Annotated in this window: 53 protein-coding genes, 1 pseudogene and 2 other annotated features (2 of these 56 only partly in view); of the genes and pseudogenes, 38 read left to right on the forward strand and 16 right to left on the reverse strand. The window is 29.9% G+C overall.

Annotation, left to right across the window (positions count from 1 at the left end):
• Together A7L45_RS03060 and A7L45_RS03065 are read left to right on the forward strand one after the other, a co-directional pair.
• Window positions 1–488, forward strand: the 3' portion of a protein-coding gene (locus A7L45_RS03060; protein ID WP_071611408.1) for an aspartate/glutamate racemase family protein. The gene continues 208 nt to the left of window position 1, outside the view; only the last 488 of its 696 coding nucleotides appear in the window; the start codon falls outside the window, past its left edge; its stop codon occupies window positions 486–488.
• Between the two features lie 92 nt (window positions 489–580).
• A complete protein-coding gene (locus A7L45_RS03065) occupies window positions 581–1,147 on the forward strand; it encodes a flavodoxin family protein (protein ID WP_071611409.1) in 567 nt (188 codons plus the stop codon).
• Window positions 1,148–1,215: 68 nt separating this feature from the next.
• On the opposite strand, the gene A7L45_RS03070 is transcribed toward A7L45_RS03065, so the two are convergent.
• A complete protein-coding gene (locus tag A7L45_RS03070) occupies window positions 1,216–1,617 on the reverse strand; it encodes a pyridoxamine 5'-phosphate oxidase family protein (RefSeq protein WP_071611410.1) in 402 nt (133 codons plus the stop codon).
• Window positions 1,618–1,745: 128 nt separating this feature from the next.
• Here A7L45_RS03070 and A7L45_RS03075 point away from each other — a divergent pair, with 128 nt between their 5' ends.
• The 4 genes from A7L45_RS03075 to A7L45_RS22505 all read left to right on the forward strand — a co-directional run bounded on the left by A7L45_RS03075 (window position 1,746) and on the right by A7L45_RS22505 (window position 5,441).
• Window positions 1,746–2,081, forward strand: a complete 336-nt coding sequence (locus A7L45_RS03075) for a winged helix-turn-helix transcriptional regulator (RefSeq protein ID WP_071611411.1) — start codon at window positions 1,746–1,748, stop codon at window positions 2,079–2,081.
• Between the two features lie 131 nt (window positions 2,082–2,212).
• Entirely contained in the window at window positions 2,213–3,802 is a 1,590-nt protein-coding gene (locus A7L45_RS03080) for an ABC transporter permease (RefSeq protein ID WP_071611412.1), read from the forward strand.
• Between the two features lie 20 nt (window positions 3,803–3,822).
• Complete coding sequence (locus A7L45_RS03085) at window positions 3,823–4,710, forward strand: ABC transporter ATP-binding protein (protein ID WP_071611413.1); 888 nt, start codon at window positions 3,823–3,825, stop codon at window positions 4,708–4,710.
• Window positions 4,707–5,441, forward strand: coding sequence for a hypothetical protein (locus A7L45_RS22505; RefSeq protein ID WP_084647330.1), 735 nt, complete (start codon window positions 4,707–4,709; stop codon window positions 5,439–5,441). Before A7L45_RS03085 ends, A7L45_RS22505 begins: the two co-directional genes overlap by 4 nt.
• A 114-nt stretch (window positions 5,442–5,555) precedes the next feature.
• Here the strand turns inward: A7L45_RS22505 and brnQ (A7L45_RS03095) are convergent, their stop codons facing one another.
• Both brnQ (A7L45_RS03095) and A7L45_RS03100 read right to left on the reverse strand, forming a co-directional pair.
• Window positions 5,556–6,893, reverse strand: coding sequence for a branched-chain amino acid transport system II carrier protein (gene brnQ / locus A7L45_RS03095; RefSeq protein ID WP_071614838.1), 1,338 nt, complete (start codon window positions 6,891–6,893; stop codon window positions 5,556–5,558).
• Window positions 6,894–6,997: 104 nt separating this feature from the next.
• Window positions 6,998–7,252: a binding site (T-box leader), on the reverse strand.
• A gap of 59 nt (window positions 7,253–7,311) precedes the next feature.
• Window positions 7,312–8,370, reverse strand: coding sequence for an NADH:flavin oxidoreductase (locus A7L45_RS03100; protein WP_071611414.1), 1,059 nt, complete (start codon window positions 8,368–8,370; stop codon window positions 7,312–7,314).
• Window positions 8,371–8,501: 131 nt separating this feature from the next.
• On the opposite strand from A7L45_RS03100, the gene A7L45_RS03105 reads away from it, so the two are divergent.
• The 6 genes from A7L45_RS03105 to A7L45_RS03130 all read left to right on the forward strand — a co-directional run bounded on the left by A7L45_RS03105 (window position 8,502) and on the right by A7L45_RS03130 (window position 14,933).
• Entirely contained in the window at window positions 8,502–8,846 is a 345-nt protein-coding gene (locus A7L45_RS03105; protein WP_071611415.1) for a winged helix-turn-helix transcriptional regulator, read from the forward strand.
• 61 nt (window positions 8,847–8,907) lie between these two features.
• A complete protein-coding gene (locus tag A7L45_RS03110; protein WP_071611416.1) occupies window positions 8,908–9,657 on the forward strand; it encodes an MBL fold metallo-hydrolase in 750 nt (249 codons plus the stop codon).
• 260 nt (window positions 9,658–9,917) lie between these two features.
• Window positions 9,918–10,475, forward strand: a complete 558-nt coding sequence (locus A7L45_RS03115; RefSeq protein ID WP_071611417.1) for a hypothetical protein — start codon at window positions 9,918–9,920, stop codon at window positions 10,473–10,475.
• 57 nt (window positions 10,476–10,532) lie between these two features.
• Window positions 10,533–11,225: a response regulator transcription factor gene (locus tag A7L45_RS03120; RefSeq protein WP_071611418.1), complete on the forward strand. Its 693-nt coding sequence runs from the start codon at window positions 10,533–10,535 to the stop codon at window positions 11,223–11,225.
• Window positions 11,203–13,347, forward strand: coding sequence for a sensor histidine kinase (locus A7L45_RS03125; protein ID WP_224616790.1), 2,145 nt, complete (start codon window positions 11,203–11,205; stop codon window positions 13,345–13,347). The genes A7L45_RS03120 and A7L45_RS03125 overlap by 23 nt, the downstream gene beginning before the upstream one ends.
• Before the next feature lie 119 nt (window positions 13,348–13,466).
• Complete coding sequence (locus tag A7L45_RS03130; protein ID WP_071611419.1) at window positions 13,467–14,933, forward strand: S8 family serine peptidase; 1,467 nt, start codon at window positions 13,467–13,469, stop codon at window positions 14,931–14,933.
• 34 nt (window positions 14,934–14,967) lie between these two features.
• Here A7L45_RS03130 and A7L45_RS03135 read toward each other — a convergent pair whose 3' ends face one another.
• Window positions 14,968–16,245, reverse strand: coding sequence for an L-cysteine desulfidase family protein (locus A7L45_RS03135; protein WP_071611420.1), 1,278 nt, complete (start codon window positions 16,243–16,245; stop codon window positions 14,968–14,970).
• A gap of 278 nt (window positions 16,246–16,523) precedes the next feature.
• Between A7L45_RS03135 and A7L45_RS03140 the strand changes: the two genes are divergently transcribed.
• From A7L45_RS03140 to A7L45_RS03165, 6 genes are all read left to right on the forward strand, one after another.
• On the forward strand, window positions 16,524–17,225 hold the full coding sequence (locus A7L45_RS03140) for a response regulator transcription factor (protein ID WP_071611421.1): 702 nt from the start codon (window positions 16,524–16,526) through the stop codon (window positions 17,223–17,225).
• Complete coding sequence (locus A7L45_RS03145; protein ID WP_071611422.1) at window positions 17,222–18,133, forward strand: sensor histidine kinase; 912 nt, start codon at window positions 17,222–17,224, stop codon at window positions 18,131–18,133. The genes A7L45_RS03140 and A7L45_RS03145 overlap by 4 nt, the downstream gene beginning before the upstream one ends.
• 109 nt (window positions 18,134–18,242) lie before the next feature.
• Entirely contained in the window at window positions 18,243–19,163 is a 921-nt protein-coding gene (locus tag A7L45_RS03150; RefSeq protein ID WP_071611423.1) for an ABC transporter ATP-binding protein, read from the forward strand.
• Complete coding sequence (locus A7L45_RS03155; protein WP_071611424.1) at window positions 19,156–19,917, forward strand: ABC transporter permease; 762 nt, start codon at window positions 19,156–19,158, stop codon at window positions 19,915–19,917. Before A7L45_RS03150 ends, A7L45_RS03155 begins: the two co-directional genes overlap by 8 nt.
• 42 nt (window positions 19,918–19,959) lie before the next feature.
• Window positions 19,960–20,847, forward strand: coding sequence for an ABC transporter ATP-binding protein (locus A7L45_RS03160; protein ID WP_071611425.1), 888 nt, complete (start codon window positions 19,960–19,962; stop codon window positions 20,845–20,847).
• Window positions 20,844–22,745, forward strand: coding sequence for an ABC transporter permease (locus A7L45_RS03165; protein ID WP_071611426.1), 1,902 nt, complete (start codon window positions 20,844–20,846; stop codon window positions 22,743–22,745). The genes A7L45_RS03160 and A7L45_RS03165 overlap by 4 nt, the downstream gene beginning before the upstream one ends.
• A gap of 43 nt (window positions 22,746–22,788) precedes the next feature.
• Here the strand turns inward: A7L45_RS03165 and A7L45_RS03170 are convergent, their stop codons facing one another.
• Window positions 22,789–22,953, reverse strand: a complete 165-nt coding sequence (locus A7L45_RS03170) for a sugar diacid recognition domain-containing protein (RefSeq protein ID WP_151554015.1) — start codon at window positions 22,951–22,953, stop codon at window positions 22,789–22,791.
• 347 nt (window positions 22,954–23,300) lie between these two features.
• Between A7L45_RS03170 and A7L45_RS03175 the strand changes: the two genes are divergently transcribed.
• Complete coding sequence (locus A7L45_RS03175; RefSeq protein WP_071611427.1) at window positions 23,301–24,476, forward strand: SAM-dependent methyltransferase; 1,176 nt, start codon at window positions 23,301–23,303, stop codon at window positions 24,474–24,476.
• A gap of 42 nt (window positions 24,477–24,518) precedes the next feature.
• On the opposite strand, the gene A7L45_RS03180 is transcribed toward A7L45_RS03175, so the two are convergent.
• The gene (locus tag A7L45_RS03180) at window positions 24,519–25,730 is read right to left on the reverse strand and encodes an Nramp family divalent metal transporter (RefSeq protein ID WP_071614840.1); all 1,212 of its coding nucleotides are present in this window, start codon (window positions 25,728–25,730) and stop codon (window positions 24,519–24,521) included.
• Window positions 25,731–25,976: 246 nt separating this feature from the next.
• Between A7L45_RS03180 and brnQ (A7L45_RS03185) the strand changes: the two genes are divergently transcribed.
• The 8 genes from brnQ (A7L45_RS03185) (at window position 25,977) to A7L45_RS23065 (ending at window position 36,213) form a co-directional block, all read left to right on the forward strand.
• Entirely contained in the window at window positions 25,977–27,236 is a 1,260-nt protein-coding gene (gene brnQ / locus A7L45_RS03185; protein WP_071611428.1) for a branched-chain amino acid transport system II carrier protein, read from the forward strand.
• A gap of 345 nt (window positions 27,237–27,581) precedes the next feature.
• Window positions 27,582–30,056 (forward strand): glycosyl hydrolase, encoded by a 2,475-nt coding sequence (locus A7L45_RS03190; RefSeq protein ID WP_071611429.1) that lies wholly within the window; start codon window positions 27,582–27,584, stop codon window positions 30,054–30,056.
• Window positions 30,057–30,144: 88 nt separating this feature from the next.
• On the forward strand, window positions 30,145–31,839 hold the full coding sequence (locus A7L45_RS03195) for a polysaccharide lyase family protein (RefSeq protein WP_071611430.1): 1,695 nt from the start codon (window positions 30,145–30,147) through the stop codon (window positions 31,837–31,839).
• A 69-nt stretch (window positions 31,840–31,908) separates the two neighbouring features.
• On the forward strand, window positions 31,909–33,447 hold the full coding sequence (locus A7L45_RS03200) for an MFS transporter (RefSeq protein WP_084647333.1): 1,539 nt from the start codon (window positions 31,909–31,911) through the stop codon (window positions 33,445–33,447).
• 61 nt (window positions 33,448–33,508) lie between these two features.
• The gene (locus tag A7L45_RS03205; RefSeq protein ID WP_071611431.1) at window positions 33,509–34,309 is read left to right on the forward strand and encodes a polysaccharide deacetylase family protein; all 801 of its coding nucleotides are present in this window, start codon (window positions 33,509–33,511) and stop codon (window positions 34,307–34,309) included.
• A gap of 154 nt (window positions 34,310–34,463) precedes the next feature.
• A complete protein-coding gene (locus A7L45_RS03210) occupies window positions 34,464–35,063 on the forward strand; it encodes an AlbA family DNA-binding domain-containing protein (protein WP_071611432.1) in 600 nt (199 codons plus the stop codon).
• 164 nt (window positions 35,064–35,227) lie between these two features.
• Entirely contained in the window at window positions 35,228–35,884 is a 657-nt protein-coding gene (locus A7L45_RS03215; protein WP_224616789.1) for a tetratricopeptide repeat protein, read from the forward strand.
• 158 nt (window positions 35,885–36,042) lie between these two features.
• On the forward strand, window positions 36,043–36,213 hold the full coding sequence (locus A7L45_RS23065) for a hypothetical protein (protein WP_162855516.1): 171 nt from the start codon (window positions 36,043–36,045) through the stop codon (window positions 36,211–36,213).
• A 33-nt stretch (window positions 36,214–36,246) separates the two neighbouring features.
• Here A7L45_RS23065 and A7L45_RS03220 read toward each other — a convergent pair whose 3' ends face one another.
• Entirely contained in the window at window positions 36,247–37,098 is an 852-nt protein-coding gene (locus A7L45_RS03220) for a methyl-accepting chemotaxis protein (RefSeq protein WP_084647335.1), read from the reverse strand.
• A 328-nt stretch (window positions 37,099–37,426) separates the two neighbouring features.
• Here A7L45_RS03220 and A7L45_RS03225 point away from each other — a divergent pair, with 328 nt between their 5' ends.
• From A7L45_RS03225 to A7L45_RS03235, 3 genes are read left to right on the forward strand one after another with little or no spacing between them, the layout of a single operon-like run.
• Window positions 37,427–38,116 carry a response regulator transcription factor gene (locus A7L45_RS03225; protein ID WP_071611434.1) on the forward strand — a complete coding sequence of 230 codons (690 nt, stop codon included), beginning with the start codon at window positions 37,427–37,429 and terminating at the stop codon, window positions 38,114–38,116.
• Window positions 38,091–39,506 carry a sensor histidine kinase gene (locus A7L45_RS03230; RefSeq protein WP_224616787.1) on the forward strand — a complete coding sequence of 472 codons (1,416 nt, stop codon included), beginning with the start codon at window positions 38,091–38,093 and terminating at the stop codon, window positions 39,504–39,506. The genes A7L45_RS03225 and A7L45_RS03230 overlap by 26 nt, the downstream gene beginning before the upstream one ends.
• A 38-nt stretch (window positions 39,507–39,544) precedes the next feature.
• Complete coding sequence (locus A7L45_RS03235) at window positions 39,545–41,008, forward strand: hypothetical protein (RefSeq protein ID WP_071611435.1); 1,464 nt, start codon at window positions 39,545–39,547, stop codon at window positions 41,006–41,008.
• 28 nt (window positions 41,009–41,036) lie between these two features.
• On the opposite strand, the gene A7L45_RS03240 is transcribed toward A7L45_RS03235, so the two are convergent.
• The 4 genes from A7L45_RS03240 to A7L45_RS24000 all read right to left on the reverse strand — a co-directional run bounded on the left by A7L45_RS03240 (window position 41,037) and on the right by A7L45_RS24000 (window position 44,132).
• Window positions 41,037–41,948, reverse strand: coding sequence for a polysaccharide deacetylase family protein (locus tag A7L45_RS03240; RefSeq protein ID WP_071611436.1), 912 nt, complete (start codon window positions 41,946–41,948; stop codon window positions 41,037–41,039).
• A 560-nt stretch (window positions 41,949–42,508) separates the two neighbouring features.
• Window positions 42,509–43,408, reverse strand: coding sequence for a polysaccharide deacetylase family protein (locus A7L45_RS03245; protein WP_071611437.1), 900 nt, complete (start codon window positions 43,406–43,408; stop codon window positions 42,509–42,511).
• Window positions 43,409–43,902: 494 nt separating this feature from the next.
• Window positions 43,903–44,034, reverse strand: coding sequence for a hypothetical protein (locus A7L45_RS23995; RefSeq protein WP_338132999.1), 132 nt, complete (start codon window positions 44,032–44,034; stop codon window positions 43,903–43,905).
• A 5-nt stretch (window positions 44,035–44,039) separates the two neighbouring features.
• The gene (locus A7L45_RS24000) at window positions 44,040–44,132 is read right to left on the reverse strand and encodes a multidrug resistance efflux transporter family protein (protein WP_071611438.1); all 93 of its coding nucleotides are present in this window, start codon (window positions 44,130–44,132) and stop codon (window positions 44,040–44,042) included.
• A gap of 337 nt (window positions 44,133–44,469) precedes the next feature.
• On the opposite strand from A7L45_RS24000, the gene A7L45_RS03260 reads away from it, so the two are divergent.
• Both A7L45_RS03260 and A7L45_RS03265 read left to right on the forward strand, forming a co-directional pair.
• Window positions 44,470–45,186, forward strand: coding sequence for a CoA transferase subunit A (locus tag A7L45_RS03260; RefSeq protein ID WP_071611439.1), 717 nt, complete (start codon window positions 44,470–44,472; stop codon window positions 45,184–45,186).
• Between the two features lie 34 nt (window positions 45,187–45,220).
• On the forward strand, window positions 45,221–45,880 hold the full coding sequence (locus A7L45_RS03265) for a 3-oxoacid CoA-transferase subunit B (RefSeq protein ID WP_071611440.1): 660 nt from the start codon (window positions 45,221–45,223) through the stop codon (window positions 45,878–45,880).
• Between the two features lie 147 nt (window positions 45,881–46,027).
• Here A7L45_RS03265 and A7L45_RS03270 read toward each other — a convergent pair whose 3' ends face one another.
• Window positions 46,028–46,975 (reverse strand): L-lactate dehydrogenase, encoded by a 948-nt coding sequence (locus A7L45_RS03270; protein WP_071611441.1) that lies wholly within the window; start codon window positions 46,973–46,975, stop codon window positions 46,028–46,030.
• A gap of 234 nt (window positions 46,976–47,209) precedes the next feature.
• Here A7L45_RS03270 and A7L45_RS03275 point away from each other — a divergent pair, with 234 nt between their 5' ends.
• From A7L45_RS03275 to A7L45_RS03295, 5 genes and pseudogenes are all read left to right on the forward strand, one after another.
• Window positions 47,210–48,805 (forward strand): DUF1430 domain-containing protein, encoded by a 1,596-nt coding sequence (locus A7L45_RS03275; protein WP_071611442.1) that lies wholly within the window; start codon window positions 47,210–47,212, stop codon window positions 48,803–48,805.
• 3 nt (window positions 48,806–48,808) lie between these two features.
• The gene (locus tag A7L45_RS03280) at window positions 48,809–49,444 is read left to right on the forward strand and encodes a putative bacteriocin export ABC transporter (RefSeq protein WP_187350228.1); all 636 of its coding nucleotides are present in this window, start codon (window positions 48,809–48,811) and stop codon (window positions 49,442–49,444) included.
• Window positions 49,445–49,588: 144 nt separating this feature from the next.
• Complete coding sequence (locus A7L45_RS03285; protein ID WP_071611443.1) at window positions 49,589–51,223, forward strand: ABC transporter ATP-binding protein; 1,635 nt, start codon at window positions 49,589–49,591, stop codon at window positions 51,221–51,223.
• Between the two features lie 101 nt (window positions 51,224–51,324).
• Window positions 51,325–51,549, forward strand: a binding site (T-box leader).
• Window positions 51,550–51,611: 62 nt separating this feature from the next.
• A complete protein-coding gene (thrS, locus tag A7L45_RS03290) occupies window positions 51,612–53,381 on the forward strand; it encodes a threonine--tRNA ligase (RefSeq protein WP_071611444.1) in 1,770 nt (589 codons plus the stop codon).
• 46 nt (window positions 53,382–53,427) lie between these two features.
• Window positions 53,428–53,580: pseudogene (locus tag A7L45_RS03295) on the forward strand (amino acid--tRNA ligase-related protein); the annotation flags it as partial.
• Window positions 53,581–53,675: 95 nt separating this feature from the next.
• Here the strand turns inward: A7L45_RS03295 and A7L45_RS03300 are convergent.
• The gene (locus A7L45_RS03300) at window positions 53,676–54,404 is read right to left on the reverse strand and encodes a flagellar motor protein MotB (protein WP_071611445.1); all 729 of its coding nucleotides are present in this window, start codon (window positions 54,402–54,404) and stop codon (window positions 53,676–53,678) included.
• Complete coding sequence (motA, locus tag A7L45_RS03305; RefSeq protein WP_071611446.1) at window positions 54,379–55,194, reverse strand: flagellar motor stator protein MotA; 816 nt, start codon at window positions 55,192–55,194, stop codon at window positions 54,379–54,381. Before motA ends, A7L45_RS03300 begins: the two co-directional genes overlap by 26 nt.
• Window positions 55,195–55,602: 408 nt before the next feature.
• On the opposite strand from motA, the gene A7L45_RS03310 reads away from it, so the two are divergent.
• Entirely contained in the window at window positions 55,603–56,151 is a 549-nt protein-coding gene (locus tag A7L45_RS03310; RefSeq protein ID WP_071611447.1) for an undecaprenyl-diphosphatase, read from the forward strand.
• Window positions 56,152–56,261: 110 nt separating this feature from the next.
• On the opposite strand, the gene A7L45_RS03315 is transcribed toward A7L45_RS03310, so the two are convergent.
• Both A7L45_RS03315 and A7L45_RS03320 read right to left on the reverse strand, forming a co-directional pair.
• Window positions 56,262–56,990, reverse strand: coding sequence for an ABC transporter permease (locus A7L45_RS03315; RefSeq protein WP_071611448.1), 729 nt, complete (start codon window positions 56,988–56,990; stop codon window positions 56,262–56,264).
• Window positions 56,983–57,671, reverse strand: partial view of an ABC transporter ATP-binding protein gene (locus tag A7L45_RS03320; RefSeq protein ID WP_071611449.1) — the 3' portion only. Its footprint extends 235 nt past the window's final position; only the last 689 of its 924 coding nucleotides appear in the window; its start codon lies beyond the right edge, outside the window; its stop codon occupies window positions 56,983–56,985. The genes A7L45_RS03315 and A7L45_RS03320 overlap by 8 nt, the downstream gene beginning before the upstream one ends.

Genomic DNA, 57,671 nt, shown 5'->3' on the forward strand with positions numbered 1-57,671 from the left:
AGCTTAAAAATGGCGGTGCTGATTTTATTATAATATGTACTAATACAATGCATAAAATGGCAAGTGATATAGAGAATAAGGTAGGAATAAAAGTTGTACACATAGCTGAAGTAACTGGTCAAAAAATAATTGAAAAAGGAATGAAAAAGGTTGGATTACTTGGAACTAAATTTACTATGGAACAAGATTTTTATAAACAAGTACTAAAGGAGAAATGTAATATTGATGTAATTATTCCAGATGAAAATGAGAGAGAAATCATTCATGAAATTATTTATAATGAATTATGTAAGGGTATAATAAATGAAGCTTCAAAGGAAAATTATATAAGTATTATAAAGATCCTAGCATTAAAGGGTGCTGAAGGAATAGTGCTAGGGTGTACAGAAATACCTTTATTGATAAAGCAAGAAGATGTTAATATACCAGTGTTTGATACAACAACAATACATGCTATCTCTGCGGTTGAATTTGCTTTAGATAAATAGGCTACAAATTATTGTGATGTTAGTATCCATTACTAAAATTTAACGACATAACAATAGTGATATTATATTCAATGATAGAAAGGAGGATATTTATGAAGGTGATTGGAATAAATGGTAGTGCCCGTAAAAATGGGAATACTGCAATATTAATTCAAACAGTGTTTAATGAATTGGAAAAGCAAGATATAGAAACAGAATTGATACAACTATTTGATAAAGAAATTAAAAGTTGTAAGGGTTGTTTTGCTTGTAAAGGGATTAGCGAATGTATTATTAGTGATGATGCTTTTAATGAATGCTTTCATAAAATGCTTGAGGCTGACGGAATTATACTCGGTTCACCAGTTTACTCAGCAGATATAACATCTAAGATGAAGGCTTTTGTTGAACGTTCAGGAGTTATTATTTCAACTAATCCTAAACTCCTTAAATATAAAGTTTGTGCCTCTGTTGTGGCACTTCGGCGCGGTGGTGGAATGACTGCTGTAGACACTTTGAATCATTTTTTATTAAACAAAGAAGTCTTATTGGTAGGTTCTACTTATTGGAATATGGTTTATGGGAAAGAAGTTGGTGATGTTTTAAATGATAAGGAAGGAATGGAAAATATGAAAAACTTAGGCCAAAATATGGCATGGGTATTAAATAAAATATATTAAACAGGCCCTAGCAAAACGGCTAGAACCTTTTTTATATAACCAACAACCTGGCTTACGGGTGGATTGATTTATATATATAGTGAGAATGTTTCAGGCTGAGCTGTAAAAGAAGAAATAGTAGCTGTTCCTTTTGTAAAGTATAAAACTGCAAAAATTCCATCATCAATGTTATACATAGTTTTTAAAGATGGAACAGCTTGAAGTGCTAATTCTTTTACTTCACGTCTGTCATCATTTGCAACTTCTCCAGTAACACGAATCCATTGTCCTTTTTTATTCATACCAGACATCTCAACTTTAGGATTTTCTAACATTTGTTTAAAACATTTTTTTGTATTGTTTGTGACAATGTATAATTTTCCTTCATACTCAAAGACAGCACCAAATGGTCTGACTCTTGGTTGATCACCTTCAGTAGTTGCTAAGTAAAAAATACCACTCTCTTGTAAAAATTCTAATGCTTTATTCATAATTATTGCTCCTCTCATATATGTGTGTTAAGATTGATTTCACACTAATAATACCATGTATATCAAAAACAACAAGTACGATCTTTTAATGATGTAAGTATCTAATGGATACTATGGAGGAAACTAAAATGGAGAGTAAAAATAGTCTTTTTGGGAAATGCCCATATTTCACAGCACAAAAAATATTTTCTGGAAAATGGTCAATATTAATTTTGTATCATTTGAGTGATGGAGCATTACGCTATGGCGAGTTACAAAGAGGAATAGGCAATATAACACAGTCTACATTAACAAAGCAATTAAGAATGTTAGAAGATTATGGATTGATTAGTCGATATGTTTATTCTGAAATTCCACCAAGGGTGGAGTATTCACTAACTGATCTAGGAAAAGCGTTCGATCCAGTATTAGAACAGTTTAGAATTTGGGGAAATAAATATATTGAGTCTCTTAAAAATGAATAAGGTAGATTAAGGTTATAGAAAAGCAATAAAACATACTATTAGTATATAATATAACATATTTATAATAAATTGACAGAATATGGGTGGTATGGTATCCTCTTACCAAGTATGTAAAAGGATAGGTGAGCACATTGAGAAAAATTAATGCTCTAATTAAATATGAGATTATTAATTTAAAAAGAGGAAAACTTATATGGGTTATTGCTGCTTTATATGCTTTTGGTATTCAGCAAACAATAAGTAGCATGAACTCAGGAGATGGTATATTTTTATCAGTAGTTGGGCTAATTAAAGTTTCTTGGTTACCATTAAATTTGATAATGGTGCCTATTTTGATATTGTGCATGAAAATTGGACAAAGTCATAATGATATTTTTGAAATCATAGATATTTCTCATAGAAAAATAATGTTAAGCAAACTTCTAACCTTGTCGATAATTGAGGGTTTCGTTTTGATTTTAAATATAACTATACTTGTGGCATTTGGGGTGATTTGTAAGGTTTCTGTAGGGTATTTTTTATATCAAAGTATAGGTTACATAATTAATACTATAGTTTTCTTAGTGGTATGCACTTGTGTGGGACTATTTATAGGACAAACTATTAGCAAGTATCTGGGGGAGGTAATAGGATTTATATCCATAATTTTAGTATTTTTAATTTTATGCAACTTTTATAAAACATCAAATATTATAGTTCCTCTTATTAATATAAGAATAATTCCAGGTGTTTTTGATGTTATAAGTTATGATAAGAGTTATTTATATCATAATATCTTATGGTTAATGATTTCATTTGGTTTATTAATATTACCTTATGATTACAAATACAGAAAAAAGGAAAATAGAAAAAACACTTTATTTCGGATAGGTGCATTAGTCTTAATTGCTATTTCCTGTATATATTTGGGTAGGAGCATATATTTAATGAGGCCCAGTTATTATAATATAACATCAAGAAATGAAGATATATCGGCTAAATATGGTGATAATAAAGATGGAACTTTCTTTGGTGAAAAGAAATGTGGCTATTATATTGATAAATATAATATGAATCTCGATATTACTAATAAATTAAAGAATGATTGTGAAATGGAGATAAAAGTTACTGGATCCGGAGTTAATTCTTTAGAATTAGGATTATATGAAAAATTAGATATATCTAAAATAGAAATTCAGGGAAAAAAATTGAAATTTAAAAGGACTAACCACAGCTTTATAGTAACGCTTCCAAGAGAATATACAAATAAAGAAATAATAAATATGAAAGTATCTTACGAAGGAGAAATAAACACAAGTTGGGTAGAAGGTCAAAAGTCATTTTATGTTAGGAATAATTCGTTTTTTTTGGCTGATGTTTTTGAATGGTATCCAAAATTAAATGATGATACAGATAAAGAATATAATATAAATATAAAGTATGCTGGAAAAAACAAAATATATTCTAACCTAAATGAAAAAAGCAAATCAAATCAATATGAATTTCAAGGGAAAGATAGGGATGTTGTTTTAATAAGTGGTAATATATCAGATAGAACGTATAAAGGGTATTTATTTATTGGTAATGAAGAATATATTAATAACAACAATAAATGTAATGATTTAATTGATTTTCTTAAAACAAAAAACAACCCAATAAATAGAATCTTACTATCACCATTTATTCCAGGAATTAATATGGATAAGCCTTATGAAAAAATGTTTTTATATTCAGTAGACTGATAAAGTGAGGAGTAGTGGTAATGAATACTTTAAAGGTAAGTAATTTAAATTATAAATATGGAAATGTAGAGGTACTAAAAAACATTTCTTTTGAAGTGAAAGAGGGTTTAGTAGGAATACTCGGACCTAATGGCGCAGGAAAAACTACAACACTTAAGCTTTTAACAACACTATTCGCGATTCAGGATGGAGAGATTTCTTTAAATAATTTAAATTATAAAAAAGATTTAAAAGATGTAAGAAAAACTATAGGGTATCTACCACAGGAATTTTCTACCTATGAAAATTTAAAAGGACGAGAGTTTTTAGAAATAGTAGGTAGTTTAAAACTTGATTCGAATAAAAAGAACATAAAAAAACATCTTGATGAAATTATAAAAACATTAGATATGAATGAGTATATAGATAGGAAGATAAAACAATATTCAGGTGGAATGAAACAAAAATTAGGGTTTGCGCAGGTGCTTATTGGCGACCCTAACTTAATCGTAGTAGATGAACCTACTGTGGGGCTTGATCCAGAACAAAGAAATATTATTAGAGAACTATTCCCAGTTATAAGTAAAAATAGAATAGTATTAGTTACAACTCATATAGTTGAAGATATTGAATACTATTGCAATTACTTACTAGTAATAAAAGCTGGTGAATTAATTTATAAGGGTACAAAAGAAAATTTTATAAATGAAGTAAGTGAATTGCTGTGGGAAAGTGATGTAGATGTTGATACACTTAATAAAATAAATGCCTCTGGTAATATTCTTACCACATTAAGTTCTTCGAATTTCTCACACATAAAATATATAAGTAAGGATCCTTTAACACCTGATTCTGTAAAAGTTAAGGTGAATCTACAGGATGCTTATATCATACATAGTAGGTTAAAAGAAAATGGAGTAAAGAAATGATTAAATTCTATTTAAAGTTTCAAAATAATATGCTAACTAAGAATTTACTGTATATAGTAACTTACCTTGTGATATTTTTTAATATAATTATAAGAATAATGCCAGATAAATTTATTCCTTTATACAATGGGGTTGCAGGGGGTGGAAATATAATTCCACAAAATTTATATGTTTATTGTGATGTATATCTTCTAATGTTATTTATAATACTGATATTTTTCTTTTTAGGTTCAGATTTTAATAACAGCATGGAAGAAATAGCTTTAGTAGTTGGTGGAAGTAGACCTAACAAATTTATGATAAGAAAGTTGGGTTCAATATTAATAATGTATACAATTTTGTATCTTATTTCCTTCTTCAACATTTACTTTTTATATAAAGGAATGATTGGAGCAAATGAAACACTACCTCCAATAAATGAAATACTTTTATATTCAATCACCACTAACATTTTTGTTATATCATTAAGTATATTTGTATTGCTTATCTCAAGAGACATAGCAGTAAGTACGTGTTTAATTACTGCTTATTATTTAATTGAAGAGGGCTTATGGAAATGTAAGATTACTCAAACAAATGGGATATTAGGACATGTATATTATTACTCTGATTATGGAAAAGGTGGAATTTTTAAAGTTAAATTAATATATATGATTATCTCAATAATTTTATTGTTTTTATCCTATAAAATTTCCCAAAGAAAAATAAATTTTAAAATTCATCATTCATAGTCTTTATATGTTTTTAACTTAAGGGGTTGGCCTTATAACATTTAGTTGGTGGAACTTATATATATTTATAAAAAATAAAAAGCTAATACCTACCATAGGTGTTAGCTTTTTATTTTATTTATTATATTCATTTAAAGGGGTTTCTTTTGAAAAAGAAACTTCTTTTACAATGCTATATAGCAATCCCAATAGAGCACCAACTAAAGCTGGTATTACCCAAACAAGACCTTGTTTTGCTAAAGGCATAGAACTTAAAAATGATATTTTAAGTCCAACTTGATTTAATGAATCCAATATACTAAAAACAGCAGTAAATAGCATGCTGAAAGAATATACTGCGTTATAACCTTTAAATAAGTTATGTGTGAATGCTAGTATAATAAGCACTATTGCCATAGGATATATAGCTGATAAAACGGGTACCGATATCTTTAGTATGTTAGTTAAGCCTACATTTGCAAATAGCATACTAGATAGTGTTATTGTGGTAACCCAAACTTTATAACTAACCTTTGGAATTATCCTTGAGAAATATTCACTACACGATGTTATAAGACCAACGCAGGTTGTAAGGCAAGCTAATCCAAAAGTTAATCCAAGTATTATTAGGCCATTTGTATTAAAAAGATAAGAAACTACTTTTGTTAATGTTTGCGCTCCATTTGTTGTATTGCCAAATTTGGTTTGAGCAGCAGCGCCTAGGCAGGAAAGCATTAAATATATTACAGCTAAAACAAGACCAGCTATAAGTCCAGCTTTTATTGTATAAGAGCTTAAAGCTTTTTTATCTGTAATGCCTTGTTTCTTTAAAACTAATGCAACAACTATCCCGAAATTAAGTGCAGCGATGGCATCCATAGTCATGTATCCATCCAAAAATCCTTTTAAAACAGGGAAGCTAGCATAATCACCAATTGGGGCACTAAAACTACCAAGTGGGTTCACTAAACTACCTATGAATATTATAAGTATTAGTATTAAGATAGCAGGGGTTAGTATCTTTCCAAAACGATCTACTAATTTATTAGGATTCATACTTAGCCAAAATGATAAACCAAAGAAGCACACTGTATATATAAAAAGAGGCAAAGCTCCACCAGTAACTGATGTAGGTAAAAATGGTGCTATGCTAGTTTCAAAAGATAAACTAGCAGCACGAGGAATGCCTAAAAATGGTCCTATTGATAAATAGATTAATAATGTGAAAATAAGTGCAAAGGGTTTATTAATTCTACTAGCTAAATTCTGAAGACCGTCAGCTTTTGCAACAACAGCTACAGCGAGAATTGGTAGACCTACTGCTGAGGCAAGGAAGCCCGATAGCGAAAGTAGAAGATTTGTACCAGACATTTGTCCGAGGACTGGAGGGAAGATTAAGTTTCCAGCTCCAAAAAACATTGAAAATAACATTAAACTAACTAACAGTAAATTTTTCTTTGATAATTTATTCATAGTAATTCCTCCAAAAATTTTATTTTTTTTGTATGTTATTATATCGCTAATGTCACTGTCCACTAAACCACCCCCTTTTTAAAATAAAAAAAGCCCGTCCCTATAAAAGGGACGAGCGAATATGCACGTGTTACCACCCAAAATCTATTAAAATTATAATGTCTAACTTTAATAGCACTTAGCAAGATACCAATTGATATCTGTTCCTTTTAATGGTGGACAACCATTAAACCTTATTATATTTCAGGTTTACTTCTCAGAGATGATTTTCGATTATAGACTGAACGTTGACTCTCACCAAGTGTCAACTCTCTTTAGAACAGATACTAAAACGTACTCTTTCTCGTCATCAAATTTGTTATTTATGTTGTAATGAAATATACCATATTATAAATAATTTGTCAATAAATAATTAATTTTATTTATTATTTTTCTCAAATATAACCTTACCTGCACAAACTTTAGACTGACCAAACCACATACATTTAGCACATTTCAAGCATTTTCCGGTATCTTTTCCTTCTTTTGCATCATTTGCCCAATTAGGATTTATAAGAAATCCTCTAGCAATATCTACAATGTCTACATTTGTATCAGTTAATATTTGCTCTGCAATTTCAGCTGAATTAATCCCATCAACTGCAAATACTGGAATTGAAACTACTTCTTTAATTTTCTGGGCTGCATAAACAGCATTAGAGTATTTATAATCTTTATCTACGTGCATTTCCTGTTCACTCATAAATCCATAAGAAATATCAAGGAAATCTATTCCACTTTTTTCTAATATTTTAGCGTAATGTATTCCATCTTCTATTAGTGGTTCAAATCCTCCCAAACGAATTCCGACAACAAATTCCTTTGGTGTTGTTTTTCTAATTTCATCTAGTATTTCTATTACAAATTTTTCAGGGTTAGTGCCATATTTGTCAGTTCGTTTATTTACTTTTTTATCTAAAAATTGGCTTATTAGATAGGCATGACATCCATGAAGTTCAATACCGTCATATCCTGCTTTGTAAGCCCTTCCGGCAGCTTTTATAAAATCATCTTGTATAGATTTTATATCTTCACTAGTCATAACGCGTCCAACAACTATATTTCCTGCATAATTTTTATATTCATAAGGACTTGGACACATGGGGTCGTTTGATATTCCAACAACTCCTGCATGATGAATTTGAAGAAATATTGGACAGTTTTCTTCGTGAACTACATCTACTATTCTTTTTAGTCCTTCAATCTGAGCATCTTCCCATATTCCAAGTTGATTCCCAGATAATTTTCCATCATTATTAACACAGGTAGCCTCTTGAATTATAAGTCCTGCTCCACCTTTAGCTAACTTTTCATAACGTTCTACATTTTCAATTGCTACATATCCATCAGGTCTGAATCCAACAACCATTGGAGGAACACAAATACGATTCTTCATTTTTATATTTTTAATATTAAATTCGGTAAATAATTTTTTCAAAAATAACACTCTCCTATTTCACTATTTCATTTACATATAACTCTTTATATGTTATGTTGTTATTATATCTTACCAAGGAACACAATATCAAGTACGCACATTTTTGTGCCCTTAATTTGGAGGTATTATTTATGGAAGATCAACTAAAGAAAACACCACATATTTATTCTAAGCAGTGTCCTGTTGTTCATGCACTTGAGATTATTGGCGGTAAGTGGAGAATAGCTATTATATGGGAACTATCCTCTGAAAAAAGCGTTAGATATAATGAACTTAAACGAAGGATACCTGGAATCACTAATATTATGTTAACACGTTCTTTGAAGGCATTGCACGAGCATGGTCTTGTAGATAGAATAGAATATAATAAAATTCCACCTCATGTAGAGTACTCTTTAACAGATACCTGTCATGATTTGCTACCTGCATTAGTAATTATAAATGAGTGGGGAAAAAAGTTGAGTAGTAAGCAGTGATAAATTTATTAACAATACAAAATAATATTGGATTTTACAATATAAAAAGGAGAAATTAATAATGAAAATTGTAGCTTTAGAATTTTATAAAAATGGAGAAATGAGAGAAGCCTTTGCTTTGGGTGGATCTATGAAGAAAGAAGATGTGGATTCAAATAAAATATACCCAGCTAGTTTACAAAATTATTTAATAGATACAGGAAAAGAAATTATTTTGGTAGATACAGGATTACCAGTTGAAACCGCACCATTTGAAAGAACACCTAATCAAATGTTATATATGGGTGAAAAAGTTGCTGATTTTGTAACTGCTCTAAAAAATGTTGGATATAAACCTAGTGACATAGACAAGGTTGTAATTACTCATAAGCATCCTGATCACTCTGGAGAAATAAGATTATTTAATAACTCAAAAATATATATATCCGAAACAGAAGCAAACGATATGAAATTAGATGATGAAAATATAATTAAAGTTAAGTTTGAAGATGGTAAATATCATAATTTCGAAAGCAGTAAGAAAATAGCAGATGGAATTGTTATGTTACCTGCCCCTGGTCATACCGAAGGAACTTCAATAGTTGTAGTAGAAGATAATGAATTATATTATATGATTCATGGAGATATAACTTATACAGATGAGGCACTAAGAAGAAATGAGTTATCAGTTGTATTTGAAGATAAGGATTTAGCTTTTGAAAGTCTAGCAAAGGTAAGAGAATTTATTAAAAAGAATGCTACTGTTTATTTATCAACACATACTCCGGAAGCTTTAAATTCTTTAGATAAAAAATCAATTATGAAATTATAAATATATAAAATAAGTAATTAACTGTTTAAATAAAGTCCCATCATGCATTTTTAGAAGTTTAAGTATAACCCATATGAGGTAACTAAAAGTTACTTTATATGGGTTTTTATAATCAAGTCGAATTTGTTATAAAAATCTGTTACTATAAAGAGGGGTATTTGCATTTTCTTAATAAATTTGTAAGAATTATGATAAGTATTTTGTAAAAAGTGTCCTGTATAATTAATTATAGTTACTGATATTAAAGGGGGAAATACCAAATGAAAAAAGTTATGCTCATTTTACTTGTTGTAGTTTTTACGAGTATAGTAGTAATAGTTATAAAAAATAGTATTATACAAAATGAATATCCACACTTAAACGAAAATATATATGGTTTTCTACAAGATAAAGGGAAGCGGACAGATGTTTATAATACATCCGTAAAATTAAATAAGGGCAGTTCAAAAAATACCTGCGTTTATTTTTTATCTGAAGTTTTAAGGAAAAATAATTTTAACGTTCCGTTAGAAACAAGTAATACAGAGCAAATGATATCTTTACTTTCACATAAAGGTTTTAAAAAACAAAGCAATTATAAAAAATTAATGCCAGGAGATATATGTTTTACTACAGATGCTAATGGACAGCAAAGTGGTTTTCCAACTCATACTTATGTATTTATGAAATGGGTAAAAGAAGGAAGTTATGATTATGCATATATATGTGATAATCAAGCAAAAGATTATAAGGGTAAAATTTATCACACTCGTAATATAAACATTACGGTTAAATCTAATGGTTTAGCTAAGGACCCTTTTGCATTCTTTATGAGATAGGTTTAGTTGTAAAGTTCTCATATTAACATATATAATATATATAATGGGGTGGTTAGAATGACTAAATTTAATGTTTTGGTTGTAGATGATGAATATGAAATAAGGGAAGCTATTGAGATATATTTGAAAAATGAAGGGATAAAAGTGTTTCAAGCTGTGGATGGTATAGAGGCCTTGGAGGTTTTGAAGGAAGAAGAAATTCACCTTATATTAATGGATATAATGATGCCTAGAATGGATGGAATTAAGGCTACCTTTAAAATTAGGGAAAATAAAAATATTCCAATAATAATGCTTTCAGCTAAATCAGAAGATACAGACAAAATACTAGGTCTTAATATGGGTGCGGATGATTACATTACAAAACCCTTTAATCCAATGGAACTTATAGCAAGAGTTAAATCTGGACTTAGAAGATATACAAGCCTTGGTAATTATAAAGAATGCGATGATGAGATAAATGTGCGAGGACTTATATTAAATAAAAATTCGAAAATGGTAACAATTGATGAAAAAGAAATGAGTCTTACACCTATAGAATATAGAATATTGAAACTTCTAATGGAGAATAAAGGGAGGGTGTTTTCAATTGAAGAAATATATGAGAGAGTTTGGGAAGAAACATTTTATAATGGAGAAAATACTGTGTCAGTTCATATAAGGAGAATAAGAGAGAAGATAGAGATAAATCCAAAGGAACCTGAATACTTAAAGGTGGTGTGGGGGATTGGATACAAAATCGAGAAATAAATATTGGGTCATAGCCTTTATTATAAGTGCATATATGTTGGCTCTTTTAAACTTGTCAGTAATGGACATTATAAAAAATAAAAATTATTTAAGAATGGAGCCCTATTTTACTAGTTCAGAGTTCAAGGCAGAAATTGTTGGTTATTTTAATAATATAGAAGCGTTAAATGTTATATATAAAGACTATTCACACAAGTCAGATGACGAAAAAGTTACAAATGGAGAAATAATGCCATCAAAAACAACATATGATGCTAATTTGAGAACTAAGGAAGATCAATTAAGTAATAAGTATAAAAATGATTTATTAGCAGCAGAGAAAAAAGGCAATAATGTTGAGATTAGTAGACTAACTGATGCAAAAAATAAAGAGCTTAATGAATTTAAAAAGGAAAATGAAAAAACGTTAGATAATGCGAAAAAGAAAATTGCTCTATATAAAAATAAAGACTATGAAAATATTAAAAGAGCTGTAGAGGGGAAAACTATAATAAAATATTATATGACAAAGGGTAAAAACAATGTTATATATACAAACATAGTAAACGTTTCAGATATAAATTTATATGTAAAAAACAATGCCTTTTATAGTATGAAATTTCCGGATAAATCTTTAAACCTCAATAAGGATATGTTTACAATAAATCAGTGGGTAGGTACTAGCGGAGAAGCATATTTCATTATTCCAAAGGATATAGATAAAACGAGCTATATATATGAAAATTACAATTATTATAATTCTGTGAGACAAAGAATTATTAAAGAGATTATCATAGGATTTGTGGCATTTATTATAGGGATTATACTTATTTTTATATTAAAGAAAAATAAAGAGCAGATGCCTTTTATTAAAAAATTAAAAAAGTGGTACAATAAAATACCATTAGATGTGAGAATATTTTTATTTATGATATATTATTTTATAATGAATACATATATAGATAATGTGGCATTTTTCTACAAACCATATAATTACGCACAATTTTGCACACTTACTATTATAGCATTTTATATGATTTATTGTATTTACAATCTTATTATGGTATATGGGTTATATAAAAATAGAGAAGAATTTAGAGAGCAAGTAAAGAAATGTGCTTTTTATCAATTATCTAAAAGAGGCATTATTATACTTACAATGTTCTCTGGAGTAGTGATATTTTTAGTCTATATCCTTTTCAAGGTATCATCTAGGATTGAAATAATCCCGATGATATATATAATTTGTTATTTTGTATTTATCTTCATTTATTTTTTTAATAAAATAAGATTTTTGAGAAGTATTATAAAGGGAACGGAAGAAATAGTTTCAGGAAATCTTAATTATACAATAGTAGAAAAAGGGAGAGGAAATCTTTTTAAGCTTGCCAACAATATAAATAATATGAAGGCTGGGTTCAAAAAGTCTCTTGAGAATGAGATAAAAAGTGAAAGACTTAAGTCTGAACTCATAACTAATGTATCTCATGATCTAAAAACTCCACTTACTTCTATTATAAATTATGTTGATTTTCTAAAAAAAGAAGGTTTATCTAAAGAAGAATCACAAGGGTATATAGATGTATTAGATAGAAAATCCCAGAGACTTAAGATACTGATAGATGACTTATTCGAAGCTTCTAAGATGGCGAGTGGTGCGGTGGAACTTAATATGGAAAAAGTAGATATAACAGCACTTTTGCAACAATCATTAGCTGAACTTCATGATAAAATTAGTAATTCATCTTTAATATTTAAGGTGAAAGTTCCAAAGCAAAAGATTTATGCTAATTTAGATGGAAAAAAGACCTGGAGAGTATTTGAAAACCTCATAAATAATATATTAAAGTATACGCTTCCTAAAACTAGAGTATATATTGATTTAATTGAACGGGATAATCAAATAATTATAAATATGAAAAACATCTCATCTTATGAGATGGATTTTGATAATGAAGAAATATTTGAGAGATTTATTAGGGGTGATAAGTCCAGAAACACTGAAGGATCAGGACTTGGGCTTTCAATTGCCAAAAGCATCATTGAGCTTCAAGGAGGGGGCCTTAGTATTGAAATTGACGGAGATCTATTTAAAGCGAAGGTTATAATTCCATCATTTTCTCAGCCGTCTATTGAGCCTTAACAGTAATGGGTGCATTAAGAATATTATTATATAATATTCACATATTTCTTTGACATTTATAAAGTATTATTAGTATTATTAGTAATAAGTGTTAAAAGAAATTAAAGGGGTGGGGTAGAGTGAACTCAAAAAAATTATTTACAATATTCTTAGCGACAACATTATTTATTATATTAACTTGTGGGACAGTTTTTGCGGCCACCACAGTGAAGAGTGGTACGAAAAGATACATAGTTAAATTTAAGACAAGCAGTATTAATGAAAGCCAAACTGTAGCAAAGCATAGTGGGAAATTAAAACATCGATTTAAGAATATTAATGCAGTTGTAGCTGATATGACTACCCAAAGTCTTGCAAGTTTAAAAAAGGATTCAAATGTAGCCTATGTTGAAGAAGATAAAGTGGTTAAAATGTCGTCAACTACCTATGCTGATTGGGGCATAAGGGATATAAATGCAGAGGCCTCCTTCCAATCTGGATTAAGTGGTAAAGGAGTAAAAATTGGAATTATAGATTCTGGAGTAGCTACACATACGGATTTGACAGTTGCTGGTGGGACTAATGTAATAAATGGTTCAAAGACAACATCATATGCTGATGATAATGGACATGGTACAGTTGTAACAGGAATTATTGCTGGTAAGGGATTAAATGGTGGAGTTAAAGGAGTAGCTCCGGATGCGTCAATATATGCTGTAAAAGCACTTGACTCAACAGGTAGTGGTTATACTTCAGACATAATATCTGGTATAGATTGGGCTATAGAAAATAAAATGGATATTATATCTATGAGTTTAGGATCGGATCAGTCAGATGTTACTCTCCAAAATGCTGTTGATACAGCTTATAAAGCTGGAATACTGATAGTGGCAGCAGCTGGTAATGATGGAAAGGTTACGGGGAAAGGTACTAATGTTGAATACCCTGCTAATTATGCTTCTGTTATTGCAGTTGGTGCAGTGGATTCTACAAATACTAGAGCATATTTTTCGTCAACTGGAAATAAGGTAGAAGTAAGTGCACCAGGGGTTAATATAATGAGTACTTACTTAAATGGTGGATATGAAGAAATGAGTGGTACATCTATGGCAACACCTTTTGTAGCAGGAGATTTGGCTATTTTAAAACAAAAATATCCAGAATATACTAATGTTCAATTAAGGCAATTACTGGATAATAATGTGAAAGATCTTGGAGTGGTAGGAAGAGATTCCTTATATGGATATGGTTTAATTCAAGGTATTAGTAGTACACCCTCCGTTATTACACCTGTTACGGTACCAGTTACTGTAACAACACCTATAACATTGCCTACATTAATACCTACGCCGGTAGCTAGTATGGCTTCGGGTTCATATAATAGGGGTATAATGGTTCAACTTTATGCTAGGTATTCAGAGCCGTTGAGGGCATTTTATACTTTAGATGGTAGTACTCCAACAACTAAAAGTACACCTTATAGGGGATATATTAAGATAAATTCTACCAAAACTTTAAAAGTTATAGCGGTAGATTCTGATGGGAATATTTCTGGAGTATTAAGTAACAACTATAATATAAATAAGTATGTAAAAAGAAAAATTTAAATTAAAAGGTAGAGACTAAAAAAGTCTCTACCTTTTAATCTTCCATCATAATTTTGATGATTTCTTTGTCGGTTTCTTTCATTCCTTCTTTTGCAAGTTTACCTACACTTGATATAGTAGCTTCAATACCTTTTCTCACAATACCATCGCCACCCTTAAACTGCTGCCCTTCTTTAAACATATGATAGCCTAGAATTCCAGCATCTACAGATGTAGCAATTTTAGCAGCACATGAGGCTTTAGCACCATCACAAATTATTCCAGAAACTATTGATAATGCGTTAACAATTGTATGAGAAATATCTCGGTACCCTCCTCCATATAAGTAAGTAATGCCTGCTCCACTTCCAGCTCCTGCACAAACAGCGCCACAATAAGCTGAAAGCCTTCCTATACCAGTCTTTTGATGTATTGTAACTAAATTTGAAATAACCAAAGCTCTATAAAGTTTATCTTTTGAAACTTTTAATTCATTACCATATTCAATGACAGGAAGTGAAGCTGTCATTCCCTGATTACCACTACCGGAAACTATAATGACAGGTAGTTCACATCCATTCATCCTGGCATCTGATCCTGCAGCAGCTTTCGCCTTTGCTCTTACTTTAACATCAGAGCCATATGTCGAAATTAGAACACTTCCTATATTGGCACCATAACTGTTTTTTAATCCTTCTTCTGCAATTTTTGAGTTATATTCAATCTGTCTACCAATAACATCCTCTATATCTTTTATATCCACAGAATCTGCAAAATCAACAATATCCTTTACGCTTAATAATTCTTTACCACTAAGACCTTCTTCCTTTGATGATGTTGCTTCTTTATGATAAAGTATCTCACCATTCTTTTCAATTAAAATAATATTGGTATGATAGTTTACAATTCTTACTTTTACATATGTTTCTTTATAAAATACAGTTATCTGTATATCAAATATAAATGGCGTATCTATAAGTTTAACTTCTATAGGAAAAGTAGATAAGTATTCTTTGATCCTTTCTTTATCTTCATTAGATACATCTGAAATAACTTCTAGTTTCTTTTCAGGGTTGCCTGCTATAATACCAGCTGCTGTTGCAGCAGCAATTCCTTTTAAATGACCTGTATTAGGAACTATAACACTTTTAACATTTTTAATAATGTTGCCACTCACTTCTACAATAGTTCTATCAGGTGTATGACCTAATACTTCTTTACCTTTTGCAGACGCATATGCAATTGAAATTGGTTCAGTACATCCCATTGCAGGTACTAGTTCTTCTTTCAAAATCTGTAAATAAGTTTTATAAATCAAATCACTATTTTTAATTTCATTCCCCTCCTTGCATCTACTGTATTAGGGGATAGGTCTCCCGCGCATACATATAATAAATTATAACACTATAATTAGTGGTAGAGTATTTTTTGATTTTAAAAAGTTTTCATTGTTATATGTGGTTCTATCACTTTAGACACATTAAATTTTATATTATTTAAATTGTTACCAATTAAGTATATAATTACAAATATAACAGTTGAATATTGCAGCGACCCAGGAGATGATTTAATTCAAACTGGTCGGTTAGAAAATTAAAGAGGTGGCTTACTATGGAAGAAATTAAAATTTTAATAGTTGAGGATGATAAGGACATAAGTAATATGATAAAAAAAGCTTTGACTAAAGAAGGGTATGCAGTTTCCTGTGCATTTGATGGACAAGAGGCACTTAATGTTTGGGATAAAGAAAATTGCAAATTATTTATTTTAGATATAATGCTTCCCAAAATCGACGGAATAGAGGTTATGAGAAGGATTCGAATGAAAAGTATGGTACCTATACTTATGGTATCTGCAAAAGCCGAAGAGAGTGATAGAATAATAGGTTTAGGGCTTGGCGCAGATGATTATTTAGTAAAGCCTTTTGCAATAGCAGAGCTTATTGCAAGAGTGAAGGCTCTGCTTAGAAGATATATGTACTATAGTTCAAGCAATGATATTATGGGGAATACCATAGAGTATGGAGAAATAAAGTTTGATTTAGATAATTATACAGCTATAAAAAAAGACAAAACAATTAATCTTAGGGCAAAGGAATATGAGCTATTAAAGTTATTTTTTAAAAATCCTAATAAAGTGTTTACGAAGGCCCAAATATTCAGTTCTGTATGGAGAGAAGAATATTTGGGAGATGATAATACTGTGATGGTTCATATCAGGAGATTAAGAAATAAAATTGAAGACAACCCTGACAAGCCCAAATATATAGAGACTGTCTGGGGAATAGGGTATAGGTTGGGGAGTTTAAAATGATATACATATTTGTGCTCACAACAATTATTCTAGCTTTAGTTATAGTATTTCAAAATATAAAAATACATAGTATTTCAGATAATATAAAAGAAGTTATGGATGGAAATTTTAATGAAAGGATTAGGATTTATGACTATAATCCTAGGGTTAAAAATTTAATTATTAATTTGAATAGACTTATAGATGAATTTCAAAAAATAGTTTCCTTGAACAAACAATATGAAGAAGACAGGAAAAAAATGATATCTAATATATCCCATGATTTTAGGACTCCGCTGACAACAATGCTAGGATATATTGAAATGCTAAGGGATGATAATAGCTTAAATGATGAAGAACACATGGAATATTTAGAGATAATAAGTACAAAGGGAGAAATATTAAGGGGGCTAATTGAAGAATTTTTTAGTTTATCAAAGTTTGACTCTAGTGATGTTGTACTAACTTTTAAAAGAGTTAATATCAGTGAAATTATGAGACAGTGTATATTATCCTTCATAAAGGATTTTGAAATTAATGGTATTGAATTAGTAATAGATATTTCAAATGTTGATTTATTTATTCGAGCTGATGAAGGGGCTATTTATAGAGTAATACAAAATCTAATAGCTAATGCTCTAAGGTACGGAGCAGAAGGAAAAGTAATTGGAGTGAGTTTAGATGGGGAAATGGATAGCGTGGTCTTGGAAATATGGGATATGGGTAGAGGAATACCCCAGGAGGAAATACCATATATTTTTAAACGCTTATATTCAGTGGATAAATCAAGAAATAATAGACAAACAGGTAGTGGTCTGGGCTTAGCTATAGTAAAAAAACTAGTAGAAAAGCATGAAGGAATCATTGAAGTTAGTAGTAAGCCCTATGAAAAAACAACGTTTAAAATAACACTTAGGAGTATTATGTAAGATTTATTATTAAAAAGTTAAGAAACGTGTAAGAAGTGTGTTAATGAGAGTTAAGGATTATGGTTTATTATTAAAGCATAGTCCTTTTAATATTTAATGAGGTGATTTTGTGGAATATGTAATAAGAACGCATAATTTAACTAAAAAATACAAGGGAGTGTCCGTAGTAGATAATTTAAATATTAATATAGAAAAGGGGGAGATATATGGATTTTTAGGACAGAATGGTGCGGGAAAAACTACAACATTAAGAATGCTTATGGGACTTATAAGAATTTCACAAGGAGAGGTTGAGCTGTTTGGACAGAATAATTATTCAAAGAAAATATATAAAAAAATAGGTTCATTAATAGAGTATCCTGGATTCTATCCAAATTTAACTGCAGAGGAAAATTTAGAGATCCATAGAAGAATGGCAGGTATAGAAAATATAGAGTATATAAAGGAAGCCTTAGAAATAGTGGGTCTAAATTATGATGAAATTAAGAATAAAAAGGTTAAAAATTACTCACTAGGTATGAAGCAAAGACTAGGCATATCAAGAGCAATACTGCATAAGCCAGAACTACTTATTTTAGATGAACCAACTAATGGGTTAGATCCCCTGGGTATAAGAGATATTAGAGAAATATTGTTAGAACTAAAAAATAAAAAGGGTATAACTATTATTATATCAAGCCATATTTTAAGTGAGATTGAATATCTAGCAACAAAGATAGGCGTTATTCATAGGGGGAAACTACTTGAAGAAATAGACTATAGGGAACTTCAGAGAAGAAACAGAAAATATCTTAGGGTAAAAGTAAGTGATGATAAAAAAGCTTGTTTCTTGCTTGAAAACAAACTTAATATTAAGGATTTTGATGTATTAGAAAAAAATGTTCTAAGAATTTATGAAAATCTTGATAAGGTGTCACAAATAGCTAAACTATTCATTAACAATGATTTGGAACTGCATGAGATGCAGCATAGTGTGGACAATCTAGAAGATTATTTTGTAAGGCTAACAGGGGGAGAGGGGAATGTTTAATCTTATTTATTGTGAATTTTTAAAGTTAAAGAAATCATATTTGTTTTTAACCATAGCTATAATAATTTTGCTTCCCCCGATATTGTTATATATAAAATGGCATGCTGAGTATAATTTAATAACCTGGGATATGTATCTTTTACAAGAAGAAGGATGTATGACATTAATTAATCTACCTATGTATGTATTTATTTCTTCATATATTTACACAAGAGAATTCTCTTATAATACTGCCCAGACCTTATTCTCCTACTCTATTAGCAGGACAAAAATATTTATATCAAAGTTTTTAACTATAATAACAATGACATCATGTATTATGATTTTACAGCTTTTATTTGCTGTTTTGGCAGGATTATTACTTCCTCATGAAGCACTTGCAAAGAGGATAATCATAGATTATTTAAAAATGAATATGTACATTTTATTTGCCCAATATGCAATTTTGCCAATTGCTATTTTTATAGCACAAGCAAGTAGAAATATGATATTGCCAATGGTTTATGGGGGGATTATAACCGTATTTAATATGTGTGTACCCCAGATTAAGCCAGGAATTATAGAATACCTGGCAATTACTTATCCTATACAAATAATGACAAATTCTTTCAAAACTAATATTTATAATCAAGATATAATGATAATAAATAATTCAATTCCATTGCCAAGTGTAAGTATAGTGCTTGCAATTTCAACTTTTATAATTGGAATTACAATGTGTATTGCATATTATTTAAAGACTGATATTACTTAGCTAAATAGGAATTATGAATATCAAAAACGGGGGGGTATAAACATGTTCATAGAAATATCTAATTTAAAAAAGCAATATAATAATGGACCAATGGCGCTTAATGACATATCTCTTCGCATTGGAGAAGGAGTTTTTGGACTTTTGGGAGAAAATGGTGCAGGGAAAACTACATTAATGCGAATTCTTGTAACGTTAATGAATCAAACTAGCGGTCTAGTTAATATGGATGGTACAATTATTAATTCAAAAAACGCCTCAAAAATAAGATGTAAAATTGGTTATTTACCTCAAGAACTTGGACTTCATCCAAACTTAACAATTCGTGAAACGTTAGATTACTTTGGAATATTATCTTTAATGAGTCTTTCAGATAGGACGAAACAGATTGACATACTACTGGAAGAAACGAATCTAGAAGAACATGCTAATAAGAAAATAAGGCAGTTATCAGGTGGAATGAAGCGTAGAGTAGGATTAGCTCAAGCAATGCTAAATAATCCTTCTCTATTAGTAGTAGATGAACCGACTACTGGTCTTGATCCAGAAGAACGTATTAGAATTCGAATGCTTTTAAGCAAGGTTTCTAAAGGACGAACTATAATCCTATCCACCCATGTAGTGGAAGACGTCGCAAGTATTTGCAATAAACTAGCTATCATGGAAAAAGGTAAAATAATATTTACTGGATCGGTTCCTGAATTAATTAATATTGCAAACAATCATGTTTTTACAAAAAATGTTCAGAATGAAGCTGAACTAATCCAATTTAGCAAACAACATACTATTACAAATAGTGTTTACACAAGCAAAGGTATATGTGTTCGTTTTATAAGTGATTTTAAAGTAGAAGATTCGGTAACTGAAAATTCTAACATAGAGGACGCTTATATTTATGTAAGAAATCTAATGGATAAGAAGGTGAGTAAATGAGATCTTGGTTAGAAATTGTTGGTTTTGAAATAAAGATTCAAGCTAAAAGTAAATTCTTTTGGCTATTAACTTGTATGCTACTGGTGTTATCTATTAGTACTAGTATTAAATATTTTAATCATTATCAACTTAAGACGCCAGCAGATTTAACTAGTATATTAAGTTCTAGTACAGCAGGTGACGTTTCAATACCTGTTTCAGGTAAAGATCGAAATGCCTATTTTATAAAAGGAATTTCCAATAGATTTATAGAGAATAACAAGCAGGATTCAGATAAAATTATTAAATGGCTATCACTAAAAATTTACTCGCGCGAAACATGGACAAGGGATAGTCTTATAGATCTTCAGAGCCAGCTGTATCAGAAATTTCCCTCAGTTAACCAAAATGAATGCAGTCAGGATATGCTTTATAAGAATTATACATTGAGTGCGGATAAACTGGACGCAACATATCCTGAATTTATGAGTTATTTACATAAAACGAATCAAACATTTTCTAATTCTTTTGCACGTCAATATGCCCAAGATACTGCTGTGTATGTATCAATTATCTTTATACTCTTTTTTGCATTTCTTTTCCAAAAGGAACTGCAACCATCGCTGCATGATCTGTTACTTTCAAAGCCAATATCAAATTTAACGTATATTACAGGAAAATTTGCAGGTGCATTTTCAATGTGTTTATTTGCAATAGCATTTGATACTCTGATTTTTAGTGTATGGGATATAATATTTTGTTCTAAATTGGGAATGCCCTTATATCTAGGTGCATTATGGACAAATATATTATTCTATACCGTTCCAACCATTTTATTTTACGCAAGTCTTATGGTTTTAGTTTCTCTTTTATTTAGAAATGGATTTGCTGCAATACCACTTTTTTTTATAACTATATTATCTTCTATGATGACAACAACATTATCAGATGGTACCTGCGTACAATGGATGTGGCTTGCCCCAATTATATCATATGATAATTTTTATCAGTTAGTTCCACATAGTCAAATGCAAGCCTATATTATCAATCGTATTGGGCTTTGTATTTTAAGTGTGATTTTCCTTTTAACATCTTGTCATATTTGGGCTAGAACTAGCGAGGCTAGAAAACGAAGTAGAAAGTTTAAATTTTCTCATACTAGCTTAGTAAGAGATTCAAAACCACCCCAAAAGAGTGGAGCTTTTGCGTTTGTAAAATATAATGCCAAGATAGCGGCCTCACCAATTCAATTATCTGTTGCATTTATATTACTAATTTTTACTATAACCACAATACTTACTGAAAACAGGGGAGTAACAGAAATAGGCATGTCAATTTTAGGGAATATAGCATGGGCATCGGTAATTGTATTTTCAAATATTTACAGTATAGAATATTCACATAAAACTATGGATAATTTTTATTTAACTAATAGAAATAAATTGGGAATCATGGCTAGAAGAATATTCATCAACTTATGTTTTATATTTATAATGGTTAGTATTGTATTTTTTATTGATTTATTCTTAGTTGATAAACCAGGTAGTGTTATAGGTACAGTCATTTTAATTAGCTATTTTAAGACGGTTATTACTTGCATGTCATGTTCGCTTTTTTTCGGGGTGTGTTCCATGACAATTTCTAATTTTTTCTGTACTGGTATAGGAGGCATAGTTGGAGGCTTTTTAATTAATTTTCTTTTTACTTCCAATGCAGTTGCTAATAGATATTCCATATTTAATATTTATATTTCAAATTTATCTTATACAAATATTAATCAAGATAGTGCACTATGGTGGAAAAGCGCAATTATTTTCATAGGAATATCACTTATGATATTTATGTTAAACAAATGGACGATTTATCGTTCAAATAAAGTTGAATTAAGAGTTAAGCATAGCGCTATAAAGCCCAAATAGGTCAGTGTAGTTTCTAGGGCTTTTATTTGTAATTTTGTGAATTTTATTTAAGCGCTATTATTGCTCCTTCATGTATATCTCCAATTCTATTCTTATCTCCTGACGCTATAATAATGCCTAATGTATTGGTTATAATTATATTATAATTAACAGCACTCATGGTTCTTTCAACAATATTTTTAGCTAATTTGTTACTTAAGATTTCCAATAAGTACATCTCCTTTTAAGTTATAAAAATAGATACGATAAATTAAATTATGATGTGCATATAGACAAAATTAACGTTTAATATTTGTACAATTAGATATTGATTATTAAATTAAAAAGTATGATAATATATATATAACGCTAAGTAGTCTTTTAATTTTACTATAAAAAGCACTATTACTATAAGAATTATATTAATTTAAATAGGGGTGAACAAGGTTAATTATATTTTAATGTTGTACAAATTGCTATAGTGAATATGTATAAATGTATAGCTAATACAATTATATTTTTTTAAATAATAAATAAGTAAATTAGATTTAATATTTAATCAAGGAGTGATAAATTATGGTTGGTGATAAATTATTTTATAGCACTTTATTTAAAGGCATATTTTCTAATCCCTTTGAAATTAAGTTTTGGGATGGGAGTGTAGAGAAATTTGGTGAAGGTGAGAGTAAGTTTCAAATTATTTTTAATGAGAAAATATCAAAAGGGGATGTTGTAAATGATCCGTCCATAACGCTTGGAGAAGCATATATGACAAAGAAATTAGACATAAAGGGTAGTATACAAGAGGTTATAGAGTCCCTATACAATAACGAAGAAAGCTTTCTTTGTAAAAGTGAAAAATACGAAAAACTCATAAAGAAGTTTAAAAGTAGTATAAAAAGAAGTAAAGATAACATACAATTTCATTATGATATTGGAAATGATTTTTACAAATTATGGCTTGATGATTCTATGAATTATTCCTGTGGATATTTTAAAAATGATACGGATACTTTAGATGAAGCCCAAAACAATAAAATAAATCATATTTTAACAAAACTAAACTTAAAAGAAGGACAAAGTTTACTAGATATAGGATGTGGATGGGGAGAACTTATAATTAGGGCAGCAAAACAATATAAAGTAAAGGCTGTTGGAGTTACTTTAAGTTCAGAACAACTACAAAAAGCTAATGAAAGAATAAAAGCAGAAGGACTAGAAGATTTAGTAGAAGTTAAACTTCAAGATTACAGAGAAATAAAAAATATGAGTTTTGATAGAATTGTTAGTGTAGGAATGCTCGAACATGTAGGACTAGAAAATTTATCTGAATATTTTCATATAGTAAATGACTTATTAAAAGATAAAGGACTTTCTTTACTTCATTGTATAACAGCAGTAAATGAAGGAGGTAATAATACATGGATAGATAAATACATTTTTCCAGGTGGACATGTACCTGCAATTAAAACTATAATTTCAGATATAGCAGAACTAGAACTTGAATTAATTGATATAGAAAGTCTTAGAAGGCATTATGGAAAGACACTTGAACACTGGGCTGAAAACTTTGAAAATGCTCTTCCTATAATAGAAAAGACTAAAGACGAGACATTTATAAGAATGTGGAGACTATATTTGAATGCATGTGCTGCATCATTTAATTGCGGAAACATTAATGTTCATCAAATATTGTTTGCCAAAGGTGTAAATAATGATTTGCCTTTGACTAGAGACTACATGACTAAATGAAATACTGAAGGCAACTAATAGTTGCCTTTTTGTTATTTCAATCTATAATATATAGCTTAATAATAACATTACATTAAGTGCAGCGACTATAAGTCCAATAATCCAAAGAGTAATCTTATCAAATCTAGTGTTAGCATATTTACCCATAACTTTTTTAGAAGAAGTTAGATAAATCTGAAGGAATATAGTTATAGGAAGTTGTATACTTAAGAACATTTGTGAGTAGATGAGACCTTTAAATGGCTCCGATATAAAAAATATAGCTATTGTAGCACCAACTAAGGTAATTACTATGCCTAGCTTTGTATGAATATCATGAATATCATATGGTTCCCCAAATATTCCCGCAAAAATACTACCACCGGCCATACCAGCAGTAACTGACGAAGATATTCCGGCAAAGAGTAGCGCTAAAGCAAAGACTACTGAGGCTGTGCTTCCAAGTAAAGGTGTCAGCATTTGCTGAGCCTGATTAAGCTCTGTAACTTGAACTTTCTGTGCGAAGAAAGTAGCTGCAGCAATAAGTATCATAGCACTATTTATAGCCCAACCTACCATCATTGAAAAAAAAGTATCCATAAATTCATATTTAAGTTGTTTTTTTATTACACTCTCATCTTTTAAATTCCATTGACGACTTTGTATTATTTCCGAATGAAGAAATAGATTATGAGGCATTACAACTGCGCCTAGAACACTCATTATTATTGGAATAGATCCCTTAGGAAAAGAAGGCTTAACCCAGCTTATCATAGCCTTTCCCCATTCGATATGTACAAGGCTTAATTCAAATATAAAAGATATTCCTATTATGGAAACAAAGCCAATAATCCATCTTTCTAATTTCTTATAAGAATTTGTAAAGAGCATCCATAAGATCAAACCTAAAACTAAAACTGTTCCTAGCTTTATAGGTATACCAAATAACATATTTAAAGCGATAGCACCACCTAAAAGTTCTGCAAGGGCAGTAGATACTGCAGCTAGCACAGCAGAACCAAGCACAAATTTGTTCAGTCTTGGTTTTAATGTGGCAGTAGATGCTTCTGATATGCAATTTCCTGTAACAATTCCAAGATGGGCAGCATTATGCTGAAGAACAATAAGCATAATAGTTGAAAGAGTTACCATCCAAAGTAGAGTATATCCAAAATTAGCACCAGCAGAAACGTTTGCTGCCCAATTTCCAGGGTCTATAAATCCTACGGTTACTAGTAACCCAGGTCCAATGTATTTAAAAAAGTCTAATGCCATAAGTTTGGGTTTATGGTCTTTTTTTGATATTATTTTATTAAATGGAAAATTCACTATAACACATCCGTTCTTTTTGTTGTATAATATATATTATAAAGTAATTATTATTTAAAGCAACATTAAAATAGTAAAATTATATTTATACATAAAATAAAGACTAAATTATTTATGTTAATTAAGACGGAGGTTATTTAAATCAAAAATTCAACAAAACATTCAATAGTTATAGGTTCTGCATTATTTGCAATGTTCTTCGGTGCAGGAAACCTAATTTTCCCACCAGCATTAGGAAAGGCAGCCGGAGATGCAATGTTATATTCAATTATAGGCTTCCTTATTACAGGAGTTGGTATTCCTATATGTGCTATAATTGCCTGTGCTAAAATTAATGGTGATTTCAAAAAAATGGCAGATAGAGTAGGCCCAATATTTTCTGTAATAGTCTCTATAGCCTTAGTTCTTATTATAGGGCCTTTATTCGCAATTCCAAGAACTGCTGCAACAACTTTCGAACTAGGAATACATCCCTTATTTCCATCAATTGGACAGAATATATCAATTATAGTGTTTTTTGTAATAGTGCTTGCATTTGCGCTTAAACCTTCTTCAATAATTGATAGTATAGGTAAAGTACTAACACCAGCACTTTTATTAATGCTCGCTATAATTATAGTTAAAGGAATAATACATCCTATTGGACCAATTGTAACTACATCTTACCAAGGTGGATTCTCAAAAGCATTAATAGAAGGATATCAGACAATGGATGCTATGACTGGTGTTATATTTTCATCAATAATTCTTTTGTCTATTAAAGCAAAAGGTTATCAAAGCCCAAAAGATATAATGAAGATAACTTTGAAATCAGCTTTAGTGTCTCTAATCGGTTTGTCCTTTGTGTATACTGGACTTATGTATCTTGGAACTCAAACAACTACCTTGTTTTCAAAAAGTTTATCCAGAACTAGTTTGGTTACATCAATTGTTAGATTAGATCTAGGTAGTATTGGTAGTGTTATACTTAGTTTATGTGTGACTCTTGCATGCTTAACGACTGCTATAGGAATCCTTTCAGCTGGATCAAAATTCTTTGCTAAGCTATTCAAAGGTAAATTATCTTACGAAAGCATTGCTATTGCTATTGCTTTAGTAAGTGGAGTAATGGCTACGAAGGATGTTGATAGTTTAGTTAAATTGGCAAATCCGATTTTGAAAATCATATATCCAATTGTAATTGTTTTAATAGTTACTACGTTACTTGGTGATATAGTGAAAAACAATAAGGTAGTTACTATAACTACATACACAGTTTTAATAGTAAGTGTTTTAAATACTATAAATGATTTAACAGCAAATAGTATTGGATTTTTCAAATATGTTCCTCTATCTAGTGTAGGATTTGCATGGATTATACCAGCTATAGTTGCTTTTGTAATTTCTAATAATTTAGGTAAATCATATCATAAAGACAAATCTGTTATACCAAACTTAAATCAGGAATTGTAAGAAGTATAAAATTAAGAATACAAACTATTTAAGCGTCTATAGTCCTAAATTACGTGGGGCTAAGGACGTTTATTTTTTTGTAATTTTTTCGCATCGTAGAAAATTACATGTTGTTGATTTTCTTCCTTTGTTTTATACTCTTAAATAAAACAAATGAAAAAAAGAAAAAACAAACAAAACAAACAAAAAACTATTGACTTTATGTTGGAAGAAAAGTATGATTGTGTAAATAAAGGAATATAAATGTTTTAGGTAATCGATAACAGACGTTAAAATATAAAGTAGAAGAAAGATTAGAAAAAATGTAGGATTATAATACATTTTATTATGGAGGGATGTTTGATAATGATTGAAAATCAACGAAATGAATTTATTAATCCTTTAAATGAATATACGCCAATCCCTTTTTGGTTTTGGAATGATGATCTAGATAAAAATGAAATTATAAGGCAAATCAATGATTTCTCAAATAAGGGAGTTAATGCATTTGTTATTCATCCAAGGATAGGAATACCTAAAAGGATTGAATATCTTTCAGATAAATTCATGGGTTTTGTACGCTCAGCTATTGAGGAAGCAGAAAAACTTAATATGAAGGTAGTACTATATGATGAAGCTATGTACCCTTCAGGGTCGGCTCATGGTATGGTTGTAAATAATAACCCTGAGTATGCAAGCAGAGGACTGAAAATGCTTGAATATAAATGTCACAATGAAACAATAGTAGAATTTCATGAAAAAGATGGAGAAATGCTAGTATCAGCTTTAGCAATTAAAAAAGTTGAAGAAAATAAATTTGATAGTTCCCAGATAAAGAAAACAATATGTAAGCATAATAAAGTAACATTTGTACCTCCAAGTTTGGGTGAGTGGTACATAATTATTTTTGTAGAGGCATATACCAAAGGGACTATAAGAGGAATACATTTTGGTGAGGATGATGGTGAACTAGAAGCTCCAGCTTCAAGTGATTTACTTAATCCTTATGCAGTACAATCTTTTATAAGTTTAACCCATGAGAGGTATTATAAAGAATTTGGCAAATATTTTGGGAATGTAATAACAGGAGTCTTTACTGACGAACCAGACATAATGGGTAGGGGTAACCACGGTAATATGATAGCTTGGACAAGAGGGTTTCTTGAATTTTATATTAGGCAGGGGGGAAGAGAGGAAGATCTACCAGCATTGTGGTTAGAAGGAACTACAGAAAGTATCAATATTAGAACTAGATATAACGGAGCCATAAACAAAAAATTAGAAATATCTTACTATAAACCTATAAGTGAGTGGTGTGAAACTCATAATATTGAACTTACAGGACATCCTCATGAAAGTGATGATATTGGATTACTTAAGTATTTTCAGGTGCCAGCTCAAGATATTGTATGGAGATGGGTAGCTCCAGAGGATAATAAGGCTATTCAGGGAGAAAATACTACTATGGCTAAGTGTACTTCTGATTCAGCTAGACATAGAGGTAAAAGAAAAAATGGAAATGAATGTTTTGCTTGTTGTGGAGCAAATAAAATAGAATGGTCATTTGCAGTTGACGATATGAAATGGTTTATGGATTGGTTATTTGTAAGAGGTGTAAACCTTTTATATCCTCATGCTTTTTTCTATTCAATAAGAGGACAGAGAAGAATAGGAGAAAGACCACCAGATGTAGGACCAAATAATATATGGTGGCCGTATTACAACCAAATTTCACAATATATGAAGAGAATGGGTTTTATAATGACGGATAGTTACAACGTAACGGATATTGCTGTATTATGTGAAAATCATAATTTGCCTTGGAAGAGCGTTAAGCCGTTATATGAAAATTCTATTGAATTTAATTATTTTGAAAAGGAATTGCTAATCTGCGATTTATGCGACATAAGGGATGGAGCTGTTTACATTCAAAAACAAAAATATAAAATCATTATTATTGAGGATGTAAGTAGTGTTACTGAAGAAATAATAAAACCATTGGAGAAATTTTCGCAGGGTGGTGGAACAATTATTATAAACAATGAAAAGGGATATAACATTAAAATAAAAGATGCTATAGTTATTAAAGAAGCAATAGAGATATTAAACGTGCTTGATGGTTTAAATAGCCGTGATTTGTTTACTAAGCATAACCAGAAATCATTAAGAGTAAGCCACGTAGTTAAAGATGGTGTGCACTATTATGTTCTTGTAAATGAAGGTGAAGAAAAGATAAAAGATATTTTAAATATAAAAAACATTGGATATGTAGAAAAATGGGATGCATGGAAAGGAAGAATTAAGAAGCAAAAAGTATTAGAAACAAATGATGAATATATAAAGATACCTATAGAAATAAATAGAAGAGAAAGTGTTATATTCGTTTTAGATACTTCGAAGGTTCCAACGATCGATGATAAAAAAGAAAAATTCAGCAATTGTTATACTATGGATATAAAATCAGATTGGAAGGTTTATGACCAAAAAAATAAGCTTGTGAATGAAGGAAAACTAACACCTTGGAACGAATGGGAAGGATTTAAAAATTATTCTGGAACCATGATATATAGCAATCAATTTGTAATTGAAAATAGAGAAGGGATAAATGAAATACAGCTCGAACTAGAAGAAGCCCACGAAATCGTGAAAGTATTCATAAATGGAAAAGAAGTAGAGATTAAAATGTGGGCCCCATATATTTTTGACATCTTAGATTACGTTAGTCAAGGTTTAAATACATTGACTATCGAGGTTTCAAATTCATTAGCGAACAAGATCTGTAATGCTAAAATTAAAGCGGGCATCGTTGGAAGTGTAAAATTAAGAATAAATTTAGATTAGTACATGTTAACGTTAACAAATATCTATGGTTATATAGACGATTCATATGATGATTTTAAGAAACTAATATATTAAAGGATGTGAAATAATGGATAATGAAGTTAAACTAATTGTAAAAGGGTTAAAAAGTATAATATCAAATGGAATATTAACTGTGGAATTTAATGAAAATGCCATAGCTACATCTTTAGTTAAAAACAATAAAGAGTTAATAAAAAATCTTAATGGAGCAGATAATGATCCAGATAAAAATCATACATTTTATCTGGATTATCATGCAGAAGGAAAATTTAGAAATTTTAAAGCAACGGAATTAAAAGTAATAACAAATAGTAGAGATGAGGTTCATATAACATATATTGACAGGACAAGCTTATTATATATAGAATATAACATAATTATGAAAAAAGGTGAAAGTGGTATTTACTCTTATGCAGTTGTAAAAAATAATATAAAAAAGGAATTTAGGCTAAGTGAGTTAAGAACGGTGTATAGATTAGATTATAATATTTTTGATCATGCTTATAATTCAGAAAGAAAGGGAAGACAACCAACCCATGATTATTTGAATAAAAATAAAAAAATTCAAGACGAAACTTATGAATTACCAGATGGAGAAATGTATACCAATGGAAAAATATATTCTAAGTATGATTATGTAGGATATTTTAAAGATAATCACTTTTGGGGTCAATATGGTAAGGAATTTGGATTTTGGTTTATTCCGGTAAGTACAGAATACTATCCAAGTGGTCCTCTAAAACAAGAATTATTAGTACATTATGATTCTATTATATTAAATTATATGACTGGTGCTCATTTCGGAACAGGTGATTTTAATGTTCCAACGGATTGGGAAAAGATGTATGGACCTTGGTATATTTATGTAAATTGTGGTAATGAAGAAGAGATGATTAATGACGCTATAAAAAAAGCGAATACAGAAGAAAAAAAATGGCCTTATACATGTATAAATGAACCGTTGTATCCTTTAGACAGAAGTAATGTTAGTGGAAAATTAATTATAACTCATAATAGATCGAGTGAAGATGCTATGGTAGTACTAGCTAAATCAGGTGGAGAATTTATAAGACAGAAAGGTGATTATATATTCTATTCACAAGCTGATAAAGATGGTAAGTTTTTAATTAATAACATTAGACCAGGTACATATACATTATATGCTTATGCTACCAAAGGTGATGTTACAAGGCAATTAAGTAAGGACTATATAGTTATTGGAAATAATAATTTAGATTTGGGGGAGATTATTTGGAATCCACCATATCATAAAAATAAACTATGGCAAATTGGAACGGCTAATCGTACGGCGAAAGAATTTAAATTTGGAAATGAATTAAGAAACTATAAGTGGAAGAATATGGTTCCTGAGAATTTAGATTATGTTATAGGAAAAAGTAAAGAAAGTGAAGACTGGTATTATGCACAAACAAAGCCGGGAAATTGGAATATAAAATTTAATATGGATAAAAATTATGATAAAAGATTTTATCTTACAATATCAATTGCATCTGCTACTAAAAATAAAATTGATGGAAAAGTGGAGCCAACTTTAATTGTTAAAGTTAATGGTAAAGTTGTTAAATCTACTGATTACATTAGTGATACATCTATTTATAGGTCAGCAATGAAAAGTGGCTGGTATCATTTAGAAGAGGTGGAGTTTGATTCTAATATTTTAAACCTTGGAGAAAACGTTATCACATTTACAGCATATAATGCAGCTATAATGTATGACACCATAATATTAGAAAGTAATTAAATATTGCAGCGACTCAGGAGATGATTTAACTGAATTCTAAAATAAAATTTTCTAAAAGGGGATTAGGATATGTTATTAACGACTAATGGCAAACTTAAAATGATAAATAAAATAGGGTTTTCATCATATCAATTGGCAGGTGTTAGCGATGTTTTAGTAAATGCTTGGCAAATGTATTTTTACACAACATTTTGTAGTGCATCTATAGTTACAGTTACTTTGATGATTACAATAGGTAAACTTATAGGGGCTGCTCTTACGCCTGTAGTTGGATATATTAGTGATAATTTGTACAAGACAAGGTATGGTAAACGATTTGGAAGAAGGAAAGGTATTCTATTAATTGGGATACCATTAAAGATAATTACTTTCCCGTTATATTGGATACCTAATATGCCTATAGCTTATTATGCTTCAATAATAATTATCACGTCCTTTATAAATCCTTTACTTGCCGTTCCACAGGCAACTTTTGCAGCTGAAATGTCAGAAAATCCAGTTGAACGTGCTGAATTAATTGGTTTTAATCAGATCGGTGCTGCAATAGCAGGTATATCTTCTTCATTGATTATAATAAAATTATTTGATGTCTTTGGACAAAACAATGCTGGAACATTTTTTATAGCAGCTATTATATATGATGTAATATCACTTATAGCGTTCACATGTTTCTATTTGTCGGTATACGAACGTCCTGTAAATGAATCGAATGTTAAAGTTGTAAGAGGAAAAAAATCCATTAAAAATGGATTTTTAGGTATAATTAATGATTTTGCATCTACTATAAAGATAAGATCATATAGACTTTATCTATGTATGTATTTATCAGAACAAATGTTTAGATCCTTAGCAGGTACAATAAATACTTATTTTATAGTTTTTGTATTACTTTTAAATCCAAAGTCAGTTTCAATTTCAACTAGTGTCGGATTTGTTTTTGGAATTATGTTTTTAACCTTTTATATATGGTTAACAGCTAAAAAAACTGGTACATTTACCTATAGAATAGGAGGTTTTGCAACAATATTGGTTCTTGTATGTTTTATGTGTCTTGGTATAATTAGACCTACAAACACTAATATATTCCTAGTTATTTTAACCGTTGCATTAAATTTTGGAAAAACAGGCTTAGTTAATGCTGCACAATTTTTATTTACATTTATGCCAGACATTGATGAAATGATCACGGGAAAAAGAAGAGAAGGCGCATATGCGGGGGTTAACACTTTCTTAGATGTAATCTTTTCTACTGTTGAAGTACTAATAATTGGACTAATTTTACAAGCAGCAGGTTTTCTTAAAGGTGCGAAAGCTCAACCACAGATTACAGTACATGCTCTTTTGATTTTGTATACAGTTGTTCCGATTATATTGGTTATAATAGGTATAATATCATCTTATAAACTTAACTTAACTGTAAAATCGCATATAATATTAGAGGAAGAAGTAAATAGATTGAAGAGTGGTGGATTAAAAGAAGATGCCACTGAAGAAATCAAAATCATAGTTAAAGATTTAACTGGGTTTAATTATGACGATTGTTGGGGAAATAACAATTTATTAAAATACGAGCATGAAAATAGAGTACAGATTAATAAACAAGGGTAATAAAAATAATAGCCATTATTGTTAAAAAGGTATATTAAATTAGAAAAGAGAGGGTTTTAAAATGAATACTATTATAAAATGTTTTCCTAATGGAAAATTTAAAGCATTAACCATGAGTTATGATGACGGAAAATTGGCTGATAAAAGACTAGTCAAAATTTTTAATAAATATGGTATAAAGGGTACATTTCATTTAAATTCAGGTTTCTTGGATTCAGAAGACCACGTAAAGAAAGAAGAAGTAAAAACGCTATATGAAGGTCATGAGATTTCATCACATACGCTAACTCATCCAACAATAGCTAGATGTTCTAACGAAGAAATAGTAAAACAGACATTAGGCGATAGAGAAAATCTTGAGGAGCTTGCAGGATATGCGGTAAGGGGGATGTCATATCCCAATGGATCATATAATTCAAATATAAAATCCATGTTGAAATACTTAGGAATTGAGTATTCTAGAGTGGTTGGAAGCAAGGATAATTTCGATTTACCAGATGATTTTTATGCCTGGCAAGCAACTTGTCACCATAACCATAATCTGATGGAAAATGCTGAAAATTTTGTTTCATTATTTAAAAAGCAGTATCTATACCTTATGTATGTTTGGGGACATAGTTATGAATTTGATAGAGATAATAATTGGGATTTGATAGAAAGGTTTTGCAATTATGTATCTAATAAGGATGATATTTGGTATGCAACCAATATAGAAATAGTTGATTATATGAAATTGCTTGATAATTTGAAATTTTCATCAAAAGGTAAATTTGTTTATAATCCTTCTTTTAAGTCTGCATGGATTAGTTTTAATGATAAAGTAATAGAAATAGAAGGTGGGTCTCAAGTAGAATTATTCTAAAGATTAAATCATCTCTTGGGTCGCTGCAATATCAAAGTGGAAGTATTTCCACTTTTTTTAGTGAGTTAAATTTTGTTTATAAAGTAATAACAACATAATAATATATAATCGTAAAGAACTATTTTCAAACGATAGCTTAGAGGTGGTGAGAGTTTTGTCAATTAACAATAAAAATTTAAAAGATGAAATTGTTAGTCTTATTAGTAAGGGAGACTCTGATAGAGTAGAATTTAGAAATCATAGTGGGGGACCCAATTTATTAGGCAAGATTATATCTTCTTTTGCAAATGCATCAGGTGGTAAATTGATTTTAGGGGTAAATAATAAGGGCAAAATCAGTGGATGTAATAAAAATGATGTAATGGAAACTTATAATAAAGCTAAAGAAAAATTGATACCATGCCCTAATGTTTCAATAGAATTTATTGAAATAAATGAAAAAGTACTGGCTATCATTTCTATAGAGAAAACTGAAAAAATAATTTCGTCTAGTTTAGGGGTATTTAAAAGAGTCAACAATTCAGAAGAAATTATGGTAACAGAAGAGATAAAGAGCAAACAGCTAAGTGCGGTTGCAAAAGATGAAATTAATGATACCGTTGGAGAAATGGCTCAGCAAATTTCACAGCTTACAATTACATTAGAAGAAACTATACAACGATACAGAATCCAAAATAAACTAAGCAGAAAAATTATTGAATGGATAGCATGTGGGATAATTGGAATTATTTTATCAATATTTATTCATTTATAGGGTATAAAAGTATTCGATGGACACATAATTTTTATAAGCTATTTTTGAGAGAAGCGGCATAATTCCAAAAGTTACTGAGGATAATAATATAGTAGAAATATATGTCCTAGGTTGTAAAATGAAATAGCTTGTAAAACCTCTTAAAATGAGGGAAGGTGGAAAAAGTGAAAGTAAAATCATTTAAAATTAAGTTGATAATTTCTACTATTATTTGTGCTATGGCATCAGGGGTAGTAGTTAATGCCAAAATTAAAAATAGTAATGTTATTGAAATAAATGATAAAAACGAAATGAAAAGTATTCCATTACAAAAATGTGAAATTAAAAAACAAGCAGATTTAGAAAAGAGATGGAAGATAGGATATGACCAATTTTTTGAAGGTGAATATGCGAAAGCTATTGCAACTGAGAACCAAGTTTTAAAGGAAGATTCTAAATTTTATAAAGCATATGCCGTAAAAGGAATTGCATTAGCTTATAATGGAGATTTCAAGGGAAGTATGCAGCAGATTGATAATTCTTTAAAATTGAAACCTAATTATGGGTATGCAAGATTTAATAAGGCACTAGCTTATGAATTATACGGATACTATGCTGAAGCTATCGAGTGGTACGAAAATGATTTGGAAGTGGAAAAATCTGAATGGACTTATTATGGTATAGCCAGTATTTATGGAAGAAAAGGTGATATTAATAATACCGTGAAGTATCTCAAGCTAGCTATTGCTATTAATCCAAACATTAAAAATGAAGCAAAAAACGAAAAAGATTTTGAGAATGTAAAACAATATAATCAATTCAAGTTTTTAATAGAAAAATAGTATTTATTTTGTACTATTCAAAGGAATCTTTGTAGGGTATAATGAATCAGTAAAATAACAAGAAATACCTTGATAGTATTTATTGTGAATATTAATTTAGAAGGTATCGGAATAAGGTATTTTTAAAGATGTGAAAAATAAAAAAAGAGGGTGAAAATATGAAAAATGATATAAATAAAAATATGGAAATAATGAAAAAAGTTATTGAAGAAAAGAAAGCGAAATCTTCTATGCAAAAAAATAGTAGACGAGCATCAATCCATGGAACACAAAGTCCGTCATCAGGTAATGGTGGAGGTTTAGTTGGTAAAAATAACAGGGGACAATAAGTTCCCTTGTTATTTTACAATTTTTTTCAAGGATTAACCCATAACATCATTAGCTACTAGGTTGAGGGAATCTGCTGAAATAACTAATTCTTCCATTCTACTGGCTAGTTCTTCTGTAGCAGCGGCCTGTTGTTGCCCTATATCTGATGTTTGGACAATTTTTTCATCAATCTCTTTAACTTTATTTTTTATATTGTTTATGATAGTTTCTACATTTACTATTGAGCTTGAACTATTGCTAGCCATTTTACGAATTTCTGTGGCTACTACTGAAAATCCTTTACCATGCTCTCCAGCTCTAGCTGCTTCGATTGCAGCATTAAGGCCTAACATATTTGAAGTATGTGCCACCCCACGAATTACCTCTATTATTTTTTCAGTTTCATTTATTTGTTCATTTATTTCATTCGATAAAGTTTGAAGAGATGATTGAAGTGTCGAAAGTTCGACTGCAGAAGCCGCAAGCTCTTCAATGGTCGCTGATGTTTGTTCTGAGGATTCTGCAACCAATTTGGCAGTACCTATAAGCTTATCACGATTCTCTACGCTAATACCTAAACCTAACCCCCCTATAATGTTCCTTTTGCTATCGAATATGGGAATAGCTGTAGATTCAAATTCAAAACCAAATACTTCCTTTGGTACTAAAGCTCTTTGAGGTTTTCCGGAAATAATAGCTTTATATACTGTATCTTCTTTAGGAATATCCATTCCGGTAGCTTCAACAGGCATTATAATTTTTTTACCTGATAAATTCATTAGAAACTTTTTGGTATCGCTTACTCCTATTACACAATCTAGAGGGATTAGTTTCTGAAGAGCCGGAGCTATCTCCAAAATAAAATTCATTATATATTCTGATTCATTTTCTTCATTAAAAAGCATATTATAATTTCCCCTTTCATTTTTAAGTATTAAAATAATTAGTAGTCACTCCTCATATATAATATATTTATAAAAGTCAATTCCTCTATTATATTATCTTTGTTTTATGGAATAACTTTAGCATTTTTGATAAAACTTCTTATGTTTTATCATTATTTTAATAGCTAAAGATAGTTAAATATACTTGCATTGTGGTGAAAAAGTATTACAAAATAAATACAATATTACTACATACAATATTTCGGAGCTCTATTATGATATAATCATAACTGATAATATGGAAATTAGAATCTTTAAAAATATTTATTTCAAAGTAAGAGGTGAAATTATGGGAAAAAAAGTGCTGATTATAGAAGATGAGGAATCTATTAGAGGGTTTATTAAAATTAACTTTCAAAGAAACAACTTTTTAGTATTTGAGGCTGCAAGTGGAGAAGAAGGTTTAAAAAAAGTTCAAGAGGAAAGACCAGATTTAATAATTTTAGATATAACACTTCCTGGTATGGATGGGTTTAAAACCTGTGAATTGTTAAGAAATGATTTTCCCAATTTAGGTATTATCATGCTTACCGCTAGGGGAGAAGATATGGATAAAATTATGGGCCTTGAGTATGGTGCTGATGATTACATGGTAAAACCATTTAATCCTTTAGAACTTATTGCCAGAGCAAATTCTCTACTTAGACGAATGAATCATAGTGAAGAGAAAAATTCTGAGCAATTAAGCTCCGGGTGCTTTATAATAGATACTGTTTCCATGAAGGTATATAAAAATCAACAACTTCTAGATTTAACACCTAAAGAATATTTGATTTTGAAGACATTTATGGAAAACGAAGAAAAAGCTTTTAGTAGAGATGATTTATTAAACTTAGTATGGAATTATGAATACTTTGGAGACTCTAAAATTGTAGATGTTAACATAAGGCGTCTTAGAGAAAAAATTGAATCTGTACCTTCTAAACCAGAATATATAGAAACGGTATGGGGGGTTGGATATAGATGGAGAAAGAGGTGATATTTTGAGGGGAATAAAAGCCAGACTTGTTTGGAGTTATCTATTAGTGATTGTTTTCACTGTAATCACCTTAGAAGTTTTTCTTACCGTTTCTTTAGAAAAATATTACTATCAAAACATGGAATCATTACTTTCAAAACAAATCAAAGGATCTGTCGATTTTTATAATAATTATTTCTCTTCATCTAGTTTAAAAGAAAATGTGGAAAATAATGATGATATTTTTTGGAAAAATACATCTGCAGAGGTCCAAATTATTGATAATTCAGGAATGATGCTAATGGATTCCATTGGTAATTTCAATAAAGAACATATCGAAGATAATGATGTTGAAAAAGCATTGCAAGGGGAACTTGGAACATTTACTAAGAAAGATAAGGATACAAAAGAAAATTTTATGTACGTTTCGTATCCATTAAAGTCAGCTAATAAAATAGAGGGTGTACTACGGTTTGTTACTTCTTTATCCGAGGTAGATGCACTTATTCATAAAATAGTAATTCTTTTTTGGGGAGTTGGGACTCTTGTAATTGTTATTTCTGGTGTTTCTAGTATATTTATCTCTAATACTATTGTGGGACCATTAGATGAAGTAAATACCCTAGCTAAGAAATTTGCGTCTGGAAACTTTAATGAAAGACTTGAAAAAAGAAGAAATGATGAAATTGGGGAATTATCCGATACATTTAATTTTATGGCAGAAGAAATTCAAAAAAGTCAGAACCTAAAAAATGAATTTATTGCGTCTGTTTCTCATGAACTTAGAACTCCTCTCACATCCATAAAAGGATGGGCTGCGACTATTAGATCTGGTAGTTTAGAGGATAAGGAAGAAATTCTAGTCGGACTTAACATTATAGAAAAGGAAAGTGATAGACTTACAGTGATGGTGGAAGAATTGTTGGACTTTTCCAAATTTATATCTGGAAAAGCACCACTTAAAAAAGAATATGTAAATATTCAAAGCATTATAACCTACATAGAAAAACAGTTTATGCCAAAGTCAATACGTCACAATATTAACTTTACTTGTAAAATACAAGAGGATTTAGTCCCTGTTTTTGCGGATGAGAAAAGGTTAAATCAAGTTATTAGCAACATTTTAGATAATGCCTTTAATTTTACAAAAGAAGGAGGCAACGTAACACTTGAAGCATGTATTGATGGTAATAATATTTGTATTATTGTGAAAGATAATGGAATAGGAATTTCACCGGAGGATTTGCCTAAAGTCACAGAAAAATTCTTCAAGGGTAGAACAAGTATGTCACAAAATGGGATAGGACTATCTCTTTGCAAAGAAATTATAGAAATGCATAATGGTAAACTTGAGATTTCAAGCGAATATGGCAAGGGTACAGATGTTAAAATGTTTTTACCTCTGACATAAGAAGGAATAAAATTTATATATATAAGAGGTGACTCCTGGTGAAAAAAGCATTATGTTTATTAGTTATTGTGTTTTCTATTATAATTTTTATATGGAGTCAATATGCAGGATTAACTTTAAGCTCTCAAGTATTGCATAAAAAACTTACTGTTTCGCCTATACAGGGAAGTTGGATAGTAGAGAAATATGTTTCTATTGGTGGAACTACAATTGATGATGAAAAAGCAAAAAAATTACTTGGAAAAATTGCTTATTTTAGGGGAGATACAGTTGAGTTTAATGGCAATATCTCTAAGGATGTTAAATATAAAGTTAAGTCCGTTAATACTAAAAGTTATTTTTGGAATAGTATAAAAATAAGTGCCAAAAGCTTAGGGATAAAAAATACTGATGTACAAATTATTACTATTAATTCTAATGAAACTTTTTTTGATGAGTACATAAAGCTTAATGATTTAACCCTTATAAAGAACTATGAGGGTACCTTATTATATTTTCACAAAGCAAAAGATTCTTCTGCGGCCCATTCATATAATAAGGATAACAATACAAAAATTCTAATCAGCAAAGCAGAAAAAGAAATACGATCTAAGTCAGGATTATTACTTGGACTAAGATATGAAAATCCGCAAGATGATATTGGTCTGAGTAAATATTCATATAAAACTTTATGGATTAGTTCAGTAAATAATAAAATGCTTCCCATCCTTGAAACTAAAGATTTGTTGCTTCCAAGGCAAGATGGGTTTTGGAAGGTAGGGATAGGTAATAAAATAAAAAATGGAGATTCTAAGGACATACTTTGGTCTTATCCAATTAATTTACTTAATCCTACTAAACCCATAAATTCAAAAAAAATAAAGTATACTAAAACAGAAGGTAGTATAGCTATTAAATTTGTAGGCAGTAATTATGTTTCTACTGATACTGTGCAGGATGTAAATAATAATGATTTAGAAAAGAAGTACTCTAATAATAAGCTTAAAATATTTCCAATGGATAATTTAATGGGAGAACCTATAAAACTTACAAGCATACTCCCAAGGGAAATAGAAAAAGCTACTTTCTCAGGTACAATTTTAAATATAAATAAAAGTACCCAAGATGAAAAGTTAGAAAAAGTAGATAATAATTTGGGTGTAATAAGAAGAAGTGGACGATGGATACTAAGAGGAAGAATGCCTCAATCAAATAGCGAAGATTCATTTATAGATTTTGATATTCCTTATGCTACACCTAAATCGTTAACTACCTATGATAATTTATTTCCTTCTTTTAACGTAATAAAAACAAAGGTACCAAGCGCAGTGGATGCTTATTCATCTCCTAATAGAGACTTTGTTGTTGTTCTAACTAATACAGAATTAATGGTATTTAGTATAAAAGGATATAACCTGGGGGAAAAGTCATTAACTTTGGAATTTAAAGCAGGAGAAGTGCCAGTAATGTCTCAGTGGGCTACAGGTAATTATGTGGATGAGTGGCAAAAAAAAGTAAAATAAGTGCTAACGCGGCTATGCGCGTTAGCACTTATTTTATTGTTCTAAATTCATATCCTTTACCTTTTAAATATTCTATAATTTGAGGTAATGCATTAGCAGTTTGCATTTTACCATAAGTGTCATGCATTAATATAACCAATTTTTCTTGTGTTCCAACCTCTTCCTTTAATACGTTAAGTAACTCGTGTGGAGTTTTATTTGGCTTACCTTCAGCATCTTTGATTTCAGCGTTCCAATCTAGACTAATCATATTTCTTTCCTTTAGCTTTGCATCGAACTCTGGTAAATTCGGATCTCTATAATATGCTCTTGACATATATCCTCCTGGCACTCTTAAAATCCTTGTACTAAAATCCTGGCCAAGTATATTTTTTAAAGCATTATCATTTTTTTTAACATCGTTCATGAAGATGGGTACATTAATTTTGTTGTTAGGGAATAATGAATTGTGTTCATTATGATTATAAGTATGATTTCCGATTGCATGTCCCTCATTAAATTCACGTTTTACAAGTTCTTTGCTTTTTTCATTTGCCTCTATGTTTTGACCAACCAAAAAGAATGTTGCTTTAACGTTATTTTCTTTTAGAATATCTAGTACCTTTGGGGTCACAGTAGTAGATGGACCATCATCAAAGGTAAGAAATGCTATTTTTTGATTATCATTTTTCCCTTTGTAATTTAATATGGCACTTACCTTTGTGGCATCATAAATATACTTTTCTCCTTCTTTATTTACGGTGAAATTCTTTGTCGATTCATTATTAGTAGCTTTAGTTGTAGCAGTTACTTTAGTAGTAATTGGTACTATTACTGGTTCAGCGTTAACTTCATCTTTAGTAAAACTTTTGCCTATTATGATTGTCCCTATTAAAATTAAAAAAATGCAGCTACATATTAAACTTATTTTTAAAGGTCTTTTATTAATTCTTTTCTTCATATTCACCACTCCATTAACTAGTATTTATAATTGTATTTTATATAATATAACTGTATATAGTTAAATGTTATTGTATATTTTTTATTCCATATAGATTATTGCTTTCAAAATATTTTTTGTAATTTAATTCCCCCCCAGAATTTTAAATTATTCATATTTTTTAAACACCTAACAAACATGTAAAGCTTAATATAAATATAATGATGTAATTATTTTACATGAAATTCATTTATATGACAACATTTTACTATGAATACTATCCCATAAAATCCTCTTTTAAGCTATATACTTATAATACTACTTATTATAAACTAAGAGATTACAAAATTATTACAATTTCATTACAGATTATATTAAAACATTCTGGTGTCTTATTTTGAGTACACCTTGTTAAAAAAACGATAATTTTTATTTAGGATATAAACTGGGGGAAAAGTCATTAACTTTGGAATTTAAAGCAGGAGAAATGCCAGTAATGTCTCAGTGGGCTACAGGTAGTTATGTGGATGAGTGGCAAAAAAAAGTAAAATAAGTGCTAACGCGGCTACGCGCGTTAGCACTTATTTTATTGTTCTAAATTCATATCCTTTATCTTTTAAATATTCTATAATTTGAGGTAATGCATTAGCAGTTTTCATTTTACCATAAGTATCATGCATTAATATAACTACTTTTTCTTGTGTTCCAACCTGTTCCTTTAATACGTTAAGTAACTCTTGTGGAGTTTTATTTGGCTTACCTTCAGCATCTTTGATTTCAGCATTCCAATCTATACTAATCATATTTTTTTCCTTTAGATTTGCATCGAACTCTGGTAAATTCGGATCTCTATAATGTGTTCTTGACATATATCCGCCTGGCACTCTTAAAATCCTTGTACTAAAATCCTGGCCAAGTATATTTTTCAAAGCATCATTATTTTTTTTCACATCGCTCATGAAGATGGGTACATTAATTTTGTTGTTAGGGAATAATGAATTGTGTTCATTATGATTATAAGTATGATTTCCGATTGCATGTCCCTCATTAAATTCACGTTTTACAAGTTCTTTGCTTTTTTCATTTGATTCTATGTTTTGTCCAACCAGAAAGAATGTTGCTTTAACGTTATTTTCTTTTAGAATATCTAGTACTTTTGGGGTTACAGTAGTAGAAGGACCATCATCAAAGGTAAGGAACGCTATTTTATGATTATCGTTTTTACCTTTGTAATTTGCTATGGTACTTGCCTTTGCGGCATCATAAATATACTTTTCCCCTTCTTTATTTACGGTGAAATTCTTTGCCGATTCATTATTAGTAGCTTTAGTTGTAGCAGTTACTTTAGTAGTAATTGGTACTATTACTGGTTCAGCGTTAACTTCATCTTTGGTAAAACTTTTACCTATTATGACTGTACCTATTAAAATCAAAAAAATGCAACTACATATTAAACTTATTTTTAAAGGTCTTTTCTTCATATTCACCACTCCATTAACTAGTATTTATAATTGTATTTTATATAATATGACTGTATATAGTTAAATGTTATTGTATATTTTTTGTTCCATATAGATTATTGCTTTCAAAATATGTTTTTGAATTTAATTACCCCCCCAGAATTTTAAATTATTCATATTTTTTAAACACCTAAAAAACATGTAAAGCTTAGTATAAAAATAACGATGTAATTATTTTACATGAAATTCATTTATATGACAACATTTTACTATGAATACTATCCCATAAAATCCTCTTTTAAGCTATATACTTATAATACTACTGATTATAAACTAAGAGATTACAAAATTATTACAATTTCATACAGATTATATTAAAACATTCTGGTGTCTTCTTTTGAGTACATCTAGTTGAAAAAACGGTAATTCTTATTAATGAAAAAAATAAGTTACTTTACATATATATATTAAAAATACTAAAATATATGTGATATTTCATATGAGTTATATTAATTTTACAGCTCCACAGGATATGATTTAATAAGACTATTTAAAATCATTCCAATTAATCCAATAAGTCTTGGAATCTTATCATGAAATATAAATACTCCGCCCAGAAGTGTAAATATTACTTCATCAGAATGTATTGATTCTACAACATACGTGCATCACTTAGCTCAGTTGCCTTATAAAATAGTATTGTTGTAATAATTCCGGAGAAAACAGCGACTAGTAAGGAGTGCACTACTTGTCATTCAATTGGTAAGCCAATTGTTAATAAGCTAAATGATGATTTAATTAACCAAAATTATAGTGTACATTAAAAAAATTATAGTGTACATTAAAAAAAATTATATGAATATGTATATATATATACGTTATATTGTAAGCAATCTAATTTACAGAATCAATAAATAATATTTTGAAGTAAGGTTGCAATGTAAACCTTTTAGGTATACAATAAAACTATACGGTTCAAGTATACATTTAAGAGCAATATTTCCAAGTATGGTTGATGAAGTAAAACGTATTGGAAAAGTGTAAGGTTATATAACAAGCTATTAGTGAAAGGAGATAATTTCATGAATAAAGTTATGGATTTAGATGAAGTGATTGAAAAGGTTCAAGATGGAGCGACGATTATGTTTGGTGGCTTTTTAGGGGTGGGAGCACCACTTAAAGCAATTGACAAATTGGTAGAAAAAGGTGTTAAGGATTTAACTATAATATCAATAGTTAATGCATATCCTGGTCAAGATTTTGATATTGCGAGGCTATACAAAAATAAGCAAGTTAAGAAATTAATTACCGCTCATTCTTCTACATGCCAGCTTGCACTGGAACAATTTAAGAACGGAGACATTGAAATTGAATACTTTCCAATGGGTAGTCTTGTTGAAAAAATTAGGGCAGCGGGTTCTGGATTAGGTGGAGTGCTTACTCCTACAGGTGTAGGTACATTAGTTGAAGAAGGAAAACAAAAACTTTTAATAGAGGGTAAAATGTATTTAATTGAATTGCCACTGAAGGCTGATTTTGCATTTATTAAAGGCTATAAAGGCGATAGATTAGGCAATATACAATATCGTGGCTTAGCAATTAATACCAATCCAATTATGGCAATGGGTGCGGACTATACAGTAGCAGAAGTGAATGAAATAGTTGATGTTGGTGGTATTGAACCTGAATGCGTAGGCACACCAAGCGTGTTTGTACAGGCCGTTGTACAAGGATATTCATTTGATGAGCATAAACAAGTATATACTGATTTGTGGGTTAATTCTAAGCAATTAAAATAATTGATTATTTATAAATCAAAGGAGGTAATTAAACATGGAAGCAAGAGAAATAATTGCTCGCAGGGCAGCTAAGGAACTAAGTAATGATCAAGTGGTGAATTTAGGGTTTGGAATGCCTACAGCAGTTGCCAATTATTTAGATGAGGGTGTGGAAGTAATATTGCAATCAGAAAATGGATGCTTAATGTTTGGTCCTACGCCAAAACTGGGAAAGGAAGATCCAGATGTTGCAAACTCTGGTGGTCAACCGATTAGCTTATTACCCGGAGCTGCAGTTTTTGACTTAGCTACATCATTTTGTATTATTCGTGGAGGGCATGTTGACGCCACAGTACTTGGAGCACTTGAGGTAGACCAAGAAGGCAATATTGCCAACTGGGCTATGCCACTTGCTCCAGGAAAATTTGCACCAGGTATGGGTGGTGCAATGGATTTAGTAAATGGAGCTCGCAAAGTTATTGCTACATTAAAGCATTCTAGTAAGAGTGGATCTAAGATATTAAAAAAATGTCTTCTTCCAATTACAGGCAAGGGAGTAGTTGATATTATCGTTACTGAAAAAGCAGTTTTTGATGTAACGCCTACTGGGCTTGTACTTATTGAAATGTTTGAAGGATTAACTGTTGAAGATATTCGGAGCATTACAGAGGCTGATTTTACAGTTTCTGATAAGGTAACAGTATATAGGCTATAGATGTAAAAAGCAGATAATATAACAGATAAGTAAGTTAAACACTCCAAACCGTAAAATGAGGTATCTCAGAATGATTTTTAATCATTTTGAGACACCTCATTTACATATATACAAATATTTAATTGTGAACTAAGTAGAGTATAGTAATTATACTTTTGATTCTTCTATAATTGCTTTGAGTACCTTGGCAGATTCTACAAGTTGATTGTTTTCATCCTCATTGAGGTTAACTTGTAATATTTTCTTTGCTCCTTCTCTACCTAGAATTGTTGGAACTCCCATATAAACGTCCTCTATTCCATATTCACCTTTTAGTAGAGATGACACTGTAAGAATAGAATTTTCATTACTTAATATTGCCTCAACTATCCTTTTTACAGCTAGAGCTACAGCATAATAAGTTGCACCTTTTTTTTCAAGGACCTTATAGCCTGCTCTTTTTACATCATTATGAATAGGAGACTTCATATCATAATTACATGTTTTAGTACTAATAGTACAGTACTCATCGATATTCATACCTGCAATACTAGTTAAACTCCAAGTAGCTATTTCTGAATCGCCATGCTCACCCATTATATAGGTATGAATATTCCTAGCGTCAACTTCAAAACGCTGACTAAGAAGATATTTAAGTCTTGAAGTATCAAGAACAGTACCTGATCCAATTACTCTATTACTTGGAAAGCCTGAAAGCTTATAGGCTATATAAGTTAATATATCCACAGGGTTTGATACTATTACTAATATAGAATCAGGGCTGTATTTTACAACCTCTGGAATTATACTTTGGAATACTTTAAAATTGTTTGCTATACAATTGAGTCTTGTTTCTCCTGGTTTCAAACTAATTCCCGCTGTAATAATTACTATATCTGAATCTTTTGTATCGGAATATTCTCCTGAAGTTATATCTATAGGTTTTACGAATGAGGCACCATGTGATAAATCCATCGCCTCGCCTTCAGCTTTATCCTTATTTATATCTACAATTACAATTTCAGATGCAAGTCCGCTAGTCATTAGAGCAAATGCTGTAGTAGAACCTACAAAACCTGCTCCAATTATAGAAATTTTATTTCCTTTTGTTCTCATATAAAAACGTCCCTTCTTTAGTTACTAGTATATAAATATTATATACTAGTTAATAGCTATTATCAAGATTCTCGATAAATGGTAAATTCTATTTTAGTCTTCTGTTTATGTATGGATAATGACATTTAAGGAATTTAGTGTTGAATTGTAATTGTATACTATATATAATTAGAGTATCAAATTTTGAAACCAAGTAGATTTATTTACTTGGTTTTTATTTAAGGAGAGATTTCATTGAAAAAAATATTTGCAATAATCTTGTCAATTATTTCAATAAGCTCATTTTTTATATTGTTAAATATTCAAGATAAAAATGCTAATTGTATGCAAGTTTATATAGTAATAATAATGTATGTTATTCTAGTTTTAATTATTTTTTATAAATTACTATACTCTTATAAAGAGTTTGGAATAAAGAAAATGTTGGGATTTACAACCGTAGATATTTGGATAAAAGATATTACAAACTTAATGATATTGCAATTAATAATAAATGTAATAATAGGTATTTCAATGTTTATTATTATGTTAAATGGATACTCTAATTATTCAAATTCTTTTATATTTAAAGTTTGTATGAGCTTAGTCATTCAATTAGTGATTTCATTTATGTTTTTATCTATACCATATATATACATATCTAAAATTACCATTTTTAATATGATAGAAAACAAAAAAAACATGAAAGCGATTGTGACTTTTAATAGTATTCTAAAGACTGTATTGATAATTATTTTTATATTAATCTCATCAATATCATTAAACGGATATGATTCAATCCATTCATTTTATAGTATGTCTTTTCAAAAATGGGAAAAAACAAAGGACTATGCATTTATAGGTGGTCTTAAAGCAAAAGACTATGAAGAACTCCAATCAGACGCATTTAATTTGAAATTGAAAAAATTATATCTTTATCTGAATGCTAAAGGCAGTATACTTGCAGATTTTAATGACTTTACTCAACAAAGTATGAAAATGGATAAAAATAATGATATACCTAATCAGGTTAAAGCATTCGCAACTGTTAATCCTAATTACTTAATAAATAATAAAATTTATGATATTAAAAATAAAAAAATAAATATTTTAGAATCAGAAAGAGACAGCATAATAATTATTCCACAGAGGTATATAAACTCAGAAAAAGAAGTAAAAAATTTCTTCTCACATTTAGGAAAAGATATAAAAATAATATGGAGCAAAGATAATCAAAAGTTGTTTTCTTATGATATAGATGTAAACTCTAAATATGGAAATATGGTAACAGATCCACTTTTAATGGTAATAACAGAAAGTAACGGAGACCTGCATGATTATGCTAAGGTAGCTGGGGGAGAAGGGGCTCCATTTAAATTTAAAAGTAATAATAGAGATAATCCTCAAGGGACATTTAAAAATAAGGCTAAGGAATTAGGTATTTATAATAAATTAGTTAATGTCTATTCTGTATATGATGAAGTATCAATTGAAATTTATAAATTAAAACAAAAACTTTTTGTAATTTCAGTTGTAATGTTTTTGTGTATAATAATAATTATTTTTATTATACTGCAAAATACATTTAATTATTTTGAAGAAAACAAACAATTATTAGCTATTAAAACTTTTCATGGATATAAACATTATGATAAGTACAGAGACTATTATTTGAAAATGTTATATTCATGGATTATAATAGCCATTTTTATAATCTTTAAAAATGGTGTTAAACCTGATAATAGTTGGAGCATTTTTATGGGGGTATTAGTTATGGAGATAATAATTTCAGACATAAGCATTAAAAAAATTGAAAAAAGGAATATTATTAAGGTTATAAAGAGGGGATAATATATGAATATTATAGAACTTAAGAACGTCACAAAATGTTACGGAAAAAAAATGATATTAAATAAATTTAATTTAAGTGTTAAAAATGGCGAGATTATTGCTATAAAGGGAGTAAGCGGAAAAGGTAAAAGTACGTTGCTTAACATAATTGGATTAATAGAAGATTTTGATAATGGTGAATTAATTATTCATGGTGTTTCAGGATTAACTCCTACAAACAAAAAAACACCAAAAATGATTCGTGAGAAAATAGGGTATTTATTTCAAAATTTTGCTCTAATAGATAATGCTACTGTTGAATATAACCTTAATATAGCTATGAAATATATTAAAATTAGTTCTGCGCAGAAACATGAAAAAGTAATTAAAGCTTTATGTGATGTTGGATTACAAGGCTATGAAAAGAAAAAAGTATATGAGTTAAGTGGAGGGGAGCAACAAAGGGTTTCAATTGCAAGAATAATGGTGAAGCCTTGTGATATTATTTTAGCTGATGAGCCAACGGGATCCCTCGATGAAAAAAATAAAAATAAGATACTAGGTTTATTAAAATCGCTAAATGAACAGGGGAAAACTATAATTATAGTTACCCATGATGAATCTGTGACCCATATTTGTACGAGAGTAAAAGTAATTTAGGTGGTTATGAAATTAAAACTAAAAAAACATGGTCACTAATATTTATTTAGTTGTATAATAATGGTATATTATATGCTGAACAAGCTAGAAGAGCACTTAAGCTGGGTAATATATAATCAAAAATGAATATTTAAAGGAGATATGATGGGCAAAATAAGCAGTTTATTAAAATTAACACCGTTTATAAAAAAACATAAGTTGGTTTTTATTGCAGGAATTATAGGTATGTTATTAGGTTCAGTTATTGCTACCCCGATTCCATATATAATAGGGATTATTATGGACAAGGTGCTAATAGCGAAAAAGGGATATAATCAGCTCTATTATTATATTGGTATAATAGCTGTATTTTATGTTTTGCGTTATTTTATTTCAATTTTTTCAAACTACATGTTTGTAAAGATTAACAATCTAGTGGTTAATGAGCTTAGATGTACTGTAATGGATAAAGTTATGGAACTACCTATGAGTTATCTTGCAAATACTGAGAAGGGATATGTGCAGAGTCGAATAGCGGAATGTAGCACTGTTGGTAGTATATTTTCACCATCTTATGTGGGCATAGTTTTAAGTCTAACAGATGCTGTACTTGCCTTGGTAACAATGTTTGCTATAAATTATAAACTATCTATAGTAATTCTTATTTTGACACCATTATTTTTCTTTTCATCTAAGATGTCAATGGGCAATTTCATGAAGAATACAAAAGAAATGCTAGAATATAATGCAACTTTAAATGGAGAGTGTTTTGAAATAATCAATGGAATTGAGGACATAAAAATACTTAATGGAAAAAGCAATCATCTTAAAAAGTTTAATGATAAATTATCTAAGCTCGTAAAAAGTAGCTTAAAACAAAGTAAATCTATGATTATATTCATGGGGAATATAACATTTATTAATAATTTTGGATCTCTTTTGGTATTACTTATTGCAGGAATTTTGATTTTAAAGGGAGAATTTACAGTAGGATTATACACATCTTTTTCTTTATATATAACTAAGGTTTTTAGTAGCATTCAAGGAATAGGTACTATGGGAACTATGATAAAGCCAGTATGTCTAAGTATTGAGAGGGTTTACGAACTTTTAGATATGGATGATGAAAATAGTGGTAAAAACCAAAACTTAAATGAAGAAATTAAGAGTATTAAATTTGAAAATGTGGCTTTTAAATATAAAAACAATATAAAAAATGTGCTTAATGATATAAATTTCGAAATAATTAAAGGCGAAAAAGTTCTTATTAAAGGGGAAAATGGTTCGGGTAAATCTACAATTATAAAATTACTGCTAGGCTTATATAATCCAGTAGAGGGTAGAATATTATGCAACAATATAGATATGTCTACGGTTAACACCAAAAGTTTAAGGGAAAGAATAGGCATTGTATCTCAGAGTATATTTCTATTTAAGGGAACTGTTTTAGCTAATATATTGTATGGGCAAACTAAAAAGAAACTTAAAGACGTGGAAGAACTTATAAAAAAATTAGGACTTCAGGAATATATTAATAGATTACCTAAAGGTTTGGACACTGAAATAACTCAGAACAATTCTGGAATTTCAGGTGGACAGGCACAGGTTATAGCTTTCATAAGAGTTATCCTTTCTAATAAGGATGTAATAATTTTAGATGAACCAATTTCAAATGTAGATGTTGAAACAAGAGACTTAATTCTAGGTATTTTAAGGGACAAGGATTATGAAGGAACATTAATTGTTGTTTCTCACGTCATAGAAGGTATGGATTTTCTTAATAGAATCATTGAAATATGATAATGATTTGAAAATTAATAATTTATAGGTTTAATATACATATTTATTTAATTAAAACACATATTGACAATTAAGGCGATTTAGAATACAATAGTTTTAAATTAAAAACTATGACGAGGAAAAGTAAATATTAGGCTGCTTTAAGAGAGAGAAACTCATCGGCTGTAAAGTTTCTTAAGCAAGCAATGTTGAAAACCACCTCTGAGTTGATTACTGAACTTAAGTAAGTATTTCCGCTAGCCGGCGTTAATGGTGTTGAGTGATAGAAGCGTTTTTAATTATGCTTTTGTAATTTGGGTGGAATTGGGACAAAAGATGTCCCTAAATCGAGATAAAACTCGTCCCTTACTTTGGGACGGGTTTATTATTTTTTGAAGGAGGAATATTTATGTTGAAAATTGTAATGAAAGATGGCACTGTAATAAATTCTAATGAAGAAGAAGGAAGAAGGGCACTTAGACACACCGCCTCTCATATACTTGCTCAAGCAGTAAAGAGATTATATCCAAATGCTAAATTAGCTATTGGTCCTGCAATAGATAATGGATTTTATTACGATTTCGATGTAGTAGAACCCTTTACTATGGATACACTCGAAAAAATAGAAGTAGAAATGAGAAAAATAGTTAAAGAAGACTTAAGATTAGAAAGGTCAGTAGTTTCTAGAAAAGAAGCTTTAAAAATCATGGAAGATAAGGGAGAAATCTATAAAATAGAACTTATTAATGATTTGCCAGAAGGGGAAGAATTAGTTTTTTTTAAGCAAGGAGATTTTATAGAACTTTGCGCAGGACCTCATGTCTTATCAACTTTAAAGGTAAAAGCTTTTAAACTATTATCAGTTGCAGGGGCTTACTTTCGAGGTAATGAAAAAAATAAAATGCTTCAAAGAATATATGGGACAGCATTTGCGAGGAAAAGTGAACTTGATGAATATTTGAATATGCTTGAAGAGGCAAAGAAAAGGGATCATAGAAAACTTGGGAAAGAGCTAAAGTTATTTGCTTTAATGGATGAGGGACCAGGTTTTCCCTTCTTTCTCCCCAATGGCGTAGTTTTAAAAAACAAGTTAATTGAGTACTGGAGAGAAATTCATAAAAAGGCTGGTTATGTTGAGATAGAAACTCCGATGATATTAAACAAAGAACTTTGGGAAACATCAGGGCATTGGTCTCACTTTAAAGAGAATATGTATACTGTAAGCATTGATGATGAAGAATTTGCAATAAAACCAATGAACTGTCCAGGAGGAATGCTTGTATATAAATCAGAAACTCATTCATATAGAGATTTACCAATAAGAGCTGGAGAACTAGGCAAGGTGCACAGGCATGAACTATCTGGTGCATTGCATGGTCTTATGAGAGTTAGAGCATTTACACAGGACGATGCTCACATATTTATGAGGCCAGAGCAGATTAAGGATGAGATAAAGGGTGTAGTTAGACTTATAGATGAAGTTTATGGAAGGTTTGGATTTAAATATAAAGTGGAATTTTCAACAAGACCAGAAAATTCTATGGGAAGTGACGAAGAGTGGAAATTAGCAGAGAGCTCACTTATAGGTGCTCTTGAGGAAATGAACATGGACTTTAAAATTAATGAAGGAGATGGAGCATTTTACGGTCCTAAAATTGACTTCCATTTAGAAGATAGTATAGGAAGGGAGTGGCAATGTGGAACTATACAACTAGATTTACAGCTTCCACAAAGATTTGACTTAAAATATATCGGCAGTGATGGAGAAAAGCATAGACCTATTGTTATACACAGAGTGATTTTTGGTAGTATAGAAAGATTTATTGGTATTTTAATAGAACATTTTGAAGGCAAATTTCCAACATGGCTATCACCTGTTCAAGTTAAAATACTACCTATATCTGAGTTGTACAACAATTATGCAGAGGTCGTAAAAAACAAGTTAGAGAGGAGTAATATTAGAGTTAGTTTAGATTGTAGGGCGGAAAAAATAGGGTATAAAGTTCGCGAGGCTCGAATTGAAAGATTGCCTTATATCATAGTCATTGGTGAAAAAGAGCAAAACTCAGAAAGTATTTCTCTTAGAAGTAGAAAAAATGGTGATGAGGGCAACTGTTCACTAGAGGCTTTTATTTCAAGAATTACACAGGAGATTGATGGCAAAATTCTAGATAATTAGTGGTATAATGTGAGTTATTAAATATAAATGATTAACACCAGAGGTTTATCACAATTACACTTCTGTTTTCAAATACGGAATGCCACCACACGGAGGGCTTGCAATTGGACTTGAGAGAATCACAGCGCAATTGCTAGGATTAGAAAACGTAAGAGAAGCATCATTATTTCCAAGAGATAGAACAAGATTAGCGCCATAGTGTAAGGAGCAAATAGCCAATAACCCTTAATATATCAGATTATATTAAGGGTTATATGTGTTGTTATTCCCATTGTTGATATCTAGAATGACAGCTTACTTTGTAGCTACAGGATATTTACGGGCAACGAAAATTTCTACTCTTCTGTTCTTAGCTCTGTTAGCCTCTGTAGAATTGTCATATTTAGGATTATATTCACCATAGGCTTGAATTGAAACATTTTTGGGATTAAGTCCTCCTGAATTAACCATATATGTCATAACATTTATAGCGCGAATAGAACTTAAATCCCAATTTGAACGAAACTTCGAATTGTTTATAGGTTTATTATCTGTATATCCTGCAATTTTAATATCGTTATGCAAATTTTTAAGCATGGCTGAAATCTTTAAAAGCAAAGGAGTTACATTTTTTAATACTGATGCATCACCAGAAGCGAAAAGAGCAATAGCTTCTATTGAAATATCTAGTCCATCTTTATTTACAGCAACTTTAATATGACCTGAATAACCATTGTTACTGATTTCTTTATCAAGTGTATTTTTCAATGAAATCATAGTATTCTGCTCAAGAGAACTAGCTGATGATGCGGATGAGCTTGGGTCAATAGAAGCAATTGTGCCACTATCGCTTTGTAAAATCCCAGTACCACCTGAAAAAATTATGTTAAATTGTGAACTTACTTTCTGAAGTTTTGCTTTATCAACCTGACTCATAGCAAACATTACAATGAAAAGTGCAACTAGAAGTGTGAGCATATCAGAGTATGGAAGAAGCCATGATTCATCAACATGCTCTTCAGAGTGTTCCTTTTTCTTTCTCATTACTATTCTCCTCTGCGCTAATTTGTTGGAACTTTAATCGGTCCTTAGGTTCTAACATACATACTAATTTATTTTCAATATTTTTTGGATTTTCTCCTAATTGGATACATAAAACGCCCTCAAGTACTATATTCATAGTATTTACTTCTTCACTAGACTTTCTTTTTAATCTAGATGCAAAAGGATGGAATATTACATATCCAAAGAAAATACCATAAAGGGTAGCAACAAATGCTGATGCGATACTTTCACCAAGTTTTTGAGTATCAGCTAAATTGCCTAGTGCACCAATTAGACCTATAACCGCTCCTAAAACTCCTAATGTAGGAGAAGATGCTCCTGCCGTTGTAAGAATTGATGCCCCCAAACGGTGTCTTTCTTCTAGACCGTCAATTTCAATTTCTAAAATCTCACGTACGGTTTCTGGATCTACACCATCTACTACCATTTCCAAGCCTTTTTTCATAAATTTATCATTAATATCTTTAATTGTTTCTTCAAGTGATAATAATCCATTTTTTCTTGTTACTTGTGACATTTGAACAATCTTTTCTATTGTTTCAGCAGAGTTGTCTCTTTTTTTTTCTTTAAAAAGAACACCTAAAAGACTTGGGATTTTAAGAAACTCTTTCTTAGGAAAAGAATTCATTACTGCTGCAGTAGTACCAACAAGAATTATAATTGCTGCTTCTGGATTTAGTAATACTGAAATGCTTGAACCCTTTAGAGTCATTCCGGTAACAATTGCACCGAGACCTGTAATAATACCTATAATTAAAAAAATATCCATTGTATACCCCCAAAAAAAATTTTATAAATACTAAAAAGGTGGTTCTTAAACATAAATTCACATATATTATCTAATAGCTTGTTTAAGATAAAATATAAATTGATTTTAATAATAACAACTATAGTAATATAATAACATAATAGTTATCATTTTATAATTATATATATTTAATTATACAGTGAATTTTGTATAAATACTTCAAATTAAGGGCATATGTTCTAAAAATAGGGTATATATACACTAAATATAGAATGTCATAATTAACAAGTGAACGATATATAGCAAATTTACGGTAATAATAGTATAATTTAGTAAAGGTAAAATGATATATTAAAAAACATAAAAAGAGATTTTAATATATGAGGGTACAAGCTCTTTATTTTTTACTAAAGATGGGAGAGTGAAAACATGAATTTGACTTTATTTAGACTAATAAACAATTTAGCAGATAAAAACGCATTTTTAGATACTGTTATGATTGTATCTTCAAAGTATGTTATCTATTTATATGCACTATTATTAGGAGTATATCTAATAATAGGTTATGGGGGTAAAAATAAAAAAGCAAAGGAGATTGTGACTCCAATTATAGTATTGATTACAATAAACTTTATATTAACATTTATAATCGGGATTATGTGGCATGAACAAAGACCATTTAGTGAGCATACAGTAAATCTATTATATACGCATAAAAATAATGCTTCATTTCCAAGTACTCACGCAATAGGGGTAATGACTATAGCATTAGGAGTTAATAATAAAACAAAAAAACTAGGAAAACTTTTAATTATCCTAGCAATTATTGTTGGTATATCAAGAGTTTATGTAGGCCACCATTATCCGCTTGATGTTTTAGGTGGATTTTTATTAGCTATTTTTAGTAATTATATATATATAAAAGGCTTTAGTAAAACAAGTATTTACAATATCAAAAATAGAAAATACTCAGGATGAGAATGAAAAGTTAAACTATGAACATGGGATTTCTATGTTTATAGCTTAACTGAAAAGTATAATAATATCACTAATGTAGTATGAATCAATTCCTAATGAATCTGAAGCTGCTACTGTACTATATCTTTTTTGTTTATAACCAATGAACTTATAAAAGAAAATACTATTATATATATAACAGCAACTATTGCAAATAAAAATATACTGTGTGGACCGCTCTTATTTATGTAGGGCGCAGCATACATTCCTCCACCTGGCATAAAGTAAATTACATTCTCTTGTAATGGTATAAACAGCATACTAAGTATAACAATTCCTATTCCTAAACCGATCATTGTACCACTATTATTAATAAGCAATGCAAGTAAACTTATCATAGCACAAAAGGACAGTAAAGGAAGTATTATAATACCATAACATTTAATATTGAAAACAAGAGTTTTCAAAACATCTCCTTTTCCACCCAGTCCAAATGTAATAGTCCCTACAATATAGCTAAAAATAAAACTAATAGCCATAAATATTATTGCATATAAAGCTATAAATAAAAGCTTTCCAATTATAAAATCACTTTTCTTTATAGTTGTCATCAAAGAAAATTTCATAGTTCCAAGGCTGTAGTCCTCAGTTAAAACTTCGGCTATAACAAGCACCATAAATATTGGTACTATAGGTTTCATCACTATGCCATCTAAAGTTGCCAGCGCAAAGTTATTTGCATTAATTCTATGACCAATTGTGCCCATGAGGATTATACTGAAGATTAATATAGCGCACAGTAAATAAAACTTTTTACTACTAAGCATTTTTATTATCTCATTTTTAAAAATCTTAAGCATATTTTTTATCTCCTTCCATTAGATTTAAAAAGTAATCCTCCAAAGAGTTTTCCTTGCAGCTTATATTTTCAATATTTATTTCATTTGAAACTAGTAGCTTATTTATGTTCTGGAAATTACCCTTTTTAAGCCTAATTCTTATACCACTCTCAAATTTATCGATTTTCATTGAAATGTCCATGGCTGTGAGAAGCCTTGCAGTCTTTTCCTCTTCCCTAGTATGAATCTCTATTATTTCCTCGTCAGTATTTAATAATTCGTCAACATAACCTTGAACTCTTAGACAACCGTTTTCTATAATTCCTATTCTGTTACATACGGCTTGAATTTCACTCAATATATGAGATGACATCAGAAAGGTTACTCCATACTTTTTGGATAAATCGTGTATTAATTTTCTTATGTCTTTTATGCCCTGAGGATCTAATCCATTGGTAGGTTCATCTAGTATAACTATATTGGGATTGTTTAAAAAAGCTCTTGCAATTCCAAGCCTTTGTTTCATACCTAATGAATATTTTAAAACCTTTTTATTTGCGGCATCAGTCATATCCACCATTTCAAGCACTTCATTCACCCTCTCCTTTGGAAGTTCATAAAGATTAGCCATAAGAAGAAGATTTTTGTAACCTGATAATCCACCATAAAAACTTGGGGCTTCTACCATGGCACCTATCCTTT

This window comes from Clostridium estertheticum subsp. estertheticum, assembly GCF_001877035.1.
GTDB lineage: Bacteria > Bacillota > Clostridia > Clostridiales > Clostridiaceae > Clostridium_AD > Clostridium_AD estertheticum.

Excerpts from the sequence above, each read along its gene's own strand:
- A7L45_RS03065 (WP_071611409.1), top strand. The coding sequence starts at position 581 with ATGAAGGTGATTGGAATAAATGGTAGTGCCCGTAAAAATGGGAATACT.
- A7L45_RS03070 (WP_071611410.1), bottom strand. The coding sequence starts at position 1,617 with ATGAATAAAGCATTAGAATTTTTACAAGAGAGTGGTATTTTTTACTTA.
- A7L45_RS03075 (WP_071611411.1), top strand. The coding sequence starts at position 1,746 with ATGGAGAGTAAAAATAGTCTTTTTGGGAAATGCCCATATTTCACAGCA.
- A7L45_RS03085 (WP_071611413.1), top strand. The coding sequence starts at position 3,823 with ATGAATACTTTAAAGGTAAGTAATTTAAATTATAAATATGGAAATGTA.
- A7L45_RS22505 (WP_084647330.1), top strand. The coding sequence starts at position 4,707 with ATGATTAAATTCTATTTAAAGTTTCAAAATAATATGCTAACTAAGAAT.
- brnQ (WP_071614838.1), bottom strand. The coding sequence starts at position 6,893 with ATGAATAAATTATCAAAGAAAAATTTACTGTTAGTTAGTTTAATGTTA.
- A7L45_RS03105 (WP_071611415.1), top strand. The coding sequence starts at position 8,502 with ATGGAAGATCAACTAAAGAAAACACCACATATTTATTCTAAGCAGTGT.
- A7L45_RS03110 (WP_071611416.1), top strand. The coding sequence starts at position 8,908 with ATGAAAATTGTAGCTTTAGAATTTTATAAAAATGGAGAAATGAGAGAA.
- A7L45_RS03115 (WP_071611417.1), top strand. The coding sequence starts at position 9,918 with ATGAAAAAAGTTATGCTCATTTTACTTGTTGTAGTTTTTACGAGTATA.
- A7L45_RS03120 (WP_071611418.1), top strand. The coding sequence starts at position 10,533 with ATGACTAAATTTAATGTTTTGGTTGTAGATGATGAATATGAAATAAGG.
- A7L45_RS03140 (WP_071611421.1), top strand. The coding sequence starts at position 16,524 with ATGGAAGAAATTAAAATTTTAATAGTTGAGGATGATAAGGACATAAGT.
- A7L45_RS03145 (WP_071611422.1), top strand. The coding sequence starts at position 17,222 with ATGATATACATATTTGTGCTCACAACAATTATTCTAGCTTTAGTTATA.
- A7L45_RS03155 (WP_071611424.1), top strand. The coding sequence starts at position 19,156 with ATGTTTAATCTTATTTATTGTGAATTTTTAAAGTTAAAGAAATCATAT.
- A7L45_RS03160 (WP_071611425.1), top strand. The coding sequence starts at position 19,960 with ATGTTCATAGAAATATCTAATTTAAAAAAGCAATATAATAATGGACCA.
- A7L45_RS03165 (WP_071611426.1), top strand. The coding sequence starts at position 20,844 with ATGAGATCTTGGTTAGAAATTGTTGGTTTTGAAATAAAGATTCAAGCT.
- A7L45_RS03175 (WP_071611427.1), top strand. The coding sequence starts at position 23,301 with ATGGTTGGTGATAAATTATTTTATAGCACTTTATTTAAAGGCATATTT.
- A7L45_RS03180 (WP_071614840.1), bottom strand. The coding sequence starts at position 25,730 with ATGGCATTAGACTTTTTTAAATACATTGGACCTGGGTTACTAGTAACC.
- brnQ (WP_071611428.1), top strand. The coding sequence starts at position 25,977 with ATGTTCTTCGGTGCAGGAAACCTAATTTTCCCACCAGCATTAGGAAAG.
- A7L45_RS03190 (WP_071611429.1), top strand. The coding sequence starts at position 27,582 with ATGATTGAAAATCAACGAAATGAATTTATTAATCCTTTAAATGAATAT.
- A7L45_RS03195 (WP_071611430.1), top strand. The coding sequence starts at position 30,145 with ATGGATAATGAAGTTAAACTAATTGTAAAAGGGTTAAAAAGTATAATA.
- A7L45_RS03200 (WP_084647333.1), top strand. The coding sequence starts at position 31,909 with ATGTTATTAACGACTAATGGCAAACTTAAAATGATAAATAAAATAGGG.
- A7L45_RS03205 (WP_071611431.1), top strand. The coding sequence starts at position 33,509 with ATGAATACTATTATAAAATGTTTTCCTAATGGAAAATTTAAAGCATTA.
- A7L45_RS23065 (WP_162855516.1), top strand. The coding sequence starts at position 36,043 with ATGAAAAATGATATAAATAAAAATATGGAAATAATGAAAAAAGTTATT.
- A7L45_RS03220 (WP_084647335.1), bottom strand. The coding sequence starts at position 37,098 with ATGCTTTTTAATGAAGAAAATGAATCAGAATATATAATGAATTTTATT.
- A7L45_RS03225 (WP_071611434.1), top strand. The coding sequence starts at position 37,427 with ATGGGAAAAAAAGTGCTGATTATAGAAGATGAGGAATCTATTAGAGGG.
- A7L45_RS03240 (WP_071611436.1), bottom strand. The coding sequence starts at position 41,948 with ATGAAGAAAAGAATTAATAAAAGACCTTTAAAAATAAGTTTAATATGT.
- A7L45_RS03245 (WP_071611437.1), bottom strand. The coding sequence starts at position 43,408 with ATGAAGAAAAGACCTTTAAAAATAAGTTTAATATGTAGTTGCATTTTT.
- A7L45_RS03260 (WP_071611439.1), top strand. The coding sequence starts at position 44,470 with ATGAATAAAGTTATGGATTTAGATGAAGTGATTGAAAAGGTTCAAGAT.
- A7L45_RS03265 (WP_071611440.1), top strand. The coding sequence starts at position 45,221 with ATGGAAGCAAGAGAAATAATTGCTCGCAGGGCAGCTAAGGAACTAAGT.
- A7L45_RS03270 (WP_071611441.1), bottom strand. The coding sequence starts at position 46,975 with ATGAGAACAAAAGGAAATAAAATTTCTATAATTGGAGCAGGTTTTGTA.
- A7L45_RS03280 (WP_187350228.1), top strand. The coding sequence starts at position 48,809 with ATGAATATTATAGAACTTAAGAACGTCACAAAATGTTACGGAAAAAAA.
- A7L45_RS03285 (WP_071611443.1), top strand. The coding sequence starts at position 49,589 with ATGGGCAAAATAAGCAGTTTATTAAAATTAACACCGTTTATAAAAAAA.
- thrS (WP_071611444.1), top strand. The coding sequence starts at position 51,612 with ATGTTGAAAATTGTAATGAAAGATGGCACTGTAATAAATTCTAATGAA.
- A7L45_RS03300 (WP_071611445.1), bottom strand. The coding sequence starts at position 54,404 with ATGAGAAAGAAAAAGGAACACTCTGAAGAGCATGTTGATGAATCATGG.
- motA (WP_071611446.1), bottom strand. The coding sequence starts at position 55,194 with ATGGATATTTTTTTAATTATAGGTATTATTACAGGTCTCGGTGCAATT.
- A7L45_RS03310 (WP_071611447.1), top strand. The coding sequence starts at position 55,603 with ATGAATTTGACTTTATTTAGACTAATAAACAATTTAGCAGATAAAAAC.
- A7L45_RS03315 (WP_071611448.1), bottom strand. The coding sequence starts at position 56,990 with ATGCTTAAGATTTTTAAAAATGAGATAATAAAAATGCTTAGTAGTAAA.